The organism is Salegentibacter salinarum, assembly GCF_900168115.1.
GTDB classification, from domain to species: Bacteria; Bacteroidota; Bacteroidia; order Flavobacteriales; family Flavobacteriaceae; genus Salegentibacter; species Salegentibacter salinarum.
Genome location: NZ_FUZC01000004.1, coordinates 173,015 through 230,685, shown reverse-complemented (window position 1 = coordinate 230,685; position 57,671 = coordinate 173,015). Strand labels below are relative to the sequence as shown.

The 57,671-nt window shown below is 35.3% G+C and carries 43 protein-coding genes, 1 tRNA gene and 1 pseudogene (1 of these 45 cut by a window edge); 25 read left to right on the top strand and 20 right to left on the bottom strand.

Annotated features, from left to right (window positions below; genetic code table 11):
* Positions 1–373 precede the first annotated feature (373 nt).
* From B5X53_RS06935 to B5X53_RS06915, 5 genes are all read left to right on the top strand, one after another.
* Complete coding sequence (locus B5X53_RS06935) at positions 374–736, top strand: tyrosine-type recombinase/integrase (protein WP_101023124.1); 363 nt, start codon at positions 374–376, stop codon at positions 734–736.
* A 1,074-nt stretch (positions 737–1,810) separates the two neighbouring features.
* Positions 1,811–2,356 carry a Riean_0653 family protein gene (locus tag B5X53_RS06930; protein ID WP_079712506.1) on the top strand — a complete coding sequence of 182 codons (546 nt, stop codon included), beginning with the start codon at positions 1,811–1,813 and terminating at the stop codon, positions 2,354–2,356.
* A gap of 35 nt (positions 2,357–2,391) precedes the next feature.
* Positions 2,392–5,610 carry a lipase family alpha/beta hydrolase gene (locus B5X53_RS06925; RefSeq protein WP_079712505.1) on the top strand — a complete coding sequence of 1,073 codons (3,219 nt, stop codon included), beginning with the start codon at positions 2,392–2,394 and terminating at the stop codon, positions 5,608–5,610.
* Positions 5,611–6,526: 916 nt separating this feature from the next.
* Complete coding sequence (locus B5X53_RS06920; RefSeq protein ID WP_079712504.1) at positions 6,527–7,312, top strand: hypothetical protein; 786 nt, start codon at positions 6,527–6,529, stop codon at positions 7,310–7,312.
* A gap of 163 nt (positions 7,313–7,475) precedes the next feature.
* Positions 7,476–7,928: a hypothetical protein gene (locus B5X53_RS06915; RefSeq protein WP_079712503.1), complete on the top strand. Its 453-nt coding sequence runs from the start codon at positions 7,476–7,478 to the stop codon at positions 7,926–7,928.
* A 42-nt stretch (positions 7,929–7,970) separates the two neighbouring features.
* Here B5X53_RS06915 and B5X53_RS19615 read toward each other — a convergent pair whose 3' ends face one another.
* Positions 7,971–8,117, bottom strand: coding sequence for a hypothetical protein (locus B5X53_RS19615; protein ID WP_394341617.1), 147 nt, complete (start codon positions 8,115–8,117; stop codon positions 7,971–7,973).
* A 381-nt stretch (positions 8,118–8,498) separates the two neighbouring features.
* Between B5X53_RS19615 and B5X53_RS06910 the strand changes: the two genes are divergently transcribed.
* Positions 8,499–13,076, top strand: a complete 4,578-nt coding sequence (locus tag B5X53_RS06910; protein WP_079712502.1) for an NACHT domain-containing protein — start codon at positions 8,499–8,501, stop codon at positions 13,074–13,076.
* A 435-nt stretch (positions 13,077–13,511) separates the two neighbouring features.
* Here B5X53_RS06910 and B5X53_RS06905 read toward each other — a convergent pair whose 3' ends face one another.
* Entirely contained in the window at positions 13,512–14,390 is an 879-nt protein-coding gene (locus B5X53_RS06905) for a hypothetical protein (protein ID WP_079712501.1), read from the bottom strand.
* 257 nt (positions 14,391–14,647) lie between these two features.
* Between B5X53_RS06905 and B5X53_RS06900 the strand changes: the two genes are divergently transcribed.
* From B5X53_RS06900 to B5X53_RS06880, 6 genes are all read left to right on the top strand, one after another.
* Positions 14,648–15,055 (top strand): helix-turn-helix domain-containing protein, encoded by a 408-nt coding sequence (locus B5X53_RS06900; protein ID WP_079712500.1) that lies wholly within the window; start codon positions 14,648–14,650, stop codon positions 15,053–15,055.
* A 40-nt stretch (positions 15,056–15,095) separates the two neighbouring features.
* Positions 15,096–16,400 (top strand): DUF262 domain-containing protein, encoded by a 1,305-nt coding sequence (locus tag B5X53_RS06895; protein ID WP_079712499.1) that lies wholly within the window; start codon positions 15,096–15,098, stop codon positions 16,398–16,400.
* A gap of 2 nt (positions 16,401–16,402) precedes the next feature.
* The gene (locus B5X53_RS06890) at positions 16,403–17,497 is read left to right on the top strand and encodes a DUF3696 domain-containing protein (protein WP_079712498.1); all 1,095 of its coding nucleotides are present in this window, start codon (positions 16,403–16,405) and stop codon (positions 17,495–17,497) included.
* The gene (locus B5X53_RS06885) at positions 17,487–18,377 is read left to right on the top strand and encodes a hypothetical protein (RefSeq protein ID WP_079712497.1); all 891 of its coding nucleotides are present in this window, start codon (positions 17,487–17,489) and stop codon (positions 18,375–18,377) included. The genes B5X53_RS06890 and B5X53_RS06885 overlap by 11 nt, the downstream gene beginning before the upstream one ends.
* A 43-nt stretch (positions 18,378–18,420) precedes the next feature.
* Positions 18,421–18,663, top strand: coding sequence for a hypothetical protein (locus B5X53_RS18880; protein WP_143533244.1), 243 nt, complete (start codon positions 18,421–18,423; stop codon positions 18,661–18,663).
* Between the two features lie 219 nt (positions 18,664–18,882).
* Positions 18,883–21,087, top strand: coding sequence for an FG-GAP repeat domain-containing protein (locus tag B5X53_RS06880; RefSeq protein ID WP_079712496.1), 2,205 nt, complete (start codon positions 18,883–18,885; stop codon positions 21,085–21,087).
* Between the two features lie 58 nt (positions 21,088–21,145).
* Here B5X53_RS06880 and B5X53_RS06875 read toward each other — a convergent pair whose 3' ends face one another.
* Positions 21,146–22,231, bottom strand: a complete 1,086-nt coding sequence (locus B5X53_RS06875; protein WP_079712495.1) for a PAS domain-containing sensor histidine kinase — start codon at positions 22,229–22,231, stop codon at positions 21,146–21,148.
* Positions 22,232–22,465: 234 nt separating this feature from the next.
* On the opposite strand from B5X53_RS06875, the gene B5X53_RS06870 reads away from it, so the two are divergent.
* Positions 22,466–22,687 (top strand): hypothetical protein, encoded by a 222-nt coding sequence (locus tag B5X53_RS06870; protein ID WP_079712494.1) that lies wholly within the window; start codon positions 22,466–22,468, stop codon positions 22,685–22,687.
* A gap of 10 nt (positions 22,688–22,697) precedes the next feature.
* Here B5X53_RS06870 and B5X53_RS06865 read toward each other — a convergent pair whose 3' ends face one another.
* From B5X53_RS06865 to B5X53_RS06845, 5 genes are all read right to left on the bottom strand, one after another.
* Entirely contained in the window at positions 22,698–23,855 is a 1,158-nt protein-coding gene (locus B5X53_RS06865; RefSeq protein ID WP_079712493.1) for a DUF4249 domain-containing protein, read from the bottom strand.
* An 84-nt stretch (positions 23,856–23,939) separates the two neighbouring features.
* Positions 23,940–25,649 carry a hypothetical protein gene (locus B5X53_RS06860; protein WP_079712492.1) on the bottom strand — a complete coding sequence of 570 codons (1,710 nt, stop codon included), beginning with the start codon at positions 25,647–25,649 and terminating at the stop codon, positions 23,940–23,942.
* A 14-nt stretch (positions 25,650–25,663) separates the two neighbouring features.
* A complete protein-coding gene (locus B5X53_RS06855) occupies positions 25,664–26,827 on the bottom strand; it encodes a DUF4249 domain-containing protein (RefSeq protein ID WP_079712491.1) in 1,164 nt (387 codons plus the stop codon).
* Between the two features lie 16 nt (positions 26,828–26,843).
* Positions 26,844–29,594, bottom strand: a complete 2,751-nt coding sequence (locus B5X53_RS06850; RefSeq protein ID WP_079712490.1) for a carboxypeptidase-like regulatory domain-containing protein — start codon at positions 29,592–29,594, stop codon at positions 26,844–26,846.
* A 2-nt stretch (positions 29,595–29,596) separates the two neighbouring features.
* Positions 29,597–30,325, bottom strand: coding sequence for a hypothetical protein (locus tag B5X53_RS06845; protein ID WP_079712489.1), 729 nt, complete (start codon positions 30,323–30,325; stop codon positions 29,597–29,599).
* A 204-nt stretch (positions 30,326–30,529) separates the two neighbouring features.
* Between B5X53_RS06845 and deoC the strand changes: the two genes are divergently transcribed.
* The 6 genes from deoC to mgrA are packed head-to-tail and all read left to right on the top strand — an operon-like array spanning position 30,530 to position 35,972.
* Positions 30,530–31,180 (top strand): deoxyribose-phosphate aldolase, encoded by a 651-nt coding sequence (deoC, locus tag B5X53_RS06840; RefSeq protein ID WP_079712488.1) that lies wholly within the window; start codon positions 30,530–30,532, stop codon positions 31,178–31,180.
* Between the two features lies 1 nt (position 31,181).
* The gene (gene deoD, locus B5X53_RS06835; protein WP_079712487.1) at positions 31,182–31,880 is read left to right on the top strand and encodes a purine-nucleoside phosphorylase; all 699 of its coding nucleotides are present in this window, start codon (positions 31,182–31,184) and stop codon (positions 31,878–31,880) included.
* Between the two features lie 48 nt (positions 31,881–31,928).
* On the top strand, positions 31,929–32,810 hold the full coding sequence (locus B5X53_RS06830) for a serine hydrolase (protein WP_079712486.1): 882 nt from the start codon (positions 31,929–31,931) through the stop codon (positions 32,808–32,810).
* 21 nt (positions 32,811–32,831) lie between these two features.
* Entirely contained in the window at positions 32,832–33,596 is a 765-nt protein-coding gene (locus B5X53_RS06825; RefSeq protein WP_079712485.1) for a 3-keto-disaccharide hydrolase, read from the top strand.
* A 19-nt stretch (positions 33,597–33,615) separates the two neighbouring features.
* The gene (locus B5X53_RS06820; RefSeq protein ID WP_079712484.1) at positions 33,616–34,956 is read left to right on the top strand and encodes a Gfo/Idh/MocA family protein; all 1,341 of its coding nucleotides are present in this window, start codon (positions 33,616–33,618) and stop codon (positions 34,954–34,956) included.
* A gap of 17 nt (positions 34,957–34,973) precedes the next feature.
* Positions 34,974–35,972, top strand: a complete 999-nt coding sequence (gene mgrA / locus B5X53_RS06815) for an L-glyceraldehyde 3-phosphate reductase (RefSeq protein ID WP_079712593.1) — start codon at positions 34,974–34,976, stop codon at positions 35,970–35,972.
* 153 nt (positions 35,973–36,125) lie between these two features.
* On the opposite strand, the gene B5X53_RS06810 is transcribed toward mgrA, so the two are convergent.
* The 4 genes from B5X53_RS06810 to B5X53_RS06795 form a co-directional block, all read right to left on the bottom strand.
* Positions 36,126–37,097, bottom strand: coding sequence for a type I phosphomannose isomerase catalytic subunit (locus B5X53_RS06810; RefSeq protein ID WP_079712483.1), 972 nt, complete (start codon positions 37,095–37,097; stop codon positions 36,126–36,128).
* 143 nt (positions 37,098–37,240) lie between these two features.
* A complete protein-coding gene (locus tag B5X53_RS06805) occupies positions 37,241–38,869 on the bottom strand; it encodes an ArnT family glycosyltransferase (RefSeq protein WP_079712482.1) in 1,629 nt (542 codons plus the stop codon).
* A complete protein-coding gene (locus tag B5X53_RS06800) occupies positions 38,853–39,482 on the bottom strand; it encodes a lipid-A-disaccharide synthase N-terminal domain-containing protein (RefSeq protein ID WP_079712481.1) in 630 nt (209 codons plus the stop codon). The genes B5X53_RS06805 and B5X53_RS06800 overlap by 17 nt, the downstream gene beginning before the upstream one ends.
* Complete coding sequence (locus B5X53_RS06795; RefSeq protein ID WP_079712480.1) at positions 39,475–40,191, bottom strand: glycosyltransferase family 2 protein; 717 nt, start codon at positions 40,189–40,191, stop codon at positions 39,475–39,477. The genes B5X53_RS06800 and B5X53_RS06795 overlap by 8 nt, the downstream gene beginning before the upstream one ends.
* 290 nt (positions 40,192–40,481) lie before the next feature.
* Between B5X53_RS06795 and B5X53_RS06790 the strand changes: the two genes are divergently transcribed.
* A tRNA-Arg gene (locus B5X53_RS06790) sits at positions 40,482–40,555 on the top strand.
* Positions 40,556–40,655: 100 nt separating this feature from the next.
* Positions 40,656–41,243, top strand: coding sequence for a thioredoxin family protein (locus B5X53_RS06785; RefSeq protein WP_079712479.1), 588 nt, complete (start codon positions 40,656–40,658; stop codon positions 41,241–41,243).
* Between the two features lie 57 nt (positions 41,244–41,300).
* Here B5X53_RS06785 and B5X53_RS06780 read toward each other — a convergent pair whose 3' ends face one another.
* Complete coding sequence (locus tag B5X53_RS06780; RefSeq protein WP_079712478.1) at positions 41,301–41,762, bottom strand: universal stress protein; 462 nt, start codon at positions 41,760–41,762, stop codon at positions 41,301–41,303.
* A 91-nt stretch (positions 41,763–41,853) separates the two neighbouring features.
* Positions 41,854–42,471, bottom strand: coding sequence for a hypothetical protein (locus tag B5X53_RS06775; protein ID WP_079712477.1), 618 nt, complete (start codon positions 42,469–42,471; stop codon positions 41,854–41,856).
* A gap of 308 nt (positions 42,472–42,779) precedes the next feature.
* On the opposite strand from B5X53_RS06775, the gene upp reads away from it, so the two are divergent.
* Both upp and B5X53_RS06765 read left to right on the top strand, forming a co-directional pair.
* Positions 42,780–43,439, top strand: coding sequence for a uracil phosphoribosyltransferase (upp, locus tag B5X53_RS06770; protein WP_079712476.1), 660 nt, complete (start codon positions 42,780–42,782; stop codon positions 43,437–43,439).
* A 96-nt stretch (positions 43,440–43,535) separates the two neighbouring features.
* Entirely contained in the window at positions 43,536–44,549 is a 1,014-nt protein-coding gene (locus tag B5X53_RS06765) for a zinc-binding alcohol dehydrogenase family protein (RefSeq protein WP_079712475.1), read from the top strand.
* 181 nt (positions 44,550–44,730) lie between these two features.
* Here the strand turns inward: B5X53_RS06765 and B5X53_RS06760 are convergent, their stop codons facing one another.
* The 5 genes from B5X53_RS06760 to B5X53_RS06740 all read right to left on the bottom strand — a co-directional run bounded on the left by B5X53_RS06760 (position 44,731) and on the right by B5X53_RS06740 (position 54,905).
* On the bottom strand, positions 44,731–45,843 hold the full coding sequence (locus B5X53_RS06760) for an alkene reductase (RefSeq protein WP_079712474.1): 1,113 nt from the start codon (positions 45,841–45,843) through the stop codon (positions 44,731–44,733).
* A gap of 197 nt (positions 45,844–46,040) precedes the next feature.
* Positions 46,041–46,613 carry a Crp/Fnr family transcriptional regulator gene (locus B5X53_RS06755; protein WP_079712473.1) on the bottom strand — a complete coding sequence of 191 codons (573 nt, stop codon included), beginning with the start codon at positions 46,611–46,613 and terminating at the stop codon, positions 46,041–46,043.
* An 11-nt stretch (positions 46,614–46,624) separates the two neighbouring features.
* Positions 46,625–48,895, bottom strand: a complete 2,271-nt coding sequence (tamL, locus tag B5X53_RS06750) for a translocation and assembly module lipoprotein TamL (RefSeq protein WP_079712472.1) — start codon at positions 48,893–48,895, stop codon at positions 46,625–46,627.
* 76 nt (positions 48,896–48,971) lie between these two features.
* Positions 48,972–53,969: a translocation/assembly module TamB domain-containing protein gene (locus tag B5X53_RS06745; protein ID WP_079712471.1), complete on the bottom strand. Its 4,998-nt coding sequence runs from the start codon at positions 53,967–53,969 to the stop codon at positions 48,972–48,974.
* Between the two features lie 84 nt (positions 53,970–54,053).
* Positions 54,054–54,905: a hypothetical protein gene (locus tag B5X53_RS06740; RefSeq protein ID WP_079712470.1), complete on the bottom strand. Its 852-nt coding sequence runs from the start codon at positions 54,903–54,905 to the stop codon at positions 54,054–54,056.
* 386 nt (positions 54,906–55,291) lie between these two features.
* Here B5X53_RS06740 and B5X53_RS06735 point away from each other — a divergent pair, with 386 nt between their 5' ends.
* Positions 55,292–56,119: an OmpA/MotB family protein gene (locus B5X53_RS06735; RefSeq protein WP_079712469.1), complete on the top strand. Its 828-nt coding sequence runs from the start codon at positions 55,292–55,294 to the stop codon at positions 56,117–56,119.
* Between the two features lie 123 nt (positions 56,120–56,242).
* Positions 56,243–56,542 carry a hypothetical protein gene (locus B5X53_RS06730; protein ID WP_079712468.1) on the top strand — a complete coding sequence of 100 codons (300 nt, stop codon included), beginning with the start codon at positions 56,243–56,245 and terminating at the stop codon, positions 56,540–56,542.
* Between the two features lie 104 nt (positions 56,543–56,646).
* On the opposite strand, the pseudogene B5X53_RS19315 reads toward B5X53_RS06730, so the two are convergent.
* Positions 56,647–57,671, bottom strand: a pseudogene (locus tag B5X53_RS19315) (amidohydrolase family protein); it runs 220 nt beyond the window's last position.

The following is a 57,671-nucleotide window of genomic DNA, read 5'->3' as shown; positions in this document are numbered from 1 at the left end:
AGTGACACTAAATTAACATCACCTTTATTTACAAATAACTTTTAGTCCCTATTAATGTTTTAGTATTGTAACCCGTTTTTAAACTTCTAAAAAAGGCACGAAGTTTTGCCTTTTGAGGGAAAAAATGAGTAGCAAGAGGATACCGGGCGGAGCCTCGTTACATTTTTTATATTATTCATTTTCAGTAGTTTATGTTTTCAATAAAAGGGGGTTTTAGATAAATTTGCGACAAATGGCTTGAGAAACCGCACAAACAGGGTTAGAATTGCGACAATGGAAATAGAAAGTTAAAAGAACTCACTAACGATCATATGATTAACGGAATGAACGGTGAAAAGAGGATATATACCATACGTACTAAAGAAATAAACCTGTGAAAGCATCCCTACTTAGTAAAGCCGAGATAATTTTAAAAGAATATCAGGAACAGGTCAATTACCTTATCAATAGATACTTGTTTCCAGTGATATCTAACCAAAAGATGAATACCTATGTAAAAGAAATCATGAAAGCCGCCAAAGGTGAGAAAGCATATTACTTTTCATTCCGAGAGACACACTTTTGCCACGCCGTTACAAATTGGGTGCCTATTGAGACTGTATCTAAGCTGTTAGAGCATACAGAATTATCCACAACACAGATTTATGCAAGAGTGATGGAGAATAAAATCAGCGGTGATAAAAGCATGTTGGAAAAGACGATGGCGAAGAAGAATAAAAAAATACTGAATCTCTAAAAAGTTAATCAGGTCTATCGAAATTCCCATTAAAAGTCTTTTTAATTTAATGGAATTCTTCTTTATTTTCATTCTTATTAAGAAAATCCAGTAATTTATTTATATGATTAAGAATATACTCTTCTAGAACTTATAAAGCTCTTTCCCAAAAGACACGTAAACTTTCCTACTCGAGGTAAGCACAGTAATGAAGGCATTATCGAACTTTAAACCTGGTAAAGGTATGTATCACCTTCTCCATAATAATAATACATGATACTTTAGAAACCATAATATTAAGTTCCGGTAAATAGCAAACTTCCTAAAAATACGCTTAAGCCTATTGTAGTAATATAGAAAATAAAATACACGATGAAATTGATCCAACTTCTACAAACAGTTTTTGACAAAGCATTCACCAGATAATGTATATCCTGAGGTTAATAAACAAAGTAGTAGCCTAAGCCAACGTAATGTCAATTGAAAAGGTTACCAATTAAGCCATTAAAAATTTTAAAACTCCAGTTTAGGCAAGATTGATTGATTCTAAAAATAGCATTGGATTTCGAACGATTGCGAGCAGGACTATAAGCACTATTTTAAATTTTATGATAATTAGGCGCAACCTTTTAAAAGAATCTTCATCTTATATAAGAAACCCTCATATTACCACATAAAAGGGGCTTCTTATTCTTACTAGGGATGGATTTAGAAAATATATGTGCAGCTATATGATCGTGTGGAGCAAGAAGGAAGTGATACAGAATATAGAATTGAGTTTGGTGTGGATTAATCACAAGGTTCGGGCTATTTTTTGAGACTATGGCTGAGGAATCCTATGTCCAAAGACAATTTACTTTAAATACCTATATAAATTAAATTTAAAAAAATCACTGGTTCAACCAGAAAATTAGTTTTTAAAATTAAAGTTTTAGAAACCTTATGATAGCTTTATAATTATATCATAACATAATTAATTTCGCCATGAAGTTCACCGCCATAAACCAACAAAAATCCGATGAACTACTGTAGTTAACTTTAAATTAACATAGTGTTACTTCTTTTTTAATAATTTAACTTAAAATTTCATTATTTATGAAACTATATATAAAACTCCTCATTGTCCTTTTTCTCTTTACGGGAAACGCTTGCGATAAAGAAAATGATCTATCCCCAGAAGAACAACTGCCCGAAGCCACCAAAACCGGTGCAAACACCGCCGGTTGCTTGGTTGATGGAGAGGTTCTTTTGCCAAAGGGAGGAAGTTTGAACAGCGGTTCTATGTTAAAAGCACAGTATATTCTCAATGAAGGAAAATATATCTTTAGCCTATCATTAACAGATAGAACAACCGGTGAATTTCAAAGAACTGTACAAATTGAATCAAAAAATGAGTCTCTTAAAGAAGGGGAAACTTATACCCTTAGCGAATTAAATGAAATAAGTACCTCTGCTTTTTATTTATTAGATGCTGGTTTTGTTGATGCATTTGTTACTACAAATACTATAAAGGGAGAGTTTATATTTTCTCGATTAGATGAAGAAAGTGCAATTATCAGTGGTGAATTTTGGTTTGATGCTGTGAACGAAGAGGGGGAGATAGTTGAAATACGGGAAGGGAGATTTGATGTACGTTATTAAAGATAATACAGTTTAACAAACAATACCAAATACCTATGAAAATAAAACTACTTAACCTACTTATCTTATTTTGCGCTTTTAACCTTGCTGCTCAGCAGGAGGTCAATACCTCTTTTGGCACGCAAATGCAAACGACCTTTGAAAACCTGGAAATGAATCGGGTGCCCCATGGCCTTCTCCGTGATTTTGCCATGGAATTTACCGCCCTGGATGCTTTTGATGGCACAGTTAGCGACAGCTCTTATGTACACCCCGGCACCTTAAAACAAATCTACAAAACATTACTATTTTCCCGGGTAAACACCAGCAACCAGGGTTTCGTGCAATATGAAGATTTCACCGATAACTGGGAACAAGAGCGAGAAAAAGGTATTATTATCCTGAGCGGGCTTTTTTATCGGTATTCTAAGTTTCTGGATGATGCATACCCAAATAAAATAAATATAAACAACAATAAAATAAGCGACAGGTATAATAATGGCAATTGGCAGGATCCTTATGAAGAAAAAGTTGCCTTCGCGCTTGCTCCTTCCATAATTACCTATAGAAATTTAGATTTCAGGGTGCAATTGCCTCAAAACCTATGGTATTCTAACAACCCCAATGAGATACAATCTGTACAGGTAGATTTTAATGATGGGCAAGGCTATAGAAACATGACTTCTGGCCAGGCGGTGAACGTTCAATACAGTAGTGCCGGGGAAAAAGTTTGGGATTATAAGCTAGTACTCAATACCGGGGAAACTTTGTACAGCCATTCAAAAATTGCGGTAGAAGAAGGTATCCAGGCCGTACCCTATGGAGTCAAAAGTTTCTCAAAACAACAAATTGGCGATGGCCTAGGTGTGGACACCTTAAATATCCAGGCCATAGAACAATACCTTGGAAAATATGGGAGCGCCACCGTTTTAGTAAACTATGGAAATACCATTGGTGAAATTAGAAAACCCCTTATTGTGGTTGAGGGCTTTGACCCCGGGAATGTTACTTCGCCGGAAGAGCCATATGGAGCTACGGATTTACGAGATTTTTCAAGGGAAGTTCTATCGTCTACAAGTGGTAATCTAATTGATATTGTTACTGGTAGTCCAAATTTGAACGACAACGACCAGGAATATGATATTATTTATGTCAACTGGAGCAATGGCACCGATTATTTACAACGCAACGCTTTGGTTTTAAAAGAAGTAATTGAATGGGTAAATGAAGAAAAAACCGGTGAGGAAGAAAATGTGGTCATTGGCCAAAGTATGGGTGGCCTTATTGCTCGTTATGCTTTAAAAAATATGGAAGACGAGGGCGTTTCACACGAGACTCGTACGTACATAAGCCAGGACGCTCCCCACCTTGGTGCAAACGTACCATTGGGCTACCAGGCTGCGGCCAGGCACGCAAATAAACAGTATGTTCAATCCCCTTTCCAACTTTTGGCGGGGGAATTAGTAGTACCCTTGTTTAATGATGGGGTGGCGGTTTCAGATTATCTGGAACTCATAGATCAACCTGCAGCAAGACAGTTGTTGGTTAACCGTTTAGATGAAAACTTCCAAATCGAAAATAATTTGTTCGATCAATGGCAAGCTGAACTTCAAGGTATGGGTTATCCTGGACAAACTAGGAATGTTGCAATATCAAATGGTAATCAATGTGCAGAAACACAGGGCTTTACACCAGGGGGTAATTTACTTTCTATGGATGGGCAAATTAAAAGTGGCTGGTTAACCGATGTACTTTCAACTTTCACATTATTGGGGAATGCAACCAATGCAACATTTTTTTTGACACTTAATAGTTTTACAGGTGAATTAGGGTTTTTAACCGGATTACTGACAGGAAGTAGTAGATTAAATGCTGATATTAATATAAATTCCCTACCTAACTTTGGTGGTTCTGAGCAAGTTTATAGTGGCAATATAACGTTTACCAAAAAGTTATTGTTTTTGATCAATATAAATACAACTATTACCAATGAAAGTTATACTTCCCCTTCAAATATATTATCGTATGATTATTTTCCAGGTGGTGTATTTTCAACGGGGATTCAAAGTTCTACACAAAATGAATCAAATGTTTTATACAATTTAAATGTAATCGTGAATAGCGATCCTGATTTTTCATTTGTACCCACGGTAAGTGCTTTGGATATAGGTAAGGGAGATGCTAACTTAAATAGTGCCGACTTTTTAAAATCCTATGGAGTTGATTCTCCCCCAGTATCTCCTAAAGATTCTCCTTTTACAAACTTTATTTCTTCCTATAGGGATACACCGTTTGTTATTAATAGCTTTGAACAAACTAATGGTTCTATTGTTACTATAAATAATTTCAATCAAAAACATCTAGAACTTTTTTCAACTAATGGCGGTTGGTTGGCAAAAGAAATAAAGGGTGAAAACCTTTCTGACAATGTTACAGATTGTTCGAATTTCTGTATTGATTTAGAGATTTCTGGACCTGAAGGAATATGTGAAGGTTCAGCAATATATTCCTTTCCCGCCGAAAATGTAAACTGGTCAATTTCTAATACGTCAATTGCATCGATTGAACCAGATGGGAATGAAGTAACCGTAAATAGTGAAGGCCAAGGTAGGATAAAACTTACCGCAGAAATTGAAAATAGTGATTGTGGAACTAAAACTTCTAGTATCACAATCAACTTAGGGAAACCAGATATTTATACAATAGATTCGAATGGAAATAAAAATTACATGGGTGGCAGTTTTAATTTTTCTACTTCTTATACTGCAAAAGGTAGTTTTTCAGTGTTTTCAGATACTCCAAACACTACTTTAACTTGGAGTGGAGCAGCCTCATTAAATTGGTGGAATCTTAATAATAACACTGTTGAGTTCGATCGGAATATTGAGGGGAATTATTTCTTTACTGTCACCGCTGATAATGGGAACTGTTCCCATAACTATTTTGTTTCTCTCCAAATAGGTGGTAGTGGTCCTGACCCTTTCTTTACGGTGGCCCCCAATCCTGTTGAGAATAAAACTGTTGTTGTAAATGATATTTCCTCAAAATCTAATATGCAATCGGGACAGGCCTTATCCCAAAATATGTCAAATGAAATAACTTTGTTACTATATAATTTTCAGGGTAAATTAGTAAAAACTAAAATTTTTCGACGAAGGAATTTAATGGGTGAATATAGATTAAATGTATCAGGATTTAAAAATCGAAATTATTTTCTTAGAATTGTAAGTGGTCCAATTAAGGAAACTCATCAGCTAATATTAAATAGTAAATGAGAACACTTTTCTTAAGTCTCATTAGGAATTCAAGAAAATCAAAATTTTTAATCAAAAACGGAAAATTTTAGAGGTCACATTTTTAAAAATGAGAATATTAAGCGTTATATCAGCCAATATAAATAAATCACAAAATCTACTTCTTTACTAACGATTTCGTATAAATTGGTCTTATGGTTAAAACTATGACAAACTTATTAATAATCTTTCTAATTAATTTAGATATTTAAATACTAACTATTTAGTGCCTGAGAAAGAAAAATATTTATAAATGAAAATGACAGCAAGAGGGTAACACGCTACACTGTGTTGGGTAGTCATTTTCGTAAATTTTAGGGCTTTTTGATTCTAAATGAGATTAAATTATTTTAGTTCTGAAAATTTGAAAATAATTTTTCACGAAAAAAATTTCCAAAGCCAGTAATAGCGGTAATTTTTTCACGGAAAAATGGATTAACCCATCCATTCACCACTTTTACTTCCACTTCGCAAAAGCTTCATTTCAGCAAAAGAGGTTCATTACAAATGTCTTGGACACGAGCCAAAAAGCTTTGAGGCAAAATCTTAATAAGAGAGATACATTTAAGCTTTTTTGCTCAAGTCCGCCTTGCAAGCAACTAAAATTCACCGATCAGGATTTCAGAATTGCTTTAAAATACTTCTTACTTCACCTTACCTTTTTCTGCTAAAAAACAACCTTTGAAATTAATCGGAGCGCATAAACCGCTTTGCTATTTATAGCTCCTCTATAATTTCAAAGCTTAAGGATTAAGGAGCATCAAAAGGTAATGCGATGGCGATGAAAAAAGTAAATAAAGTTTAAGTCTATATTGGTTCTAAATTTTATTAATTTCTCAACTGATTCCATTTTTTAGAATTTAACGCAACCATTTGCTCCTTTTTGCATCTATTAAATATGAAACCATTACGCATATTATTATTCATTTTTATTTTAGTATCCTGTGAACCTGAGGAAACTACAATTATTGATGATGAAATTCTTGCCACTGATATAGAACTCTATCCAGAAGAGGTCTATTCCGGTAATGATCAAAGCTTACCGATCTTAAAATTAACTCTTCGAACCTCTGAAATTTATCCTTGTTTCAATTATAAGATTGATTTTTCTAAAAGTTTTGAGAAAGATGAAATGACGGTTATAATAAATAATATTCATAAGCCAGGTATATGTTTGACTGCTTTTGGTCCAGCCATTGGCACTTTGGAATTACCAGAAACCACGCGAGAGCTTAAAATTGTTCGTGGCGATCAAACTGATACTTACGAAGTAAATATCAATACAGAACTAATTGAAATTCTTCCCCGAACTACCGAGTTTACTGATTTGATAAACCCCATTACCTTCAGATATCCTGAAAATTCCTTCGCTGTAGTTTGCGGTACTAATTTAGAACAAACAGAGTTGTGTGCCAATTTCTTAGAGAAACTGGATGATGTGCCATCATTATCATCATATACCTTTCCTGAAAATGGAAGAACTCCATATCCTGATAGTTCATCAGGAAACTGGAATAACACTTCTTCCCGTTATTTTATTTATGAAAATGAGACCGCTTTAATAGAAGCTGTAGAACAGTTTGAAATGTTTACTCAGGAAAATCTAAATCGAGATGATGGAAATTCTTTGAGTATTATCACCTGGGATAATCAAAGCTATTATAGCTACCAACTTTTAGAGTAAGTTTTATTTAATTTTAGAGAAAATATCTAAATAACCTGAACTTCCCCTTAAACCTCTCTTTTTTTATTGCGACCATCGGGAGCAATCAAGATTGTGCCCACAGGCACACATCTTGAATTACCCACTCAGATTCATTTCGTGTTTTTTTTTGTAAATATGCATTATGAAACCGGATAGAGAACAACTTGAGGCATTAGAACCAAAACGAGTTCAGGAGATGCGCAACCTTTTAATATTACACTATCACCAAGAATCGGGATTCTTTGAACGACGAATTTATATTATGTTCTTCATCATTTCAGGAATTGGGCTTTATACAAGTCAGGGTACTTACCAATTATATCAATCCTTTATGAGCCGCATCCTGCTTAGTGTGGCTGCCAGTCTTTTTTTATTGGGATTAGTGGTGGCAATAGTTTCCCATGAATTTGCCAGAAAAACTCGATTACAAAAGGCTGATTATTTTAATCAAGTAGAATTGGAAAAGATAGAACTGTACCGAAAAAGTGCCGGGAAATATGAAAAAATTGAGGATATACTGAAGATTGTCGTAGGGGTTCTCTTTTTAATTTCCTGTATACTAATAGGAATCGTCTATGTAAATAACGGATTTTAAACTCTAGTGGATCGGAAGCAGATATAAAAACATGAATATTTATTATTCAGTATCTTCATTAATTGCCATTTCAGAACAGATTTTTTGCTCTATTTTCTGAGATTTCAGAATTCTTATGTTCTTTAGTTCATTCAGATATTCGGCAGCTGTTTGCCGCTTTGCAATTACATTCTCCACGTGACATTTGATCTTGTGATAAGGTTATTCAAATATTAACTCGATCGACTCCTTGAACTTCTCCGTGACATTCCCGGGATCGGCATAATAATCATTTCTGTTATCTATAACTTATTTACTCAGATAAAGAATAGGTGAATTCAGTAACTATGTTATCAACTTCAGAAATATCCTTCGCCTCTTGTAAGATTATTGCGTTTACCAACATCGACTGATTCGAAATTTTATTCACTCGACCCCGAAACTTTGGTTTCACCTCTTTATCTGGAGGTAATAATGGCAGATCATTTTAAGGTTTCTCAAGATTGTAGATTTATATTTACATTAATTAAATTACCAATAATTTTCTATATCCTTTATTTGAAATTTATCTTTATTATCTAAAGCATTCACATGTCGGAAATAAAATTTGAACAACCAACGATATCAGGACAGGCAGGAGCTCCTATATCTATTGCAAACAAAAGTTTTCCATACAACGAACTAGCGGATCATCGCCGTTATGAAGAATTGGTATACAGTATTTTCAGTGAACAAATTCGATGTAAATTAATAGCTTCATATGATAGTATCAGCCTGATGAGTGGAGTCAGGGATAAAGGACGTGATTGTAGCCTTAATACCTCTTCAAAGTTTACCGCACTGATTCAATGCAAAAAGTATAAGAACCCGCTATCTAAAGATCAGTTTGGAAAGGAAATAGTCAAATTCCTCTTATACAGTCTGATCTACGATGAATTACATTTTGAGACAACTAATTTCACTTATTTCATTGCTGCCTCCAGTGGGTATTCTAATGAGTGTAGTGATTTTATTGACTCTATTGGGAATACCATTGATAAGAAAAAAGAAATTGATTACTGGATCAAGTATTGTTTTCGGGAGAAAAAATTTCACAATATTCCTCTCAAAAAAGCACGCTCCTTCATATTTGTCGCCTTAAAAAATATTAACATACAAAAAATAAGTCCTCAGGATCTTGATAAATTGTTAGTTAAAGATCCCTGTAAAAAATTGATCCCATTGTTCTTTCAGGTTCGCAGTATTGTCGATACAGAAGAGGTGAGAAAAATTCATGTCCGACTCGACAAGATCATGAAAGAGTCGCACCAGGAAATCCCATTTAAACAACAACTTTCCTGGGGTTCCCACAGTCTAATTCTGGAAAAAAATGAATTTGATGAAATACCTGATTCGCATATACCCAGGAAAGAAACTGAGGAACTAATTCAATGGATCCAAAAACCTGTAGCTACCAATAAAGAGGATAAAGCTTTGAATATCTGTATCCTCGCCGGTGACGCCGGAATGGGGAAAACCGTCATCCTAAGAGATTTATATGAGCGTCTAGAGAATGATTCTATTCCAGTTCTTGGTTTAAAGGCAGACAAATTGTATGTGGATTCTGACGATGATCTCCAGAAACGATTGGGACTGAGTCTTTCGGTGATCAAATTCCTCGATAGATGTATGCTAGAATTTGATCAAGTAGTTCTAATCATTGATCAACTGGATGCGCTCTCCCAGTCAATGTCCAGTGAACGTAAATATCTTATGCTTTTTAAGTCGCTTATTGACTATTTTACCCATAAACCTAATATTAAAATTGTATTATCGATAAGGCTCAGAGACCTTCATTATGATCCCACTTTAAAGAGCTATCGTCATATTAAAAGCATTCCTGTTGCCATGCTAACGCAACAACAGGTTCTAACCCAATTGGATAAAATCCACATTTCCAAAAATGAACTACCGGATAAGCTGATTGAACTGCTTAAGGTACCACAACATCTGAACATTTTTTCAAGAATTGCCGTTACAAAAAGGAACTTTTCGGGATTGCATTCTCTTCACGATTTATATAGCGAACTCTGGCAGCAGCAAATTGTCGAGAAGCCGGAAAGACTGGGATTAAAACCACAAAGAATTCGAAAACTTTTATACAAAATTGCCACTTTCTTCTTTAAGCACCAACGTACTGAAGTACATAAAAATCATTTTGAAAATTTTTCCCGTGAATTATCCTATCTGGAAAGCGAGCACCTCATCCGTACTGAAAATATACAGTTGCAACTTTTTCATCAGACTTTTTACGATTTTATCTTCTCGAAGAAATTTGTCGAGAACCAAAATGATTTGTTGGTATATGTAATTTCTCAGAAGCAATCCCTCCTAATCCGTTCTGCAATTAAAATGATTGTCAATTACCTCAGAGAATTTGATCCAGTAGCTTATCACCATTCTTTAGAAAAGCTACTGAGTGATAACCAGATATATTTTCATGTTAAACATTTATTGATCTCTCATCTCGCCTTCCAACAAGAACCAACAATAGATGAAATCGACCTTGTTTTAAAATATACGAAATACTCCATCCCGCTACAGATCTTATTTTTGGAACTTGCACAATCCCCCAAATGGTTACAGGTTTTATTATCGGAGGATAGACTGCAGATGCTAAATACACCTTTAGAAGAAAATAAGGAAAGGGAAAATAATGTAGCGATCATTAATCAGCGATTCCTAAGAAAAACGGCGCTTGGATATCTCAGTAATTTTGTAAATCTGAGAAATTCGGATGCCTGGAAGTTTGTATTGGAAGAAACCACACCGGAAACTAAAAAAGAAATTTTATTCCGCTTGAATGATTGGACCAATCCAAAATCTTATGTACTGTTTGATCTCTGTCAACCTATGCATCTAGATAATTATGGGTACCTCAGTACGCTGGCAAAGATCGCGAAAGAAAAACCAGAGACGGCCTGGGAAAATATAAAAATAACATTCCTGTCAGACACCTACTTGAACCAGGCCAATCCTCATGATCATATCCTAATCGATACACTGAAATCCCTGACAGAACGAATTCCGGAAAAATTGATTCCGGAATTAACGAATAAAATGATAGAGGATCTTAACAGCCCTCCCAAAGATGATGACGATGATTTTTTATTTGCTGTAAATCCTTATGAATTTGTCGATCTGGAATTGCAGGAAGACCTCAATGGAAAGAGTTTCATCTTCCAACTTCTGGCAGAATGTCTTAGAGTGGCTTACAATAAGGATCTTCCTATTTTTGAAAGATTCTTGAATGACCATAGTAGTTCTAAACATTTTCCAATGTTGCAGCTGGTCATGTCCAGTATCCAAGATAAAGAACCACAATATGCAGATACGGTATTTTACCTGTTACAGTTATTTAATGAAAGAGAGCAGCTTGATTATCATGGAGATCCCGGAACCACCTTTCGGAATCTTTTGGAAAAGGCTTTTCCTTTCTTTTCCAAACGGCAACAACAGCAAACACTTAAAATAATAAAGAAAATTAGAGTATCCTATGAAGCATTTGTAATAAAAAGACAAGAAAAATCTCACCTCAATTTGTCTTGGGGAAAGAGTAAACTGGCATTATTAAAACGTATTCCTGAAAAAGCTATACGTCCACGAACAGCCCTTTATAAAGAATATCAGCAACTGCAGCGAAAATTCCCCAATCTGGAAGAAGCTTATAGTAACAGAGGGTTAGCAGGTATCGTCAAACGTCCTCTTACCGCAGAAGCTTACGAGCATATGTCCGAAAAGCAATGGCTTCGTTCCTTTAAGAAATATGCTACAGAACGGGATCCGTTTCAAAAAGATTTTCTCAAAGGTGGACTTCATGAACACTCATGGGCATTTCGGGAAATTGTTAAAAACAATCCCAGCGAACAAAAAATCCATATTATTCAAAAAAGTATTGGCCAACCTAGAATCGATTCCTCCTATCCCATCCTAGGTTTAAGCGGGTTTTGCGACGCCAAAGGAGATCCGGAAATCGTATTGGGTTTGTTTAAAAGGATACTGGCTACAAAAGATTACGATTCACAACTACTTCCCTGTATAGGTATTGCTGCATATGTGATCCAAGAAGAAAGAGCCGATCAGGAAATTTATGACTTTTTATTTTCTACCTGCAAGAATACATCTATCAAACCATATGAAAAATTCCGGCAGGACCATGAAAAAACATCAATTAGGGGATTAATCACAACAGGCATTAATTCTATTCACGGATCCATTGCACAGGCAGTGGCGTATTCTCGCAATGAAGAAATGGCATCCCAAGTATATGATTTTATGGATCAGATATTCTCAAATCACAACGAATCCACAAAAGCAGCTTTATTATTTCAGTATGCCCAATTGATGCATCTCAATAAAGAGAAAACTTTCAACCTTTTTGTAAAGCACATAGCTGATGAAGAAGATGTATTTCTTCTAGCCTCCTCGTTGAACGCACTTCGATATCTCTGTAACTATAATTTTGATGCCTGTCTGCCCATTTTTAAAAAGCTGGTGAAATCTCCAAAAATAGGCTCGGAGGATACTAATTTACTTTTTGGTATACTATTCCGCCAAGCACTGCAAAAACACCATGAAGCGAAAAAATTACTTTTTGAATTCGTGAAAAATGGTCCAGAAGCTCGGAAAGCAGCTTTTTATCAGGTTATCAAAAACTACAATTATAAAGAAAATCATAAAAATTTCTGTAATAAAATTCTGTGTCATGCCTTAAAGAATATTCAACAGGATGAGTATGTACATCGAAGAAAACATTTTTATAATATGGATCATATCTCTTTGCACGATATTTTTCCATTTTTACAGGAGTATGTGAAATCCTCGGAATTTATACCATCAGATAAATTTATTTCCTATTTGTTACAGGAAAGTCATGCAGAACCAGGATTGGCTATCGCCTTATTTCAATTAAGCATAAAGCAAAGTAATGAAGTGCAACACCAAGAATATTTTATGTATCAACGCAATTCGTTAGTGACTAAATTTATCGTAGGAGCTTTTCATGCGCTGGACCAATCAAACCCGCGAATTAATAAACTCCGTCTGCAATTACTTGAAATTTTAGATGATATTTTACAAGATATGAGGTACTGGCAAGAGAATTCAGCTGTTCTGAAAGACTTGAGCTAATCGCCTTTTTATTAAACAAGTTTATTACTTCATCTACTCTCGGCGAATGGAGTAAATTAATTGCGATTACAATAACATTTGCAATTTTGTAATCTGTATCAGTGATATATATTTTTAAACAACAAGGCATCAAGTGCTTTTTTTTTTGAGTTTGTGAGGAGATCTACAGTGAAATTGATCAGTTTTGAATAATTTGGGGCCAATCCGCAAGTCAAATTTTTTCCTGTAATGGATTAATCAATTCTATACAATTGTTTCTAATCTCATGGAGTTTTCAACTTAATTCAGAATCTTTCGTCGTTTTTTATTTTATTGAGTTTGTTATTCTATAATAGCGAGGTGAATTTCATCCAGTAAATCTACCACTTCAACTGGAAAATAGCTATATGACCAATTCAAGGAATGCGTGGTTTTTTCATAGTTTCTGGCTTAAAATTATGTTTCCATTTCATTGTAATTATTAGTGTATTTCCGATTATGCAGAAGTTCAAGTTCCTTTAGTTTTTTATTTCCTTCTTTATGTACTTTTCTTAGAAAACGTTCGGCTAAATTACTTGCATAATCACTATCTTTCATGGTTACGTCATCTACCGTTTTAAAGTTGATATTATACTGTGCATGGCAGAGCTGGCTATACACCTTTTTTGAGGTGAAAGATTTTTTTGGTAAAACTATACGCGGGCTTTTGCTAAAGTGTTTACAGAGGTTTAAAAGCAGGTCGAGCTCAAAATAGTGGGGTTTCCATTCCCAATAAACCCCAAGAAGTGCCGCACAGGTTTGCAATATGGTTTGGCCAACCAATACCATCCTTGCACTTTCATCATTCACCATATCTACGGTATCTGTTTTATCTTCAAAATAGGATCCCCGGTTCAATCTAAACTCCCATGCCTTTTTAATTTCTTCAAATTTCTTGGGGTGGTAACAATAGCCTGTTAGGGATAAAGGACTTTCCTCGAACAAACAATTCTCAGGCAAAAGCAACCGACTTAAAAAATTATCGCCTGCTTCTAATCGCCGTTTGATGTCATTATAGGAATAATCAATACTATACAATTTCACCCGTTCCTTCATTTTATTAAACACCTCGCTCATAAAAGTTTTGGGATCGCAAATTTCTTTGTAGCTGATAATAAGTAGCGTGAATTCATATTCCTGTTTAGAATGGTCATATACTTTAGAATTAAAAATATAACTTGAAAAACTGTCTCTTTTAGCTGCGCCAATCCAGTAAATGGAATGCACCTTAACCAAAGACCTAATCACCTCTATGAGTTGTTCCAATACGTGCTGCGGTATGTTTTTGATTTTCATAACTATTATGGTTTAAAAGTTTTTATTTTTTCTTATTACGTTTTCCCATAATTGGTTTTAATGCATTTTCTATATATTTGGAGTTAAGGGGAGAAAATTTCATTAGTAAGCCGGTAATTTTATTGATTCTGACCTCAAATTCTGAAAATTAGTCCCCGTACCGAACCAGGCGTACTTGTAAAATACAGACGGTTGCCTGTAAATTACCGCTTGCGAAAAGTCTTAAAACTTTAAAATGAATCCTTATCTTTGAGATTATGACAACAACTACCAAACCCAACCATATAGGCCGTAAGATTGCCCGCATTCGTGAATTACGAGGCATGAAACAGGAAACCCTGGCCGAAGAACTAGGAATAAGCCAGCAGAGTGTTTCTCATATTGAACAAAGTGAAACTTTGGAAGATGAAAAATTGGAGAAAGTCGCTAAAGTTCTTGGCGTTACCAAAGAAGCTATAGAAAATTTCTCTGAAGATGCGGTTTTCAATATTATAGGTAATACTTTTCACGACCAATCCGCATCATTAAACTATAATTGCACCTTTAATCCTTTGGACAAAATAATGGAACTGATTGATGAGAATAAAAAACTCTACGAACGGCTAATAAAAGTTGAGCAGGAAAAATATCTCGAGTTAAGAAATTATACAGATAACAAAAAGTAATTATTTTACTAAATTTTATATTTTTCACAAAATTGTTCAAATGCTGACAAATAAAATTGAGTTAACTGAATATTCTTTAGATATTTTAAAAGATGAGTTACCCTTAAATATCATAAATAAGTTAGAATCACTAAAAGGAAAATCTTTTCAGCGCTATGATGAATTTAAACTAATACTTCACGGTCTATTAGAAGATCAATTTTCCGATTACGCTTCTGAAATTTTAGATCATGTAGAACAAATCGAAAGTGATGAAGACACTTTAGATGAAAATGACGGTCAAAGTGGTTCAATTTATCCATATGATCCAACACAAGCTGATATTGATATAAGGGAAGATCCTCAAACAGTTTACGAATTAGTTGAAAGAAAATGGGAAAGAGGCTTAATTAAAATGCCAAATTTTCAGAGAAACTATATTTGGAAAATTGAACAACAAAGTCTCTTTATAGAATCTATTTTATTGAATTTTCCTTTACCCCCGCTCTATATAAACAAGGATACAAAAGGAAAGTATGTAATTGTAGATGGAAGACAAAGGATTACCACATTACGTAGATTCATGAAAGATGAATTTTCACTAAGTGGATTAAAAGCATTTCCTAATTTAAATGGAAAAAACTTTAGTGCATTAAAGTCCTTAGATATTAGTTATCAAAGTAGAATTGAAGACAAGAAATTGCTAGTTTATCTTATCCAACCAACTGTTCCCTTAGAAATGGTTTATGATATTTTCAATAGAATAAATACTGGAGGAACGCAATTAGAAAGACAAGAAATTAGAAATTGTATTTTCTTAGGAACGGCTACAGAATTTCTTCAGAAGTTGTCTCAAAAGGAAGGTTTCAAATTAAGTATTGATTATGGTATTTCCTCAAATCGAGCTAAAGATCAAGAAGCTATATTGAGATTTTTATCATTTAGAATATTTGACTATAGGCTTAATTACAAAAATAGCATGAATGATTTTGTCGAAAGGGCGATGAAATATCTAAATAGATTTAATATTAATGACTCAGAAATAATCGCACTGGAAGAGGAATTCGATAAGTCAATGCGTCTCACATATGACTTTTTCGGTCGTAATAATTTTAGAATTCCGACAAATGAAACGAGAGGACGAATTAATATCGCAGTTTTTGAAACAGTTGCTGGATATTTTGCCTCGCAAAATGAAGAGTTTTTAAAATTAAATAAAAGAACAATCAAGAAAAATTTTAAAATTTTGATTGACAATTGGGATTATTTAGATGCAGTTAGAATTTCGACTGGTGATAAAAAAAGAGTTTCCACTAGATTTGATTTAGTATTTGATACTTTAAATGCAGGGTGTAAAAATTTATAAGGATGATTTTTTCAACAGAATTAAAAAATTTTAAAGGTTTCAAGGATGAAATTAAATTTCCTTTAAAAAATATCAATTTATTAACAGGAATTAATGGAAGAGGGAAATCTTCATTTTTACAAAGTTTACTATTAATCCGTCAATCTTTAGAGAATCAAGAAAAGTTCTCTAAATTATTTTTTAATGGATCTTGTGTGAATTTGGGGACATTTTATGACGTGAAAAATAGGAATACAACCAATGACACTTCAATTAAAATTAAGCATTCTTTTGAGACCCACAACTTAAATTTAGAGCTTAAATCGGATTTAGATGATGATATGGTGGGTGTTGTTATAAATGACTTTTCTCATGAGGTTCTAAAAAAATTTCAGAATATTCATTACGTTGCTGCGGATAGGGTTGGGCCACAAGAATTTTATCTGAAATCAAGCTTACCTGAATTTATCAACGTAGGAACCAAGGGAGAATTTGTGGGTAATGTGTTACTGCAAAAAAGAGGGGAATTGGTGAACGAGATCTTTACCCATCCCGAAGAAAATTTATCTCAAGAATTGGAAATTCAATCTGGGAAATGGTTATCTGAAATTTTAGATACTAAAAAAATCAAGACATACGTCTCGAGTGAGGAAAGTTCACGCTTAATAACGCTTACATTTGGTATAGGAAATAATAAATTTCGAGCTACAAATGTAGGATTTGGATATTCCTATGTTTTGCCGATTATTGTTTCTGGTTTAATCGCAAAACCTGGTGAGATTTTAATTGTTGAAAATCCAGAGGCTCATTTACATCCTAAAGCCCAGTCCAATCTTGTTAAGTTTCTTGCAAAGGTGGCCTCTATAGGAGTTCAAGTTTTTATTGAATCTCATAGTGAACATATACTAAATAGTTTAATCTTGGCCTCCTTAGAAGAAGAAATAAAATTATCTCACAATGAAATTTCAATTCTATATTTTATGGATGGTCAGAATGCATTTTTAGAACTTAAAATTGAAAAGGACGGTAGTATTAGCAATTGGCCGGATGGATTTTTTGATCAACAGGAAATAGACCTTTCTCAAATTTTTAAACTTGGAAGGGAAAATGCAGAGTAATTTTTATTTGGTAAATAAATCATTCGAATATAAAACCAAGACTACTGTATCTCAAATTGAAAATAGAATTAGATCTTTCTCGGATGATTATGATTTTATAAGGCAACATGAGAGTGAGGTAGTGCTTGTTAATAGTGGAATTTATGAAGCTTTAATTTATCCTAACATCACCGTCGCAGAGTTTTTAGGTTTTTCGCCCAATACCAAACAATTATTTAATAAACAAATAATTACTTATTTAAATATAGTTTTAAGAAAATCGAAAAAAACAAGTATTACAACTGATGAAGTTATCGAGATCTTACTCAATGAACAATCCGAAAATGAACTGCATGGCTTAATGTGCTTATTTGAAGTAGAAGGAATTGACCCAAAATTCCTAGTTTATAATAAAAATAATTGGTTAAGTTTCCATCGATATTTTTTACAACAATTTTTACTTACCCCTGAAGTATTTTTTTCTGAATGCAAAAAGTATTTTCCCAATCTAATTTTTCATCCAAATATTTTAACTTCATTAAAAAAAATTCTGAGGGATAGCTATGAAACTATTATTAAACATTTAATTTATTTAAATGATATTTTGCCAATTTGTATAGAAGAAAATAAGACACGCCAAGATGTTTTAAAACAATTTAATTCATCATGTGATTTAGATAGTAATGCATCCCCTGAAGGTAATATAGAGAGAAAATCAGATTTGACCTTTGACTTTCAAAATAATGAGGGTATTAATGAAAATATCTACTGTGAGTTACATTTGAAATTGGTTTTTAACGATAACAGAAAAGTAGAACAGAATAGAATATATTTTCATGAAGGAAAATATGAAATTGGGGGAGGTAAAATTTTAATTGGACATATTGGCAGACATTTATAATAGTAAATTCTTATCTTAATGCCTTCAAAAGCGATGAAATAAAATGAGTCGTATAGTTCTTTCTAATTTAGTGAATGATTCGGTGAATATATCCAGAATTAAAGATACATTGTCGCGGTATGACTTGGCTGATGAAGCCTTAAAAGCTTCCTGCCACCCCGACTTTCTAAAACCCACTATTGGAAAATGGTGGATTTTTTGTAACAGCTATTATGTTTGTTGTGGTTCCAGGTTCAGCCTACGCTTCGCAACTACCACCCCGATTTTTTTGAGTATCAAAACCTAAGAAAATGTGACCTATTCGGTTATCTTAATATAATCTGGGCATCAGTTCCTTCTCATATAATTTTCTTCTTCTATTTTTAAAAAACTTCAAGTCACTTCATAAAAATATTATATTTCCTTAGGTTTGGTAAATTAAATATTTCAATTTCACCTATCTATATCATTTGGGAAGCCTTTAATTCATTTAAGAGAAATAAAAAGTATACCACCTTATAAAATCATGAAGTACATTCTTTTTATTGCCTTATTTTCAGTTTTAGTCTTTGTTTCTTGTGACGATAAGGAAACAATGCCTGATCTTTTAGAAGAAACGGCCAAAAATCAATTTTTTGTTCCCGAGAATATTTATGCTTCCTCTGTAAGAGCTGCATATTTTGATAGCTTATCACAGGTAGCACCCAAAAATCAAAAAGAAAGGTATAATCTTAAAAAAGCGCGTGCTCTCTTATACGCGGGTAAAACCAAAGAAGCTATTACTATACTTGAAAATTTAAGAGAAGCTAGCAGCGGCGGACTGTTATTATACAAACTGGAAGCTCAGGAAGAAGAAAGTATTGGCCCATTACTGGCTCTGGCCTATATGCGTTTAGGAGAACAACAAAACTGTATTCATCATCATGATGCTTCGGCATCCTGCATTATTCCTATTAACCCAAAAGGCTTTCACCAGGTTCCAAAAGGCTCCAGAAATGCTATTAAACTTTACGAAGAATTTTTAAGGCAGAATTCGCACGATTATAATAGTCGGTGGCTCTTGAATATTGCTTATATGACTTTAGGTGAATACCCTGAAGGTGTTCCCGAAAAATGGTTAATACCCGAAAGTGCTTTTGAATCAGACTATACCCTCAAAAAATTTAAAGATATTGCTCCCAAATTAAGTTTAAATGTTAATGAATTATCAGGAGGCGGAATCGTAGATGATTTCAATAACGATCATCTCCTAGATGTGTTAGTTTCCAGTTGGTCACCTGCAGATAATCTTAGATACTTTGAAAACAACGGAGATGGGACATTTACAGAAAAAACGGAAACTGCCGGTCTGGAATTAGTTACCGGAGGGCTGAATATGGTGCAGGGCGATTATAATAATGACGGATTCCTGGATGTTTTTGTGATGCGGGGAGCCTGGATGGGAACTTTAGGTAAACATCCAAATTCCCTTCTTAAAAATAATGGTGATGGTACTTTTACCGATGTAACTATTGAAGCCGGTTTACTTTCCTTCCACCCTACCCAAACTGCCACCTGGGCAGATTTTGATAACGATGGTTGGGTTGATCTATTTATAGGAAATGAATCTGAAAAAAATAATATTCATACTTCCGAGTTTTACAAAAATAATGGGGATGGTACTTTTTCTAACCTAACTTCCAGAGCAGGGCTTACCGTGAGTACAGAAAATGAACCTTATTATGTAAAAGGAGTAACCAGCGGGGATTACAACAACGACGGCTGGATGGATATCTATATTTCTACGCTTCAGGCCACAAGTAAGAATTTATTATTTCTAAATAACGGACCTGATGACAAGGGTAATATAAGTTTTAAAGAAGCCGGAGCTGAAGTAGGATTAGGAGAGCAAATCTCCAGTTTCCCAACCTGGTCTTTTGATTATAATAATGATGGATGGATGGATATTTTTGTAGCCGGATATCGAAAAAGTAATTCTTATACTATTGTCCCGGATATTATTAAAGAGTATTTAGGCGAACGAAATAATGCCGAAACGATGCGCCTTTATGAAAATAATAAAGGAACTTTCACCGATGTTTCAGCTGAAGTTGGATTAGATAAAATAGGCTACGCTATGGGCGCCAATTACGGCGATTTAGATAATGATGGTTATCCTGATTTTTATTTAAGTACCGGTGAAGTAAGTTACGAGTCCATTATTCCAAACCGGGTTTTCAGGAATAATTCAGGTAAAGATTTCCAGGATGTGACCACGGCGGGTGGTTTTGGCCATATTCAAAAAGGCCACGCCGTCTCTTTTTCTGATATTGATAATGATGGTGACCAGGATATACACGTTGTTATGGGTGGCGCTTTTGAAGGCGATAAATTTTTCAATTCTTTATATCAGAACCCGTATGAAGCTGAAAACAATTGGATAAGCGTAAAACTTGAAGGAACGGAAGCAAACAGGGCTGCTATTGGGAGCAAAATTGAAGTGACGGTTATTGAAGATGGAAGAAAACGGTCTATATTTCATACCGTTAGCTCTGGTGGTAGTTTTGGCGGTTCTACCTTAAGGGCACAAATGGGGCTAGGGAAAGCTTCAGAAATACAGGAAATTATAATTAAATGGGCAGGTAGTGATAACTCCCAGGTTTTTAAAAAACTTAAATTGAATACCTTTTATAAAATTATCGAAAATAAGGCTGAAGCTGAAGAACTGAATTTAAAAACAATATCGCTGTAAATTGAACTGAGTTTTAATGGTTTGAATACCTCAATTTTTGACAGGGTACTTGCAGAATCTAATTTCTAAAGCTAACTTTAAAATCAGCCCCCTCGCCTACCGCACTTTCAACGCTTATTTCACCTCCCATGGCCTCTACCTGGTATTTAGTTATAAATAAACCTATTCCCTGGGCATCTGCATTTCCATGAAAAGTTTTATACATGCCAAAAAGGTCTTTTCCGTATTTTTTAAGGTCAATACCAAGTCCGTTATCTTTGATATTTAAAACAATTCGTTTTTTGCTGGAGAAACAATTTAATTCAATCTCTAATGGTTTTTCAGGATTACGATATTTAAGGGAATTGCTGAGAATATTCAGCAAAATACTTTCTAGATAAGCTGGGTTGGCTTTAATTATTGTTTCTTCATCCACGTTACTTTTAATTATCGCCTTACTTTTTTTAATCTCTACCCTTAAAATATTCTTTGTTTTCTGAATAAACTGAGTCAAGCTTAAATCAGTTAAACTTATATCTTTCTGATTCTTCAGTTTTACAATTTCATTTAAATCGGATACGGTAGAAGAAAATTCGGATGATAAACTTTGGAGATAGTTCCAGATTTCAGCTTTTTCTTCATCAGAATCTGCAGTTTCGTATAAATTTAGCAATGACTCAAGGTTCCCCGAATAAGATTTGAGATTATGAGAAACTATATTGGCAAAATTTAATAAACGATTATTTTGCTTTTTAACCTTCGCATTAGATTTTTTAAGCTTTTTTTCCAGCTTTTTAATAGGAGAAACATCTGCCACGTGAACATAGAAACCTTTTACTTCCCCATTTTCAATTTCGGGATAATAATTGGCCAGGGCATATCTTTTCCCTTTTCCGTCAGGCAACGTAATTTCCTTTTCAAAGACCTGTGCGCGTCCATTTAATGCACCGGTAATATAAGGCAGGTTTTGTTCGTATAAGGGTCCTAAAAGTTCTTGAATGTTCATTTTATTAATCATATCCTCCTGACGCATCCCAAACCATTCCAGATAAGCGGCGTTAGCAAATCGGCAAATGAGATCCTTATCCCAAAAGGCGAGCATAGCTGAGACATTGTCTGCGATTTTTAATTCCAGCGTCTTAGTTGGTGGGTGGGGTAATTCCATAAAGCATGATAGGTATAATTGAGTTAGCTCAATAAAAAAGCTTAATTTAATAAACGTACGGGCAAATTATGTACTGAGATTGAGGGTCTTACAGGAACCGACGTATTTAAACTCCATCCGGTAAATTACAACAAATTAGAGAACGAAGTTGTCTTAAAACATTTTAAAAACAATAACTAATTTTTAATGACTCTTTAAGATAGATTAAAGGTAATCTTCTGTAAATTAAAGATTATGAAAAACAATGGAATTACATATTTAATAATCACCACCATTCTTTTAGTTGTAGTCACAAGCCTGGTATATTTTAATATCAGTTTTCCGGTGGTTTTCTATTTAACCTGTATAGGCCAAATTCTTCTAATATACACCGTTTATAAGGTTCTTACCGATAATTATAAAACCAAAAAGACCTTTGATGACTGGTATGAAGATTATCCGGATAATAAAGGATAGTAAATTTTAACTAATCCTCCCAAAAATCAGGCTTCTCATTTGTACCAAAAAGAGTACAATCTACACATATTCGAGGTACAACAAGAAAACCTCCTCCCGGAGTTACTCCGGACCATCTTACAGCATTTCTTTCCAATTCAGATATTAAAGTGGCATAATCTGGAAAAGTTTCTTCGCAAAGATCAAAAGAAACGAATCGAGGTCTAATGCCTTGTGGATCGTAAAAATCTCCATAGTTAAAATAAATTCTTTTGGTGGCTACTGAAGAAACATTGAAGAATCCAATAACATTTTCATCCGGGTTGTTTGTACTTTGAATATTTCCATCGAAAAATCCTGGTTGACTTTGAGAAAAAATATTATCAGATCCTGAAAGCTCTTCTAAAATTTTATAATAATTATAGGATTTCCTACTTATTACATATTGTTTTATTAACAGGCTATATCTATTAGAAAGACTAGGGTTTTTTGAATCTATAAATTTAATTAATAAATTATTTACACTATCCTCTGATAGTGAATTTGTATTTGCAACTATTATTTCCTGGGAATCATTAGTTTGGTAACAGGTATACTCCTCTTTTTGTTTAGGAACTTCAACTGGTTCTCCATCTACAAGAATTAAATCTTTAAATTTTTGATAATTTGAATTGAATTTAAAAGTTTCTACATATTCGTACTTATAATAATTAGCGCCGTCAGGGGAAGATTCATTAGTTAGTGTAATGGCAACTCCATCTTCCCCCCGGTAATTAATTCTATTAGCTTCTAATTCACCTATATCACTGTTTCCCGAAAGTTTTGTTGGTTCTGATCTAAATTCCCTATCATCCACACGAATATTAAGCTGGTATTCTATTCCGGGGTGGGCGGCAAAGCTATCTATAGATAAATAGCGACCAGGTTCTACTTCCTGAAAAACATAATCCCGGTCGCCTGTAACTCGAATGTCTGCGCCTGCCAGGGGATTGGGACCTGTAGAATCTATTTCAAAAGCCTGCGATAGTTTTACTTCGTGTTTCTTCAACTCATTTGTAACCAGAGCCTCAATTACAATTGCATCTTCAAAATTTTCGGAATCTAATGGAATTTCTTCTACACAAGATGATATAAATACCACGAAAGCTAGGAGTAAAAAAAGCGCGCTATATTTCGATCTTGAAGTCATCCAAATTAAGAATAATAAGGTTTAAATATGTAAAGTAGAACTTTAAATGTTTAATATACTAAAAGTATGATGTAATATTTATACCTATTCTACTCTAAAATACTTTTTTAAGGATACCGGTTCACCATCATCCGTAAATCCTTGAAGATTAATTTCAAATTCTCCAGTAAGGTCTGAAGTATAAAATTTAAGGTGTTTTTTCCCAGGTTCAAAATTTATTGTTGGATTCCACCAGAGTTGCGTCCTATAATCGGGAATTCGTTCTAAATTTTCAGATTGATAATCGGGGCTATAATATTTTTTAGGATTTTGGGTAGTACTAATAGGCTGCGATTTTATGGTATCATCTCTAAACACTTCCGGGAAATTTCCTTCTATGGTCTCCACAACAACTACTCCCTGGTAGATTTCGGGCCCAAAAAAGAATTTATTTCTTAAAAGGCCTATACTTTCAATTCCTTCTGCGTCAAAAGAAACCAATTTATCGTGATCCTGTATTACTACCCCATCTAGTACGAGCAATGCCGGCAAGGTAAATTCTCCGTTTGTATTTTTATTTCGTACTAATATGCTATGGCTTCCGTCAGCATTTCTTTTAACTCTACCATTTTCAATAATTTCTACAAAGGTTTGAGTAACTTCCGGAAAACGTGTATAATCGTCTAAGTTGAACTTCTCCAGGTTTTCTTCGAAAAAATATCCTGAATTGTCATGAAATATTGTACGATCTGCTTTAGTAGCCGAATACGCATTTTCAATCTGATTATTGATACTTTTTTCTAAAATATATTCTTTAAAACCCTGATAAACCTCAGGAGTTTCAAAATTAAGGGAACCGAGATCGGGTTGAGGATTTTGTTTTAATTCTATGCTATAATCATTATTTTGATTGTTAGCTATTTGGATTAAAACTTCCTCTTCATTAATGGCTTGGTCTATGGTGAAATTAAATTCACCATTTTCTTTCGTAGAAATAATGTTTAATTGATTTTCTTCCCCGGGAAATGAAACTATTAAATTGTTACTTACCTGTTGATCATCGTTCCTAATAACCTTCCCGGTAATAAGAGATCCTCTTACTTCCGGAAATATTAAAGTATCTGAAAAATCCCAATTAATATTCTCATACGATTCATTAAAATTAGTACTATTCAATAATTCAGGCTTTTTTAAATTATTTTTCCGTCTAACTGAAATTGAAAAATTTCCATTTAATTTAGAAGGACCATCGGACGTTAAGGTTACTAGTTCCCGGGATGAGAATGAACTTTTATTCAGTTTTAAATTAAAATTAGATGTGTTTTTTTCTACAGTAATATTCTGTGAAAATGTTGCGATAGAATCTTTTAAAATAAGCCCCTTATTTTCTGATTGATATGGATTTAAAATATATACATCCTGTTCAAAATAGTTATCTTCGGCATTTAACATCCAGGCTGTATATGCTAAAATTTTATAAGCTCCTGAAGGCAGATTTGAAGGAATAAAAAAATCGGAATAAGCCTGGCCCGCTCGAAGCTGTAACTTATGTTTAAACACCTGTTCCTTATCTGAATTAACTAATACCACCCAACCTGTTTTACTTAATTCGCTAAGTTTGCGGGTTTCGCTGTCAAGACAATAAAATTTATAGAGCAATTTTTCTCCACTAAATAAGAGGCTACTATTGAGGTGAAGATAAACCTGTTCTTTTAGTACTTCATTTTGAAGAAAATTTTCCTGGTCTTCAATTTGGGCATTACCCACATTTACAAAGAGTACAGAAAAGAGGAATATATAAATCTTTTTAACCATTTTCTAAGTTTGAATTAATCTTCCCAAAAATCGGGTTCTTCGTTAGTTCCAAAAAGTGTACAGTCAACACACTGGGTGGGCACCACCAAATAAGGTGGAACTGGCGGTGGATTTCCCGGAAGGGTCTCTGACCATTTAACAGCATTCTGCTCTAATTGAGCTATTAAGGTTGGTATATCTGGCAAGGTCACCTCACAGGCAGATAATGATACAAACGTCGGTCTTATGCTTTCTGGGTCATAAAAATCTTCATAATTGAAATAGATTCTTTTGGTTGAAACTGAGGCAACATCAAAATAACCAATTATTTTTTCATTAGGATTATTGACATTTGAAATATTCCCTGCAAAAAATCCAGGTTGACTTTGGGAAAACAAATTATCTGAACCTGAAAGTTCTTGTAAGATCTCATAATAATTATAAGCTTCTCTGCTAATAACATATTGTTTTACTAAAAGACTATATCTATTGGAAAGACTAGGATTATCTGAATCTATAAATTTAATTAGCAGGTCATTTACGCTATCTTCCGAAAGTGAATTGGTATTAGCCAGAATTAAATCTTGAGATTCGTTTGTTTGGTAACAAGTATATTCTTCTTTTTGTTTAGGAATTTCAACGGGTTCTCCATCTACAAGAATTAAATCATTTACCTTAAAATAATTTGCATTGAATTTAAAGGTTTCCGTATACTCATATCTGTAGTAGTTTGCTGTGCCTGCTGAAGTTTGATTGTTTAAAGTGATTGCTACACCGTCTTCTCCTCTATAATCTATTCTATCAGCCTGTAATTCACCTATACTACTTGTACCCGTTAACTGCATAGGTTGAGATTCGTACTGATTTTCGTTTACAGAAATATTTAATTGATAATCTACCCCCGGCTGTGCAGCAAAACTATCTCTTGAAACATAGATTCCTGGTTGGTTTTCTTCAAAAACAAATTCATTAACACTTAAATTGGCCCCAGATAAAGGATTTGGTCCTGAGGTATCTATTGCAAAAGCCTGAGATAATTTAATTTGATGTTGTTTCATCTCGTTAGTTACGCTTCCTTCAATAACAAGCGCTTTTTCAAAACTTTCATTTTCTATTGGTATTTCTTCAACACAAGATGCGAGAATTGTAATTAAGGCAATTAAAGTAAAGAAACTCTTATATTTTAAAATTAATTTCATCAATCTTAGTAATTATCTAGAATCTAAAGTTATAGGTGATAGTTGGAATTGGAATCGAAAAAATAGAGCTTTGGTAAGCTTTTACTTCTCCACTATCGGTTACAAAAAATACTGAATAGGGGTTATTTCTGCCCAAAACATTATAGACTGAAATATTCCAAAAGCTATGTGCGAATTTTTCAATTTTATGATTTCCTTCCACATTAAAACTTAAATCCAGACGATAATAATCGGGAATTCTAAATTGGTTCCTGTCGCTATACATTACGTATTCAGAATTATTAAAATTATATTTCCCAATAGGATAAGTAACCGGTCTACCGGTTTGATAAACAAAGTTGGCAGAAAAACTAAAGCGCTGGGTAAGTTTATAATTTAGAACCGCACTAAAATCGTGTGGTTTATCAAAATTGGTAGGAAAAAACTCCCCGTTATTCACCGTTTCTTCTTGAAAATCCCCCTCTAATTTTATGAAAGATCTGGAGTAAGTATAACCTAAATAACCATTAAGCCTCCCCTTATTTTTCTTCAAAAGGAGTTCTGCACCGTAAGCCTCCCCTTCGCCCTGTAAAACTTCAGTTTCAATATTTTCATTTAAAAATAAATCGGCGCCTACTTTATAATCCAAAAGGTTATCTGAAGTTTTGTAATAGCCTTCTAAGCTAAGTTCATAAATATTCTCATCAAAATTCTTAAACAATCCCAATGCAAACTGATTAGCTCTTTGCGGTTTTATATAATTATCTGAAAGTTTGTAAGTATCAGTAGGAGCTGCAGTTGTGTTATTAGATAAAGTGTGGATGTATTGATAAGTATTATTATAGCTCAACTTAGTTGAAAAGGTAGGAGTTAAGAAATACCTACCCGAGACTCTAACCTCAGGCCCGCCATAAGTTTCAATTACTTCACCACTATCATAGGTTTCTACGCCTGTTACTGTATTTTCATTCCTAGGTAAACCTGATTCATAAGTGTTTATTCCAGCCGGTCCAAAGGCTGTATAGAACGAATATCTTAACCCGCCACTTATTAAAAGCCTTTCGGTTACCTCAAAACTATCTTCAATAAATATGGCTGTTTCTATAGCTCTTTCCTTTGGAATGCTAAGTTCTTCTATGAGCGATTCTGCACTGCCAGGATTTATTTCCCCCGGGGAAACATTATAATACTTTCCGCTTATACCATAATTAAAAGTATGTGCATTACTATGAAAATATTTCATTTTCAGTTTTACTTCCGATTCATTAATGGTGTACCCTGATTCAAAATCATTCCCAAAATCACTCTCAAAATCTAAATTGAAGTCATAATTGCTATTAGTCACCACCAATTCTCCCTGGTGCTTCTCATTAAAAAATTTATTATAAGAAAGGGAAAACATTCTGTTAGTATAACTAAAAAGTGAATCTGAAGTAATGCTAAAAACATCATCGCTGTAGTAACCACTTACATTTAACTCGTCATTATTATCAAACTTATGATTGTATTTTGCCACTACATCATAAAATGAAGCCTGGCTGTCCTTTAAAGATTCCTCTTCAAGAAGGTTCAATATCCAATCCGAATAAGTACCGCGTCCCCCAATTATTAAACTCGATTTACCTTTCACTATAGGAATTTCAAGGCTTAAATTTCCTGTAACCGGCCCAATAGAAACTTCGCCGGCAAATTCTTCTTTATTTCCGGTTTTGGTATTTAAATCGAAAACTGAAGATAATCTCCCGCCGTATTCAGCAGGAATACTTCCTTTATAAATACTTACATCTCCGGTAGTAAAAGGGTTTAATCCAGAAAAAATACCGAAGAAATGGGTAGGATTATATATAACCCCTTCGTCAAGTAAAATTAAATTTTGGTCCGTTTTCCCTCCTCTCACATTATATCCGCTTGCTGCTTCTCCTGCTGTTGTAATACCTGGTAAAGTAGTTGCTACTTTTAAAATATCCCGCTCTCCTAACACGAGTGGAATGTTTTTAATCTCGGCAACGTTTATTTTTTCTACACCTGTGAGTGCGGTTCTTACATTATCTCTGGCATTTGCTTCTACCAAAACTTCACTCAACTCTTCAAAACTCTCTTTTAACTGTAAATTTAAAACTCCGTCATTATAAACCACAAGGCGCTTTTTAACCTTGCTTACGCCTAATGCTTGTGTTTCTAAAATATTTATTCCTTTAGGAAGTCTTATTTCATAATTTCCATTAATATCTGTAACGGTTCCTTTATCTTGATTCGGAATCAAAATATTTAAGCCTGAAATTGGATCTCCTTTTTCTGAAACCACTCTCCCCGAAAGTCGATAAGTACTTCTGGTAGATTGTCTATTTTCTTTTCCTATTAAAACAGTTTCAACTACTTCTGCCTGTTCTTCATTATCATTATAAAAAACGGGATCAGCACTTTGATTTTCTTCTACTACTTCTCTTTCTTCCTGAATTTCTAAAAAGCCTTGTGGAAGTCTGTCATAAATTAAACTACCACGGGTAAGAATAATACGTTCTCCTTTTATAAAATAATTAATGTTGGTTTCTTCCAGTATATCTTCCAATACTGTGGTAAGTTTTACTTCTGAGTATTCACCGGAGTATTTATTGAGGCCAAACCAATCTTCCTCATAGAAAAATTTAAAATCTGTTTTTGCTTCGATTTCCTTTATTATTTCAGGAAGTTCTTTATTGTCAAAACTTAAAGAAATTACCGGATCAGCTGTTTGAGCGTAAGTAAGTGAAATATAGAAAAGCAATATAAAGAGTAGAATTTTTCTCATTCTTAAATGTCAGTTGGAACAGTTGAAATTTGGTTATTCATTTCAGCGGCAAGTTTACTCATAAACACATCAGGATTATCGCGGGATTGCTTTCTATTAGCATTATAAAAACTCCTTATTTCACTCTTTAAATTGGGAAATAAAGAAAATAGATCCCTTCGATTATCTAAATCAAAATACTCATTTTTAAACTGAAAAATATAATCTGGGTCTGCAGTACTAAATTCACTGTAAGCAACACTCCTATCCCTAATTTCCATTCTGTTCTTAAGATGTTTTTTAAAAATCTTAAACTGCCCTTCTTCATTTATCACTTCGTAGAACCCTATAATATCTGAATCATTATCAGCCTTTAAATACCTGAATTTCTTCCCATTTATTTCAAATAGATCAACCTTATCACTAAAAAGCTGAAAAATAGAATTTCTTTCACCATATTGAAGGTTTATGAGTAGTAAATCATCGTAAACATTATATTTTAAAGGCAGATCGTAATAAGGCTGCCCATCATAAACTACAGATCCAATCTGAAAGTTCTGAATTTGAAAAAACTTATGTTTTTCATTTATCATTCTATCGGTCTCAACATACTCAATACCCCGAAACAACCCAGAATTTTCAATTCCAACTTGCTTATCATACCAGGAGTATATCTTTTCTTCGGAGTAATTCTGAGAAAATGTCGCGGAAGAAATTAAGATAAAAAAAAGAAAAAAGTAATTTCTAAACATTCAGTAAATGATTGATGAATAATACCTAATAATTCCGGAAAACTACAAAATAAATTAGTTTTTTATCAATCTTTTCTTAATAATATTAAAAAATGAACCATTAATTTTTAAAATTAAAAGAGCTGTCTAAAATCAAAAACCTGAGAATTATCATAAATTAGATCTGCCAGAAAGTTTTAGCTTTGTAATTCTTAAAAATATGTAATGCAGCTCAACCAATATATAGACCATACATTATTAAAATCAACGGCCACACCGGCCAATATAGAAAAATTGTGTAAAGAGGCACTGGAGCACCGGTTTTACGCAGTTTGCCTCTCCTCTTCTTATATCAAACTAGCGAAATCGGTTTTAGAAAATTCCAACGTAAAAATAGCGGCGGTAATAGGTTTTCCTTTAGGAGCAATGACCACTGCAGCTAAAGTTTTTGAAGCTAAAGATGCTATTGCGCTTGGTGCCGATGAAATTGATATGGTGATAAATATTGGTATGCTGAAAGCCGAAAAAATTGATCATATCGAAAATGAAATCGCAGAAATTAAAAAGGCGATTGGTTCTAAAGTACTCAAAGTAATTATTGAAACCTGCTTTTTAACTAATGCCGAAAAGAAAACTGTCTGTCGTGCCGCTTTAAATGCTAAAGCCGATTTCGTGAAAACGTCTACCGGATTTGGAACCGGCGGAGCTACTTTTGATGACGTAAAATTGATGAAAGAAATAGCAGGTGATAAAATGCAAATAAAAGCTTCAGGCGGTATTAAAGACCGGGAAACCGCGATTAAATATATAGAACTAGGTGCTTCGCGGCTAGGAACTTCCTCGGGAATAAAGTTGGTAACTTCAGAAGAAAACTAGAATGAGCGTACATATACAATCCAAAAAAGATCAAATAGCAGAAAACGTTTTATTACCGGGAGATCCCTTAAGAGCAAAATGGATTGCCGAAAACTTCCTGGAAAATGCCTTTTGTTATAATGAAGTCCGTGGAATGTTGGGTTATACCGGCACCTTTCAAGGTAAAAAAGTTTCGGTACAGGCTACGGGAATGGGAATTCCTTCTGCATTGATTTATTGCACCGAATTAATTACTGAATACGGCGCTAAAAAGCTTATCCGTGTAGGTTCTGCAGGTTCTTATCAGGAAGACTTAAATGTAAATGAAGTTGTTTTGGCAATGGCCGCTTCTTCAAATTCAGGTTTTAATAAGGCAAAATTTCAGCACGCTGACTACGCTCCTACTGTCGATTTTGATTTATTTATGAAAGCCGTAAAATTTGCTGAATCCAATAACATAAAATTCAGAGCCGGGAACGTACTTTCTTCTGATGTCTTTTATGAAGAAAACGATCAGAATTATAAAAAATGGGCAGATTATGGAGTGCTTTGCGTAGAAATGGAAACCGCCGGCCTTTACAGCGTAGCAGCCAAACATAAGGTGCAGGCTCTTTCGGTATTAACGATTTCAGATTCTTTGGTTACCGGCGAACATTTACCTTCAAAAGACCGGGAGCAAAGTTTTAACCGAATGGTGGAAATCGCTTTGGGCAGTATTTAAGTCGGTTTAGGGAAATTTCATTAAATTCGGAAAGTAATTTCGAAACCAATGAAGTTTTTCACGGCCATTTTTTTCATTTTAGCCTGTATTATCTGCAACGCACAAACGTCCACTGAAAAACTTCAGCACCAAATTGATTCTATTTTTAAAAGAACTCAAGGCGATTTTGCTATTGCTTTTAAAGATCTTTCCACAGAAAATCACAGCATTTTTATAAATCATCACGAAGATTTTCACGCGGCCAGCACTATGAAAACCCCGGTCATGATCGAAGTTTTTAAACAAGCTTCCGAAGAAAAATTTTCTCTTCAAGATTCCCTTTTAATTAAAAATGAATTCAAAAGTATTGTAGACGGAAGTTCTTATTCTATGGAGCTTGGTCGGGACAGCGGGGAACATCTTTATGTACAAATTGGCCAGAAAAGAAGTATTGAGGACCTCGTAACTGATATGATTATTTACAGCAGCAACTTGGCTACAAATATCGTAATTGAACTGGTTGACGCGAAAAATGTAAATAAAACAATGCGTAATCTCGGTGCGCTGAATATCAACGTACTTCGCGGTGTAGAAGATATGAAAGCCTATGAAGCCGGGTTGAGTAACTCCACTACTGCTTACGATTTGATGTTGATTTTTGAAGCTCTTGCAAACGGAAATGTAGTAAATCCTGAAGCCGATAAAAAAATGCTCGAAATTTTGCGCCAACAAAAACACAACGATCTTATTCCGCATTTGCTTCCAGAAGATTTAAATATTGCTAATAAAACTGGTTGGATTACCGGCGTACATCACGATTCAGCGCTGATTGAATTACCTGACGGAACAAAATATATACTGGTTCTTCTTTCTAAAAACATGAAAGATATGGATGCCGGTACAAAAATGCTTACCGAAGTTTCAAAAATGATCTATGATCACGTTAAATAATTTTCAACTAAAAATTTAAAAATGAAAATATCTTTAAAATCAAGTTTAATTGCCGGTTCTTTTATAATTGCTTCAATTCCTTCTTTTGCCCAGGAACAAAATATCGATTTACCACCTGAAGCCACCGAGTTTTACGAACCGGTTCCGCCAAAAATTGAAGCCGGGGAATCTATTACTACCCCTCCTTCTGATGCAAAAATATTGTTTGATGGTTCAGATCTATCAGCTTTTGTAAATGAAAAAGATGGCACCGAACCCACCTGGAATATAGAAGGAGATGTGCTAACCGTAAACCCGGGAACCGGTGGGATAAAAACCAAAGAGAATTTTGGAGATATGCAATTGCATTTAGAATGGCGTTCGCCTTCAGAAGTTAAAGGCGAAGGACAAGGCCGTGGAAACAGTGGTGTGATTATCATGGAAAAATATGAAGTTCAAATCCTGGATTCCTATGAAAATGAAACCTATACTAATGGGCAAGCCGCCAGTATTTATAAGCAATCTCCACCTTTAGTAAATGCCACAAAAGCTCCCGGCGAATGGAATACCTACGATATAATTTTTGCCGCTCCAAGATTTAATGAAGATGACATTTTATTGAGTCCGGCGAAACTTACTGTGCTTCATAACGGCGTGTTGGTTCAAAATAATTATGAACTTAGAGGCCCAACCGAATATATTGGCATACCTAATTACACCGCACACGACGAAAAACTTCCCATTCATATTCAGGATCACGGGAATCCTGTGAGTTTTAGAAATATCTGGGTAAGAGAATTAAATTAATGCATTCTAAATTTAAAAAATGAAGAATTCAAGAAGAAAATTTTTGCAGCAAACTACCCTCGCCACTGCCGGTTTAAGTTTGTCGGGATCTCTGTTGGCTAATCCGCTATCAGGATTCTCAGGTTTTGGTGCCAATGATCAAATTAATTTTGGAGTAATTGGCTGTAAAGGAATGGGTTGGTCTAATATGCAAGCACATCTTAAATTACCCAATGTGACGTGTATTGCCCTTGCAGATATAGATCAACGGGTTTTAGATGAGCGAACAAAAAATGTAAAAGATATAACCGGTAAAGCTCCAAAACAGTACAAAGATTACCGCAAAATGTTAGAGAACAAAGATATTGATGCGGTAATTATTGGCACACCAGACCATTGGCATTGTTTGAATTTGGTGCACGCTCTGGAAGCGGGGAAACACGTGTATGTTGAAAAACCGCTTGCCAATAGTATTGAAGAATGCAATACCATGCTCAAGGCGGCAAAAAAGTATAATAAAATTGTACAGGTTGGCCAATGGCAACGCAGCGGGACGCATTATGACGATGCTATAAAGTATGTGAAATCCGGAAAACTAGGGAATATTCGGTTGGTAAAATGTTGGGCTTATATAGGCTGGAAAGACAGGCTTCCGCATAAACCTAACAGTACACCTCCACCGGGTGTAAATTATAAAATGTGGCTTGGCCCTGCTCCTGAAAGACCTTTTAACGAGAACAGGTTTCATTTTACTTTTCGATGGTTTTGGGATTATGCCGGCGGACTTATGACCGATTGGGGTGTACACGAAATTGATATCGCGCTCTATGCAATGAACGCAAAAGCACCGAAATCGGTGTTGGCTTCTGGTGGAAAACTTGCTTATCCTAAGGATGCTGCTGAAACTCCCGATACCCTTCAAACAGTATATGAGTTTGATGATTTTAATTTGCTATGGGAACACGCGGTTGGAATTGACGGCGGAAATTATGGAAGAAACGAAGGAATTGCTTTTATAGGAAATAACGGCACGCTCGTGGTTAATCGGGGTGGTTGGGAGATAATTCCTGAAGGAGATAATATTGAAGGAGAATTTATTCCGAAAGTTGAAGAAATAACCTTGCAAAAACCTGAAGGGAATGCTCTGGAAAAGCATGCTGCTAATTTTGTTGAAGCCATTAATACCAATGATTCTTCAAAATTAAATTGTGGAATAGAAACAGGAAGCATTGCGGCAATTAATGCGCATATGGGAAATATCGCATACAAAACAGGAAAAAAATTGTATTGGGATTCAGAGAAAGAAAAATTTGATGATGATGAGGCTAATAAACTGCTAAAAGCTAATTACCATAATGGTTGGGAACTTCCGAAAATTTAGAATTAAAATTAATTTCAATGAATAAATATATAGCTAACGAGAATAGATACGAAAAGATGCAATACCGCCGCTGCGGCAAAAGCGGAATCAAGCTTCCTTTGCTTTCGCTGGGTTTATGGCATAATTTCGGAGATAAGGATGATTTTGAAAATGCCAGGGACATTTTAAGAACAGCCTTTGATAACGGTATCACTCATTTTGATCTCGCCAACAATTACGGTCCGCCTTATGGTTCTGCTGAAAAGAATTTCGGGGAAATTTTCGCACAGGATTTTAAGCCATATCGTGATGAATTGCTTATTTCAACCAAAGCCGGTTGGGATATGTGGCCGGGACCTTATGGTAATTTTGGATCCAGGAAATACCTTATTGCCAGTTTAGATCAGTCTTTACAAAGAATGGGACTGGATTATGTGGATATTTTCTATCACCACCGCCCAGATCCTGAAACGCCTTTAGAGGAAACTATGGCCGCTTTAGACCAGATTGTAAGACAGGGAAAAGCGCTTTACGTGGGTATCTCGCAATATTCCGCCAAAGATACTACTAGAGCATCCGAAATTCTTAGAGCGCAGAAAACGCCTTTCTTAATTCACCAACCTAGATATAATATGATGGATCGCTGGGTTGAAGATGGTTTATTAAATACGCTGGAGCACGAAGGTATTGGTAGCATTGTTTTCTCTCCCCTGGAACAGGGAATTTTAACCGATAAATATTTAAACGGAATTCCAAAAGACAGCCGTGCGGCTACCCAGGGAAGTTATTTAGATGAATCGCAAATCACGGCCGATGTGGTAGAAAAAGTGCAACAACTTAACGAAATCGCACAATCCAGGAATCAGAGCTTGGCGCAAATGGCCGTGGCCTGGTTGCTAAAAGATGAACGAGTAACATCAGTTCTGGTTGGTGTGAGTAAGGTTTCTCAATTAGAAGATAATATTAAAACCCTTGAAAACCTTGACTTCAGTAAAAATGAATTAGAGAAAATAGAAGGGATTTTAAAAAATAAGTAGTAAGATTTTTTCTTTAAAAGAGGCTGTCTCAGAAGGTTTTAAATCGTTATCCTGAACTTGTTTCCAGGATATAATTTGTTAGATTTTCAATCGCGTTAGAAGCTGAAACAACTTCAGCTTGACGAAAATTCACGCTTCAGACAGCCTCTTTTGTTAAGTAATATAAACCTCTAAAAGTTCACAGTTTTCAGCTGAAAGTTTAACTTCTTTATTCTGAGCCGGGATAAGTAAAGTTTCACCCTGGGCGATTTTTTCAGAATTTCCATTTACTGAAACTTCGCCATTTCCGCTGACGCACATATAGATCACAAACGAATCTAAATTGCTGTAATCTTTTTTAATTTCTCCCTCTACCGGTAAATAATTAGTAGTGAAATACTGGCAACTGGCAACTTCAGAAGAAGTGTTTTTTGTCTTTTCGTAATTCAGCTTAAAATCGTCTTTCTTCTCAAAATCTATCGCATCAATGGCTAATGCGGTATGCAGTTCCCGGGAGTTTCCTTCATCGTCGGTTCGATCCCAGTCGTAAATTCTATAAGTAACATCTGAGGTTTGCTGAATTTCAGCCAAAAGCACCCCTGCTCCTATCGCGTGTACTTTTCCGGTATTTATAAAGAAACTATCACCTTTTTTTACTTCTTCAAAATTGAGTAATTCTACAATTTTTCCTTCTTCTAAACGAGAAATATAATCTTCTTTAGATACACTTTCCTTAAACCCAATATTGATTTTTGCACCTTCATCAGCCTGCATGATATACCACATTTCGGTTTTTCCGAAGGAATTATGGCGCTGCTGTGCAAGCTCGTCATTAGGATGTAATTGAACAGAAAGTTCTGTATTTGCGTCTATAAATTTTATAAGCAAAGGAAAATCAGCATCAAATTCTTTATAAATTTTCTTACCTAAAATTTCTTCTTTGTATTCTTCTAAAAGGTCTTTTAGGGAGAAACCCTTAAGCTCACCGTTGGAAACTACAGAAATAGCTCCTTCTACACCAGAGATTTCCCAGCTTTCGCCCAGGTCGTCCCGGTTGGTCTCTTTATTTAGAATTGTTTTCAGTTTTTCTCCACCCCATATTTTTTCTTTCAAAATGGGGAAAAATTTTATTGGATAGTCGAGCATTATTTGGTTAGTTTTAAAAGCGCTTCAATATAATCAAATATTAGCATGTTAAAAAATTGGTAGCATCTCATTTCAACAAGATTTGAAAAGTTTTAGACTTATCTAAAAATACATCCATTTTTATATTTTAAACCTTCTGAAAATTACCGGTTTCCTGTTCTTTCCAAGAGGAATAAATCCCTGTATAATCTTTGTTTGTGTTTACTGCTAACAGGATTCATATCTACACTATCAATTTTTTTTGTGCTGTAATTTTTAAAAATGTTCTGTAAGCTATCGCGATTATAGTCTCCATCAGATAAAATCAAAAATTTATCTTCTGAAGGAATTTCAATCTTACCCCTTTTATTTAAAACCGGAATTGGTTTCCCGTATTCCCAAATCATCTCTGGAGCAAAATCTTTAATTTCATAAACTGGAGCATCATATTCATTTAGATGCCTGTCAATATTGGCGATGCTGTTATAATCCTGGTTTACATTAATTTTATTGGCCATTGGTAAACCAAACCAAACTATACTTACCAGGAAAAAAATACTTAAATAGAAAAGCGGTTTTGCTTTTTTCAGTATTAAAAATCGGAACATTAAAATCCCGATGATAAATAAGAAAATTGAACTCAAAATATACCAAACAAGAATATCCTGCAGGAAAGATTCAAAATAGAAATATGCGGCTACTGGAAATATACAACCTACAACGGCGAAAATTCCAAAATGAAAATAAATAACCGCAGATTCCTTGGTTTTTAAGCTTTTGAAATGATTAAAAAGGAATTCCATATAAAAAGCCGTATTCATTGCCATAGGAATAAGAACCGGCAATAGGTAGCGGGATTTTTTCTCCGGAATTACAGATAATAAGAAAACCGAAGCCAGCGTCCAGAAAAGTGTGAATTTATAGGCTTTTTTATTGCTAACCTTATCTTTTAAATATGGATAAAGCAGCGCCACAAAAGATGGAATAGTCCATAAACCGCTTTGAATAAAGAAACTCCAGTAATAATAAAATGGCCTTACGTTATAATTTAACCATCTCCCCGTCTCCTGACTGGTAATTTCGGCAACCGCAGGCGTATCAAATAAATAAACATAGAGATTCCACCATGCCCCGGAAATTAAAGCAACTAGCGTTAAAAGAACTAAAGCCTTCCAGCGTTCTTTGGTGCCATCAAACTTGTAAATTACTCCGTAGGCAATTAAAAACGGAAGAAATAAGGCATAAAGCGAAACCGGCCCTTTGCTTAAAATAGAACAACCAATGAACAATCCGCTAATTACAGCATATGAATACCAGTTTTTAGCTGAATTATAGAGTTTGTACAGCCAAAAGATGGCCAGCATCATAAAACTATGCGTGTAAATATCCCATTGCCCGTCCCTACTGGAAAAAACGATATAAAATGAAGTAGTAGCTATTAATCCTGCCACAAAAGATAATTCTATATTCTTAGTGATTTTAAGCAGAAATTTGTAGATAAAAACTACTAAAATTAAACCCATAATCGCTGAAGGAAGTCGCAAACCAAAAAGTCCTTCCATCCCAAATATTGACATTGAAATTGCGGTTAACCAGGTTGGTAGTGGCGGCTTTTCATAACGAGGTTCGGCATTCATCGTAGTGAAAATCCAATTGTTATCATTCAGCATTTCCCTGGCGGTAATAAAATTACGCGCCTCCATAATGTTGATGTAAATCGCATCAAGATTTATAAAAAATACGGCAATTCCTGCAAGAACGAGTAGCAGAAGATATTTATTCTCTAATTTCATTATGATGAATTATAATATTTCTAATGTACATTATTGCGCCAAATAAATGCCCAATAAGTAATACCGGGTCTTTTCTGAAAATTGCATAAATCAAGATTAAAGAAGAACCTACAAGACTTAACCACCAAAATCCCAGCGGTAATGAAGATTTCTTCTGTTTTTCTGAATATATCCACTGGTATAAAAATCTTAAGGTAAAAACTACCTGGGCAAAAATTCCTAATAAAAGTAACCAAAGCGGGATTGCTTCATTCAGAAATAATTTTTGAAGATTATATTCATTATTAAAAAAGCTGTAAATGACCACTACCGCAGGAAAAATCAATATTAAAAACCGCACTAGAAAAGGAAGTCTTTTCCATTGGCCCTGCCAGTGTAAATTACGAATGTAAATAAAATAGGTAAGACTTTGCCCCAGCATAATGGCAAAATCGTCCCTGGCATACCCGTAAATAAACAGTAAAAAAGAAGCCAATAAACTCAGCTCCCAAAAAAGAATTGGCGTAAGGACTTTCTTCTGTTTTTCAGATAGAATCCATTGCATAATCATCCTGGAAGAAAACAGGATTTGGGCGGTAAATCCTATCACATAAATGAGCAGCGAATTATTCATGTTTCGCTTTTATGCTGTAATCTATATACGATTTTTTAATCCAAACGTAAGCAAAACAGTCTATCAAAGGCCCGAGAAACCTATTTTTGAAATTGTATTTTGATTTGCCTTCAATTCTTGGATAATGATTTATTACCACTTCTTTGATCTCCTTTTGCTGCAATAATATCATTGCCGGTAAAAAACGCTGTAAACCTTTAAACATTGGTATTTTCTTTGCGTATTCGGTATGCATTATCTTTAGCGGGCAACCGGTATCGTGAATATTATCGTGCGTAAAAAATATTCTTACCGCATTCCCGGTTTTGGAAGAAATACGTTTTACCAGTGTATCTTTTCTATTCTTACGCCAACCGGTAACCAAACCAAAATCATTAATAAATGGCAGAAGCAATTCAAAGTCTTCGGGATGGGTTTGTAAATCGGCATCAAGATAACCGAGTAAAGGCGTTTTGGTGTAATCGAAAGCAGCCTTTAATGCTGCGCCTTTTCCATAATTTTTGTCAAATAACAAACAATTGAAATCCTCGTGATCTATACAAAATTTTTCTATAGCCGAAGCGCTACCGTCACCAGAGCCATCGTCTACCAGTAAAACACAGGATTTAAGAGAGGCCGATTTAAGGTAAGCCTGTAAATATTCAAAAAGCCTGGGTAAACTTTCTATTTCGTTATAAACCGGAACAATAATGGTGAACTGAAACTCCATACACAATTAACAAGCTTTATTACAGAGTGATGCTAATAGACTAAACTTAAAACCCTGGCTTACAGGTGTTGAATTTTGGAGTAAAACGTATTTCAATTTTATCAAGGGAATCTTTTAAAAAAATTTACGAGGCAAAATTAAGGATATAATTGGGAAAAACTTTCAATTTAAAAATTAAGTTAAAAAGAGATTAAATTTTGACAATTTCGCAGCCGAATAAAAAAATAAATTTTTAAATAAAAAAAGCTTGTTTTATTTGGAAAGAGACTTATATTTGCAACCGCAAAAACGGTCGCGTAGCTCAGCTGGATAGAGCACCTGCCTTCTAAGCAGGCGGTCCCAGGTTCGAATCCTGGCGCGATCACTTTGTAAAACCGTAAAACTTAATTTATAAGTCTTTACGGTTTTTTTATTTCCTATACTGTAGATTTGAATTAATAAAAATCGCGATAAAATTAATTTCAATGAATTTTCAAGAATATAGCATCTACTTTAAAAATATCATCGTCAAACCTGTGACGGCACATCAACCGCCTTATGATAATACAGATTACCTGAATTATACAAAGTTAAACTGGTCACGTATGAACCGTTGGTTCAAAACAGGAAAATTATTTGATGATATTGTGGAAGTTGTTAAAAAAATAGATCAACCGCAGCACTGGATCATTATCACAGAACCCTGGTGTGGCGATGCAGCTCACAACATTCCCTTTATAGAAATGATCACACGTGAGAATCCCCTGATAACGGTATCTTATGAGTTAAGGGATGCAGCACCCTACAGGATTGAGCAGTATCTTACCAATGGCACTCAATCAATTCCTAAATTAATTATTCAGAATCATAAAGGCAAGGATTTAGCGACCTGGGGACCACGTCCTGAAAATTGTCAGAAGATGTATGCTGAACTACTCATAGAGAAGGCTTCTTTTGAGATAATTAAAACTGAGATCCAAAATTGGTATAATTTAGATAAAGGTAAGGAGCTTCAAAAAGAATTAGAAGACGTATTATCCAGTACACGTAATTATAATTTTAATTTTGATTAATGAAAAAAGTCTTCCACTATAGAAAACTTTTTGTTTTATAGGAATTTTAATTTCAAATCAATCCTTCTTAATCGGCACCATAAAAACCGGGACTTCAGTTTTTTCTAAAACATTTGTTGCAACAGTTCCCATTAAAAGTTTTTCAAAAACCGAATGGCTATGAGTCCCCATTACCACCATATCCGCATTCCAGGTTTTTGAATATTCAAGGATAGCGGTCGCTGCATCGCCTTCGGCTAAATGCGTTTCTACATTTTTATCGTTTAGGTGATTTGCTGCAGTTTCGAGAAAATCTTCTACAACTTCCCGCATTTCCTGGGCAATATCAAGGTTTACAGCCATTTCATCATAGCCTGAATATCCCATAAATGTAGGGTAATCAATTCCGTAGTAACTCACATTGGCCATTACGTGAAGTAGACAAACCCTGGCATCTAACTGTTTGGCGAGTTTGTAACCGGCTTCAGCGACTTTTTCTGAAACCGGGTGATAATCTATTGCAATTAATATACGCTTCATAAGATTGGATTTCTTATAAAGTTATTAAATGAATTTTAAAAAGTAGAATATTTGGTAATGAATCGTTTGAAAAGAATTTATTCAGAATAAATTATTCTTTAACCACAATTAAACTCGCTTTGGCGCCGGTTAAAAGATTCCATTCTTTAGAAGCAACAAGATTTCCGTTTTCTTCCAAGACTTTTAACTGCGCGGTATTGGGACCAGATGACCCCTGGTTTATTGCTTCAAATTCAATATTATTAAAGCCGCTTTCCAGCGTAACTAACACAGGATGAAAACCACTACTCAGTACTACACGTTTTACAAAATTTCCGTTTACATAAATATTTACCTGGTCACCATCTACAAATTGATGATCGCGGCAGTAAAGTTCAACAAATTTCCCGGAGGTTTTAAAGTCGCCTAAATACTGATCTTCCTTATATTTATCTAATGCTTCTTTATCTTCAGTCCATTTTTCTTTAACCGCATCACCGGCGGTTTTTAAATTATTCGGTTTTTCCCTGAAGTCTATTTCCTTTGGTTTTTCTCTCAAATATTTGCTTTCTTCGTTAGATTCTTCAGCACGGAGAATTGGAAAACCTGAAGATTTTGTTTCAGGCTCTGCTTTTAGAATTCCTCCGGTATTATTAGTAGCGGGAAGATCTATTTGCCCATAGCTTATAAGGCTGAAGCAAAAAAACAAGAATGTATAGATAAACTTCATAAGATGAATTCTTTAAGCTAATTATATCAAAAATACAGCCAAATTATCTTACAGAAAAATCTTTTGGCTTAAACCTGAAATGGAACTCCATCGAAGAACACTTAAATAAGATTTAATTTACTATTAGGTATATTTGAATTTAGAAAAATGTTACCAACTACTAAGGTTCCGGCATTCGCTCCGTTCTATTTTACTTATCTTTACTCCATAATCGAGACTTAAATGCTCCGAGGAAGTTTACTCCCCGATCATCGAGATTTCACTGCCCCGAAGCAGTTTATAATTAAGTTCAAAATTTAAAAACTACCATGCAGATACATCATCTCTTAGAAGAAAATTCTATAGCCGGAAAATTTGTAGCACAACTCAGAGATACTGAAATTCAGAAAGATAGAATGCGTTTTCGTAGAAATATTGAGCGTTTAGGCGAAATTTTAGGCTATGAACTTAGTAAAACACTAAAATTTACTTCCAAAAATATAAATACCCCGCTTGGTAATGCTGAAGTTCAATTACCTGAAACCCAGGTTGCGCTTTGTTCTATCTTACGCGCCGGACTTCCTTTACACAACGGATTATTAAATTATTTTGACGATGCCGAGAATTCTTTTATTTCAGCATATCGCCATCATCCAACCAGCGATGAAAATTTTGAAATTGTAGTAGAATACCTTGCCTCTCCTTCCCTGGAAGGAAAAACCCTTATTCTTGCCGACCCGATGCTGGCTACCGGCCGTTCTTTTGTGAATGTTATGAAGGCCCTGGAGCATATGGGTAAACCTAAAGAAATACATTTAGTTGCCGTGATTGGTGCCGAAGAAGGTATTGCACATGTAGCTGAAGAATTTCCCGAAAGTACTAAACTCTGGATTGCGACCATTGATAAAGAATTAAATGATCGCGGATATATTGTACCGGGCCTTGGTGACGCCGGAGACCTTTGTTATGGCGGGAAACTTCAGCATTAATAATACCAATTCTTATAGTTTTCTTAAGTGTTGGGCGCTGGTTTTTATATTTCTTAAATTCAAATATTATTACGCTAATTCTTAAAAAATAAAATTATGAAAGCCGTTGGAATAAAAAAATCGCTTCCTATAGATCATTCAGATAGTTTCACTGAGTTTAATACTGAAGATCCCACGCCGGCAGATTCAGATTTATTGGTGCGCATTAAAGCCGTTTCGGTAAACCCTGTAGATTTTAAAGTACGGCAAAACGCCGCAAAAGACAAAGAATTGGAACAACCCAAAATCCTCGGCTGGGATGCTGCAGGAACTGTAGAACGCGTTGGAAATAAAGTGACAAAATTCAAGCAAGGAGATGAAGTTTTTTATGCCGGGGAAATTGACCGGCCCGGTTGTAATGCCGAATTTCAATTGGTAAACGAAAATATCGTAGGTCATAAACCCAAAAACCTTTCTTTTGAAGAAGCAGCCGCTCTCCCCCTAACCGCTCTCACCGCCTGGGAATGTATATTTGAGCGTTTAAAAATCGAAGAAAATTCAGGGGAAAATCAGGATATTCTTGTTATTGGAGGTGCCGGCGGAGTTGGTTCTATTGGAATTCAGCTTTTAAAGAAACTCACGAAATTTAACGTGATTGCCACAGCTTCCAGAAACGAAACTGAAGAATGGTGTAGAAATATGGGCGCCGATGTGATTGTAAATCATAAGAATTTAGAAGAAGAGATGAAATCTAAAGGTTATGAAAACGTAGATTATATTCTAAACTTTTCTGATACCGAATTGCACTGGGATGCCATGGCCGAACTCATAAAACCCCAGGGAGATATTTGTTCTATTGTTGAAACAAAAGATCCTGTAGATTTAAATAAACTAAAAAATAAAAGTGTGGCTTTTCATTGGGAATTGATGTTTACCCGGGCAAAATTCCAAACTCCCGATATGCACAAACAGCATGAAATACTGGAAAGAATTTCCAAACTTTTAGAGGAAGAAACTATTGAAAGTACTTTAAACAAAACCTTTTCTGGACTAAAGCCGGAAACCTTTAAAGAAGTTCATAGTTTGCAGGAATCAGGGAAATCTATCGGTAAGAATGTGATTTCGTTTTAAGGTATAAAAAAGAGGTCGTTTGGATTAAGTTAATTCGTCATTCTGTCCCAAAGCTTCGGGATTATTTCAGAATCTAATATGCCTAAAATTGTAAACATATTAGATGCTGAAAACGAGTTCAGCATGACGCGGCCATATAATTCCAAACAACCTCTCTATCATTGCAATTAAACAGGATCTTTTAGGCTTCCTGCTTTCTGGCTTTAGCTTCGTAATCTATATAACCTTTTTCGCCGGGTGTATAAAAAGTATCGGTATCCCAGCCTGAAAGAGGGATGTTCTCAGCAAAACGTTCTACTAAATCGGGGTTGGAAATATAAGGTTTACCAAAAGCTACCAAATCGGCATTGCCTTCTTCAATAACTATATTTCCAGATTCCTGGTCAAATCCTGCGTTGATCATTAGAGTTCCGTTATACATCGGGCGGTATCTTTTAGCGATTTCAGTTACAGCATGTGGAACATCTGAAACATCGTTAAAAGGCTCTGATAAATGCAAATAAGCAAGATCGTAGTCGTTTAACTTCTTAATAATATAATCGAAAGTTGGAATGGTTTCCTCATCCATCGTCATTCCAAAAATACCATTTAGTGATGGGTTCAATCTTAAACCAATTTTCTGCTCCGGCATTACTTCTTTAATCGCATCAATAGTTTCGAACAAGATCTTTGCACGATTTTCTATGCTTCCACCGTATTCGTCCTTTCTTTTATTAGAAGTTCCATTAAAGAATTGATGGAATAAATATCCATTGGAAGAATGAATTTCTATTCCATCAAAACCGGCTTCCATTGCGTTTTTAGCTGCATTTTTAAAATCCTGAATCGTTCTTTTAATATCTTCTCCAGTCATTTCCTTTGGCGTCACGGTATCTTTAAAACCTTCAGGAGTAAAAGACTGCGCTTCAGGATTTATCGCTGAAGCGGACATAGGTAATTCCCCATTATGAAAATCGGGGTGAGACATTCTTCCCACGTGCCATAGCTGAATGAATATTCGGCCATTAGCTTCGTGAACTTTATTATTTACCATTTTCCAGCCTTCCACTTGTTCCTTACTGTAAATCCCGGGTGTATTCACGTAACCAACGGCTTCTTTAGAAACCTGGGAACCTTCGGTAATAATAAGTCCGGCAGAAGCTCTTTGCGTGTAATAAATATCGTGTAAACCTTCTGTAGGTTTATTTTCAGGGTTATTGGCCCTACTTCGGGTCATTGGAGCCATTACCACTCGGTTTGGAAGTTCTAATCCGTTTAAATTATATGACTTTAATAAATGTTGTTCTTTACTCATAACTTTTGGTTGATTTAATTAATCTTTTTCTTAGCAATTTTTTTACAAACCGGAATAAATCCAGTTTTAAAAACGTTGAGAATCAAATATTTTGAAAAACTATACAAAACCTCATCCTCAGTTGAGTAGCGAAATTAGCAGAAAAAGGAAAGAAAATACTTGATGTATGTTAGCATTGCTTGTTAAAAAATGTTAAGCTAAAACAGCTCTTTTCGTAGTCTGCTGAGGCTTTCAGGCTTAATTCCAAGGTAATTTGCGATATGATAATTGGGAACCCGTTTTTCAATTTGAGGATAGGTTTCACAGAATTCAAGATAGCGCTCTTTATTATTTTTTTGAAGTGAGGAAAGAATTCTACTTCGTAGCGCTACGAAGGCATTAGTAGTCTTTATTCTGAAAAAACGTTCAAATTTGGGAATCCGCTTATATAAAGTTTCGAGCGTATCGCGATGAATTCCCAGGAGAACAGAATCTTCTATAGCTTCAACATATAATTGAGCCGGATTATTTCCGAAGAAAGCTTCAAAATCGCTTATCCACCAATCTTCTACCGCAAACTGAATGATATGTTTATTGCCATTTTCATCTAAATAAAAGGCTTTTAAACAACCCTGAACCACATAATATTCATAATCTACAGCCTGCCCGGGTTCAATTACAAAATCTTTCTTTGAAATTCGTTTTTCTGTTAAAACACCTGTAAATTCTCGTTGATCTTCCTCAGAAAGTTCGATTTTTGAAGTTATATGCTTTAAAATTTCTTTATGCATTTTCAACACAATTAGAAGGGATAACCTATGGCGAAATTCAAGACCGGATTTGCATAATCAAATTCCCAGCGCTGCCCTTCGAGTAAAGAAGGATCGTGTAATGGTGCGGCCAGGTCCACCCGAATCACAAAACTTTGAATATCTACCCTTAAACCAAAACCTGTACCAATTCCCAGTTCGTTCATAAAATCTTTACTGAATTCACCTCCTACCAGCGTGCTGTTTTCTCCAGTATTCCAAACATTCCCGGCATCGGCAAAAACGGCACCGTATAAATATGGGAAAAGTGGAAAGCGATATTCCAGGTTCGCTTCGAGTCTAATATTCCCTGCCTGGTCAAAAAATGCACCTTCTTCGTTAGGCGGAGTGTATGTTCCGGGACCTAAAGAACGGGTATTAAATGCTCTTACGCTATACGGGCCACCGGCAAAATATTGTTTTGTAAAAGGTAAAACATCAGAATTTCCATAAGGGATACCATAACCGGCAAACAGCCTGGTGGCTATTTTGGAATCTGATCCTGTTTTTAAATGATACCGCAAATCAACATCGGCCTTGGCATACTGGGCGTACTCCAGGTTTAAAAAGGTTTGTGGATCTTCTTCACCGCGTCCGCTTATAGCATCAATTAAATTTCCCGCTACATCTAAGGTAGTATTTATAAAAAACTGGTGCCTGCTATTCCCATCTATAAGTCCGTTATAAAGAAAAGAATAGGTTAAGCCGGCAATAAATTCCTGGTTAAAACTTCTTTCTAAAAATGGGTTATCGTCTAATATATCTTGAAATTCCTGGGTAGTATTTCCCAAATTGACATAATTTAAAGAGATAGGATAAAACTCGTGGGTTACAAAACGATTGGCATTCCAGAGATACCCAAACCGGGCAGAAACAGATCCCAGGCTAAAAAGTTTACTTCGGGTAAGGTAATCAAAACCTAAACTTGTCTTGGTTTTTGGAATGGAATATGAAAACCAGTTTTTATCAAAATTTATGGGAAATAATAACCTCGGAAAAATTAGGTCTCCCTGTAAACCTAATTGAATACTGTTCAACCCTGCCTGGGTACCCCCTCCGGTTTGCACCTCGTACCCAAAATCACCGGTTACATTTAGAATTTCCCCGCCCTTAAAGAGATTTCTGTTGGTATAGCCTAAAGCTAAACTGGGGCCGGTAAATCCGTTAGATTTTGTTACCGCCTGAATTTCTGCTCGCAGCGAACGTTTATTTAATGGAGAAAGATAAATATTGGTTTCCAGCACGCCTAAACTATCGGTGGACAGGCTATCAATTTCCGTATAATTTATATTCACGAATTTATAAGCGCCAATGTCTCCTAATCTCCTGGCGGTATTCCGGGAATTTTCAGGATTGTAATACTGGCCTTCTTCCAGCAGAATGTAGGGATCTAAATGTTTCGGTTTAAAAAATATTTCTTTCTGAAAAAAGTTCTTTTCAGCATAACGGGTTTTTGCGGTAGAACTATCGGTTCCTACATCATAATTAGGATAAATATTAACGCTCTCTAATTTATATGGAATAATACTCTCAGTAGGAACATCTTTTTTTAATCTTAAAAAGAGATCAAAATTCTTGTGTTCATATTGATTGGTATCTGCTTCAAAAATTAAAAATCCGGGGTTGAAATTATAATACCCTTTCGACTTTAAATTGGCATCAATTCTCTCCCTTTCCATTTTTAAAGTTGCAAGATCAAACCGCATTCCTTTTTCTATGGGAGAATCTTTTAAATTGTTACTAATTTCTTTAAAGATCTTAAGTGAATCTGTATCTAACTTATAATTCTCCAGTAGATATGGGCTGGGCACATCTATATCATAGGCAACATCCATTTCTTTTTTATCTTCGTTACGGTTTTCGTTAGAAACTACGGTACTGTAGAAAAAACCCCTATTTTCCAACCGGTTTTTTAGCAAATCTTCTGTTCTAAGAGGATCTACGTCACTGGCGTAAACCGGCTCTTCCCCTATTTGTTTATTTAAAAATTTGTTGATGAAACCCGGTTTTTCACGCTGCGCTTTATAATGAAAATAAAGTCCCGGTTGCATTCCTAGAAAAGAGCTATTGGGTTCCGGCCGTAAAACCAATTCTAATTCTGCTTTTAGACGTGATTTTCTTTTAATACTTGTATCGCTCTCCATCGTAATTTTGGCGCCTTTGTACAGTAATTCGTCTTCAGGTACAAATTTCTTTATATTACAAGCCTGCAAAAGAAAAAGACCTGCACAGAGATAAGCGATATATTTAAAGTATAATTTCATCTATTATATTTTCAATACTAAAGTTGTAATCTTCTTTATTTTTTGCTAATTAATAATTCTGAAAAAAACCTGTTCCCTATTCATTTTCTTCCTCGTTATTTTCGGTCTGCTCTTCTTCGTCTTCTTTGAGGAAGAAATTATCCCATAATTCCTGAAATTCATTGAATTCCCGTGTAAAAATAAAGGCTATCCCACTAACAATAAGCTGGCCGTCTATAACATTTTCAAACTCATTTCTTCTAAAGCCTTTTAATCTAAACCTTCCGGTTTCGGTAAGTAAATACTCAATACTTACATTTCCAATTACAGGGCTCGCTTCTTCACCGGGTCTATTGCTTCCCTGTACATCTACTTCACTTCCCACACTTACAATTAAACGATCGTCCAGTAAACGCTTTTGGGCTTCAATATCTACCTGGGTACGTTCAGTCGCAGTATTTCCCTGGTAATCGGTATAACTATCTACACCAAAATTAAGTTCTACCCCTGTATCTCCCAGCAATTTATCTGAGAACATATTTAATTGATCTGAAAGTGCCTGATTTAAATTATCACGGGCAATAGATAGGTTTCCACCACCATCGCCGGAACTTCCTGAAGTTGGATAAAAACGGTTAAGCACCAATAAGGAAAATACCTGTTTATTCAATTCGGCTTCCTGGTTATTCAACTGTTGTAAGCGTCCATACACCCGGCCTCCACCAGAACCGCGATCTTCTTCAGGCATTTGCAGACCAAAAGATAACTTAGGTTGCATTAATTCGCCGTCTACATTAAGATAAACCAAAAATGGCAATTCTCTTCTAAACTCATTATTATCGGTCCCTTGAGTTGTAGCCATAAGCGAAGAAGGTGATGCTTCTACCCTGTAAATAGCACTCACATCTAAAGAAGCGTCAAAAGGATCACCGGCCCAGGTAATTCGGCTACCTTCAGCAATATCAAACCTACGTTTCACCAAATTATATAAGCTCATTTCATAATGACCGTCGTTCATCGTATAGCGCCCGGCAAGCGTCATTCTTCCGTTAGGAGAAATATTAAAATCTAATTCTCCTTCTCCCTTTACCCTAAAATTATCACCGGTTTGCTCATCTATAATTATACTGAATGCGGCATCTTCATTTATATTAATCCGGGCATTAATATCATATCCGGTTAGCGTAGCCGATTCTTCCTCTTCATCACCGGTAAGAATATCATCTGGATTTTCCCGGTTTGTAAAAATTACAATTCCGTCGCGCTCCTGCATCGCCAATTCCTCTTCAACCATCACATAAGTGAAATCGGTATTAGGCCCTACGGTAACATCCATATCTAAATTTGGAATATTAAGATCTCCGGTTAAAGTGGCATCGGCATCAAAAGTGGCTGTGCCGTAGAACATTTCGTTATCTTCTTTTGTAGAATTAAGCACCTGGAAATTCCTGGCCCTAAATTCCAAATCGAACTCAGGATTTAGTAAGTTTTCAGTTAAAACCTCTCCATTAATTACAAAGGAGTTTGCATCTTTATCCTCAACTTTAAATTCATTAAAATAGATTCCCTCTTTATCGAATTCTAAAGTTTCTGATGGAAAATTAAATGGTGCATTAAGCAAGGCTACCCGAAATTGAGCTTCATCAAATTGTAGCTGGCCGTTATATTCCGGTTGGGTGGTAGTTCCTCCAAGGCTCAAATTACCAGAGAAACTTCCTTCGCCATTATTGATGGCTCCCATAGAAAAACCTTCGACGGTTTTCATGCTAATCTTATTTATCTGCATTTCCATATCAACAACGGTGGTAGAATCCAGCGCCTGGAAATCGCCACTCATATCAAGATCTACATTGTCGCCTTTTATCGCCAGGCCAACATCATATAAGAAATCGGCTTTAGGGGTAGAATTTAAACTTAGTTTACCAAGTTCAACCTGCATTACATTTAGCTGGTTAATTTCCATTCCTGCCAGAATTCCAATTTTTTGCAGCGGATCTTCAAAAATTAAATGACCGTTTAACTGGCCAGTAGCTAATTCTTCTTCAGGATTTAAATAATTAATTAGCGCGCCTAAATTGAAGTTATTGAACTCTAAGCCAATATGATTTTTATCGGAATAAGAAAGTTCACTGCTTAACAGCATCTCCTGGTTATTTCGGGTTAACCTGAAATTATTCGCAGTAATTTCCTGTTCGTAAACAATCATTTCATTATCAGCAGCGATATTCCACTTTTTTTTATTTAATATTAAATCTTCAGGATTTATATGAAATTTAAGGCTGTCTCCCGGTTTCGTGATTTCTGAAGCCATATGTATTAAACGTTCTTCGTCTTGCATGGAAGTGAAATCAAGGAAAAGTTTATCAGCCGTTAGACTTCCGTGAAAATCAGTTTTTTGAATCGCGATTGGGCCTGAATTAATCGCATTAAATCCAAGGTTAAAATCAAAATTATCGGGATCTGAATTTAAGCTGAATTCCAAGCTGTCAATCTCACTGCTATAATAATTAATATACGGCAAACTTACCAGGGCGTCGAGTTTTCGCTCTTTTTCATTAAAATCGGCTTCGATATGAATGGTATCTAAATCTTCTAAATTAGATAAAAAAACTTCGCTTAAAACGGGGTCATCCATTATGGTGCCCCTCAATTTTAAATTCACCGGTTTTTGGACGGTATCTAAAGGATCTACCTCGGTAAAATAAGATTCGTAATGACGGTTTAATGCATTAGAAAAATCTACAGGATCGGCATTCGACTTCAAATCGAGTTCCAAAATCTTGTTACTAATTTGCAGCGAAGTAGAATCGGTACGCACAAAAGCGTGAGCACTTAAATCGCCGGGGAGATAGGTATTATTATCATAAACTACCACTGCATCTTTAATATCGGCATAGGTTTCATATTCTTCTGCATTTCCCTCATACTGAGCGGCGAGTTTAAAGGCTAGCCGAATATCGCGGGAAGCTAGTCCCAGCTCCTGTAACCTGGCTCCTTTTAGGTCTAAATTAAGGTTTGCCCTGGGTTTAACCGAATCCAACTCTACCTGTGAGTTTAACGCCAGTTCTAAATTATCGTCTTTATAACTTGAGGTAATGTTTCCGCTTCCGTTTTCAATATCTCCCGTAATATTAAGATCTTTTATCTCATAATTATTATAAGCAAATGAAGTGATTGTCGCATCAAGGGTAGCATCAAGTGTGTTTATGGTACTTCCTTTCCCGGAAGTTTCAATTTCAATATCCAGAGCGCCCAGGCTTTCATTTTGTAAAATATTTCCAAGTTGAAGTTTTTCAGAAGTCATTATTCCTTCAAAAACGATTTCTTCCTGGTTCGAGAAGTTCCCGTCTATGAGAATATCACCTTCTGAAGTTTGTAAAAGTGCTTTTGTTGAAAGGTCTTCCAGGCCTCCTTCAAAATTTCCGCTAAGCTGAATATTTTCAGGAATACTAATCCCCAGGTCTTTTTCGCTAACAAAACCGGTGAGATCTGATTTTCGGGATTTTGCATTAAAACGCGGAATATTAAACCGAATATTATCGGGATCGGTAGCGTTGTAAATATTTCCGTTGGCTGAAAATGAAGTGTTTTTCCATCTAAAATTGGCACGTGAAATATCTATAGCCGAAAGTTTTCCTGAAGCCAGAAGATTTCCTGACACTTTATTTGTGCTTAATTCCTTCATATAAGGATTAGATCTCAAATCTGGTTGAAATCTGAAGGCATCTTTTACATCTACTGAAATAGTGGGTAAATCTAAGGCAAGCTCTGCGGTTTCAGAATTATCAATCAATTCCTGAATGGAATTGTATTGCAAAGTAGCCTCACCTCCTAATTGATTTTCATTTAAAGCTAATGTTAAGTCTGAAAGGCTTAATTGCGTTTCTCCAAGGTTTAAGTTGAAATTCAGCTGTTTCAAATTTATCCCTGAAGCTTCCTTAAAATTTAAGGCAGCAACCTCTGCCCCTGCATTTTGATTTTTTAAAAACAAATTATTGGCATTAAAATTAAGAGAATCAAGTACCAGAGCTTCAGGATTAAAATTCCCCTGTTTAGGCTCGGCATCATCTACTAAATAGCTTAAATGATTTTCAGAAAAATTGATTTCGTTTACGGTAACTTTCCAGTTTGGCCAGCTAAACGCAGAATCCTCGGTTGTGGTAGAATCCTGAGTTTTTTCTAAAGTTTTCATTTCAACTTTAATATCAGAATTATTCAGCGCAACACTATTTACCTCAATCTCCTGACCTTTAAGATCCATCAATGGAACTTCGGCTAAAAATTCATTGATATCAAGATTTGAATTAATTCCATCAGGAATGGAATTATAATTTGCTTGCACATTTTGCAGGTTAAAATTATCTACCACTAAATAAGGCATAGGTGCCGGTTCCTCATTTTCGGGTTCTGGAAAGGGTTTGTTTTGAGTATAATCTATTTGTGCGTTAGTTATACTGGCATTACTTGCACGAAAATCCATCTTTTTAAGATCGGTTTTTTCCAATTCCAGGATGAGCTCCTCAAAGTTAACCTGGGTGTCAATTCCCATAACGTCATCTTTAAAAGTGATGTCGAAATCTTTAAAATTTAAATCGCCAATATTTATTTCCTGCGTAGCAGTAGTATCTTGGGCTGTAGCGGTTTGGCTTTGTTGAGTAGAATTTGCCGCGAAGGCTTCCATTAAAAATTCGTAATTAAAACCTTCAATAGAATCTTTACGGGTAATATTGGCTTTTAAGCCTTCCCAGTCTAAATTATCTATACTTATTGCATTTCCCTGAATAATGGGCCAAATAGGAATATCGGCCTCCAGGGATTTTGAATATACCAGGGTGTCTCCTTCTTTATCTTCGAGATAAAGACCATCGAGTTGGATGTTTCCACCAAAGGTTATAAAGAGTTTATCGAGGCTAATTTCGGTATTAGTTTTACTCGAAATATTCTTAACAACTTGTTCTTTTATAATGTCCTGGCCCCAGGGACTTCTAATAAATAGCAGTAAAAGTATTATAAAAATAAAGAGCCCCGCAAAGAATTTTGCGAGGATCCTTAATATACGGTATCTTTTTTTCTTCTTCTTTTTTTCTTTTTCCAAATCCCGTGATCGCTAGAACTTCAAATTTATTGTATTCTTATAATAAAATGAAGTTTTTAGGCTTAAGGTTTAGTTAATAAAGCATTATTCAGCGGGACTTAATTCAATATCTGGAATCGTGTCTGGCGGAGTGGTATCTTCAGGTTCTGAAGAAGATTCGGGCATCGGGGCGTTGCTAAATAAGTTCAATTCAAGCGCTTCAACTGCTGTATAATCTAAAATCCTAATATTTACAGAAGGAAGAGCTGAAGATGAACCATCTGTCCTTTCGGTAACGTTTAATACTTCAAAAGCCACTACCCCAAGGTTTTCTCCCTGTAAATTTCCTTCTAAAGGATCGTAATTAATACTGATATCACTATCATAAACTACGGCAATAATGGTTTGACCAGTTAACATTGACAAGCCGGTGGCCCTAAGTGGCGTTATATCGGAAATTTCATCTAGAAGATCTTCAGTTTGGTCCTGGCCCAAGCCGGGACCGGCTTCAAGGAAATTTCTCGCGCCATTTTCATTTGGCCCGGCTTCATTCCAGGAACCCGGAATTTCCTTTAAAACAAACCAGGCTTCGTCCCCGGTTTGGCCGGTATAAAGTGTGATTTCTTCCCCGGGATTTTCATTAAAATATGCGAGCACTTCTCTCTGGCCAATTTCAGAAATATCATCATTCACATCTGTTTCAGAGAAATCATTTGGTTCATTTCCGTTATCTATACTTTCTTCATCTATAAAAACAAAAACAGCCGCTGCATCAGGATCTGGCTCACCATCGCCATCTCCATTCCCATCGTCGTCGTCAGATCCATTTATATCATCTGTAAGATCATCAGTTACGTCATCTCCTTCATCTACATCGTCGTCATTACTACAAGCCGATAAACTAAAAGCTAGCAGTAACGCGAAAAACAACCGGTAAAAAATTTTTGAATTTTTCATAATTCCCCATTTTTAAATTAGTATGAATATTTAAGCACAAGCAATCTCAAGTTATTGTAGTCAAGTCATTTAAGCCTGAAAGGAATGGGACAGGTCCGACCTTTTCACCTTCAAAAAGGTGTGTAATTTTACCACAGATTTTAATAGAATTCCACAGGTTTCATCGATAGAAATTATATTCAAAAACCGTTCTAAAAAGTTAATTTCACCTTAACAAGGCTTTCTAAGTCTCATAAAATGAGAAGTTAAAAAGATCACCGGGGCATCACCATATTTATGCTATCAACTACTTTACCAATTTGGTATGATTCTCGCCCCATACCAACAAGCCTTACGAAAAAACCAAATCTCTAAATTATAAAGGCTTAAACTTAAAAATCCGAAATATGAAAAGAACAATCGCCGTAACCGTTTTAGCCGCAACAATGCTAAGCTCGTGCGTTTCAAAGAAAAAGTATGTTACTTTAGAAGAGGAACTAAACGATACCCGTAGCACCTTGCAAAAAACTCAGGTAGAAAAAGAGGAAATTGAAGAAAAATTTGCCCGTATAGAAGAACGCGTTGCAGATTACAACTCAAAAATAAATTCTTTACGCGAAGAAAACGATAGTAAGATGGAGATGAACGATCTTACCGTGATGTCTAATAATAATAAGGCCCAAATGCGGGCCACAATCGCAAAAATGGATCCGGAAAAAGTAGCGGGTGCCGAAACTTTAGAAGATTCTATTAACCTTGCGGTTTCTCATAATTTAAAAGCTAATATTTCTGAAGGATCTGACGATGCAGATATTGATATTACTGTAGATGAAACTGTAGTAATGATCAATGTTTCAGATAAATTATTGTTTGGAAGCGGAAGCTACCGTGTATCTAACAACGCACAACCTTTGCTTAAAAAGCTTGCTGAAGTTATAAACTCTGAGCCTGCAATGGAAGTAATGATTGAAGGGCATACCGACGATCGTACTATGGTAGAAGGATCTTACATCCAGGATAACTGGGATCTTAGTGTAAGAAGAGCAACTTCAATTGTTCGTTTACTTCAGGATAAGTATGATGTTGCACCAGAGAAGCTTATCGCTGCCGGTAGAAGTAGCTACCAGCCATTAGTTGATAATGTGGATAACGATAGTAGAGCAAAAAACAGAAGAACCAGGATTGTAATTATACCTAACCTGGATAAATTCTTTGCAATGTTGGAATCTGAATAATCAACCGTATTTCCAATTATTACTGGCCTAAAAAGATTAAATTCTTTTTAGGCCTTTTTATTTTAACCAGTTTTTAACCTGAAGGCTCCCTCCTTTTTCTTAATTTAAAAGAAAAATAGAGATATGAGTAAGCAAGAAGAAAAGAAAAAGTATAATTCCGATGTTACTGCTGAAGATAAACAAGCCTTAAATGAAAAAGGCCGAAGCATGAATAAAGGTCAGGATAAAGAATTAGACAGGGAAAAACCGGTAGATTTTACCGCCGATAATTTAGATATTCCTGGTAGTAGTAACCAAACTGCCAAAAACGATAAGGATAAATTGGTAGATGAAGAAAATTACCAGTTTAATAAAAAAGGAACCGAAAGGAAAAATCGAGACCTGGATGATATACCCGATCCTGATACTACAAAGGATAATTAGTTTGTTTTAAACTAATTCGGAACAAAACTTAATAAATCTCGGATTATCTTGTAAAAAAGAATCAAAAAACCTTCCTGTTATTTTATATCATTTTAGGAAGGTTTTTAATTAATTTCTTTTTCCATTTCTGCAAAACGATTTTTAGCCTGGTTTATTAAGTTGCTGGCATTTATACCCGTAAGTTTCCCGTCGTACTTCAATATCTTTCCTTTTGCCATGACCATATTAATGTTATCAGGCAGTGCGGCCTCAATTACCAGATGATAAGGTTTATTCCCGGTAGAAAAATTAATATCAGATTTTTTGAGTAAAACTAAATCGGCACTTTTTCCCGGGGTAATAGAACCTGTTTCTTTTTCTATACCCAAATTTTTAGCTCCATTCATCGTCGCCATTTTTAAAAGCTCCTTTGGATGCATGTGAAATTCATCCTTAGCATTTGCATTTGCGAGGTTCTGGAGCAATTTTAAAGTATCAAGTAAATGAGCGTTACCGGTTAAAGCGGTAGTATCCATACCTACACAGCAATTAATACTAGCTTCATACAGCTCATTAATTTAAGGAAGTCCGTACCCAATGCGCATTTCAGAATACGGCGTCATGGTGATACTTGCACCGGTTTCTTCAAGTATTTTAATTTCTTCCGGGGTTATCGCATTTCCATGAATAATATTGACATCTTCAGCTAAAAGACCTTTTTTAAAAAGTGAGGCTATCTGACCTTTCTGACTCTCGTTTGAACTTGCGTGGATGGTAATTCTTAAGTCCAAATCCCTGGCACGATTCCAGTCTTCTTTAATATCTTTATAATTCGCAGAGCGCGAACCCAATCCCAGGCTAATGTCTTTATATTTTGAATCTGACTCTATAAGCTGTTTTAACCCATTAATTTCTTTAAAATCTGTGGGCTGGCTTCCAGGCATATCGCGATAGGTTCCATAACTAACGTGGCCACGAATTCCCATTGCGGCCATTGCGTCAAAACTGGCTTGTACAAATTCTGTGCTCCTGGCATTGTGATTATAATCGCTTATACAGGTGATCCCCGAATGAATTGCTTCAGCAATAGCATAATTTGCGGCTAATTCCATATCTTCCGGCGTGTACAACCTGGAATATCTCGCCGTCA

Bases quoted from the DNA above. Each gene is read 5' to 3' on its own strand.
- B5X53_RS06930 (WP_079712506.1), top strand. From the start codon at position 1,811: ATGAAACTATATATAAAACTCCTCATTGTCCTTTTTCTCTTTACGGGA.
- B5X53_RS06925 (WP_079712505.1), top strand. From the start codon at position 2,392: ATGAAAATAAAACTACTTAACCTACTTATCTTATTTTGCGCTTTTAAC.
- B5X53_RS06920 (WP_079712504.1), top strand. From the start codon at position 6,527: ATGAAACCATTACGCATATTATTATTCATTTTTATTTTAGTATCCTGT.
- B5X53_RS06915 (WP_079712503.1), top strand. From the start codon at position 7,476: ATGAAACCGGATAGAGAACAACTTGAGGCATTAGAACCAAAACGAGTT.
- B5X53_RS06910 (WP_079712502.1), top strand. From the start codon at position 8,499: ATGTCGGAAATAAAATTTGAACAACCAACGATATCAGGACAGGCAGGA.
- B5X53_RS06905 (WP_079712501.1), bottom strand. From the start codon at position 14,390: ATGAAAATCAAAAACATACCGCAGCACGTATTGGAACAACTCATAGAG.
- B5X53_RS06900 (WP_079712500.1), top strand. From the start codon at position 14,648: ATGACAACAACTACCAAACCCAACCATATAGGCCGTAAGATTGCCCGC.
- B5X53_RS06895 (WP_079712499.1), top strand. From the start codon at position 15,096: ATGCTGACAAATAAAATTGAGTTAACTGAATATTCTTTAGATATTTTA.
- B5X53_RS06890 (WP_079712498.1), top strand. From the start codon at position 16,403: ATGATTTTTTCAACAGAATTAAAAAATTTTAAAGGTTTCAAGGATGAA.
- B5X53_RS06885 (WP_079712497.1), top strand. From the start codon at position 17,487: ATGCAGAGTAATTTTTATTTGGTAAATAAATCATTCGAATATAAAACC.
- B5X53_RS18880 (WP_143533244.1), top strand. From the start codon at position 18,421: ATGAGTCGTATAGTTCTTTCTAATTTAGTGAATGATTCGGTGAATATA.
- B5X53_RS06880 (WP_079712496.1), top strand. From the start codon at position 18,883: ATGAAGTACATTCTTTTTATTGCCTTATTTTCAGTTTTAGTCTTTGTT.
- B5X53_RS06875 (WP_079712495.1), bottom strand. From the start codon at position 22,231: ATGGAATTACCCCACCCACCAACTAAGACGCTGGAATTAAAAATCGCA.
- B5X53_RS06870 (WP_079712494.1), top strand. From the start codon at position 22,466: ATGAAAAACAATGGAATTACATATTTAATAATCACCACCATTCTTTTA.
- B5X53_RS06865 (WP_079712493.1), bottom strand. From the start codon at position 23,855: ATGACTTCAAGATCGAAATATAGCGCGCTTTTTTTACTCCTAGCTTTC.
- B5X53_RS06860 (WP_079712492.1), bottom strand. From the start codon at position 25,649: ATGGTTAAAAAGATTTATATATTCCTCTTTTCTGTACTCTTTGTAAAT.
- B5X53_RS06855 (WP_079712491.1), bottom strand. From the start codon at position 26,827: ATGAAATTAATTTTAAAATATAAGAGTTTCTTTACTTTAATTGCCTTA.
- B5X53_RS06850 (WP_079712490.1), bottom strand. From the start codon at position 29,594: ATGAGAAAAATTCTACTCTTTATATTGCTTTTCTATATTTCACTTACT.
- B5X53_RS06845 (WP_079712489.1), bottom strand. From the start codon at position 30,325: ATGTTTAGAAATTACTTTTTTCTTTTTTTTATCTTAATTTCTTCCGCG.
- deoC (WP_079712488.1), top strand. From the start codon at position 30,530: ATGCAGCTCAACCAATATATAGACCATACATTATTAAAATCAACGGCC.
- deoD (WP_079712487.1), top strand. From the start codon at position 31,182: ATGAGCGTACATATACAATCCAAAAAAGATCAAATAGCAGAAAACGTT.
- B5X53_RS06830 (WP_079712486.1), top strand. From the start codon at position 31,929: ATGAAGTTTTTCACGGCCATTTTTTTCATTTTAGCCTGTATTATCTGC.
- B5X53_RS06825 (WP_079712485.1), top strand. From the start codon at position 32,832: ATGAAAATATCTTTAAAATCAAGTTTAATTGCCGGTTCTTTTATAATT.
- B5X53_RS06820 (WP_079712484.1), top strand. From the start codon at position 33,616: ATGAAGAATTCAAGAAGAAAATTTTTGCAGCAAACTACCCTCGCCACT.
- mgrA (WP_079712593.1), top strand. From the start codon at position 34,974: ATGAATAAATATATAGCTAACGAGAATAGATACGAAAAGATGCAATAC.
- B5X53_RS06810 (WP_079712483.1), bottom strand. From the start codon at position 37,097: ATGCTCGACTATCCAATAAAATTTTTCCCCATTTTGAAAGAAAAAATA.
- B5X53_RS06805 (WP_079712482.1), bottom strand. From the start codon at position 38,869: ATGAAATTAGAGAATAAATATCTTCTGCTACTCGTTCTTGCAGGAATT.
- B5X53_RS06800 (WP_079712481.1), bottom strand. From the start codon at position 39,482: ATGAATAATTCGCTGCTCATTTATGTGATAGGATTTACCGCCCAAATC.
- B5X53_RS06795 (WP_079712480.1), bottom strand. From the start codon at position 40,191: ATGGAGTTTCAGTTCACCATTATTGTTCCGGTTTATAACGAAATAGAA.
- B5X53_RS06785 (WP_079712479.1), top strand. From the start codon at position 40,656: ATGAATTTTCAAGAATATAGCATCTACTTTAAAAATATCATCGTCAAA.
- B5X53_RS06780 (WP_079712478.1), bottom strand. From the start codon at position 41,762: ATGAAGCGTATATTAATTGCAATAGATTATCACCCGGTTTCAGAAAAA.
- B5X53_RS06775 (WP_079712477.1), bottom strand. From the start codon at position 42,471: ATGAAGTTTATCTATACATTCTTGTTTTTTTGCTTCAGCCTTATAAGC.
- upp (WP_079712476.1), top strand. From the start codon at position 42,780: ATGCAGATACATCATCTCTTAGAAGAAAATTCTATAGCCGGAAAATTT.
- B5X53_RS06765 (WP_079712475.1), top strand. From the start codon at position 43,536: ATGAAAGCCGTTGGAATAAAAAAATCGCTTCCTATAGATCATTCAGAT.
- B5X53_RS06760 (WP_079712474.1), bottom strand. From the start codon at position 45,843: ATGAGTAAAGAACAACATTTATTAAAGTCATATAATTTAAACGGATTA.
- B5X53_RS06755 (WP_079712473.1), bottom strand. From the start codon at position 46,613: ATGCATAAAGAAATTTTAAAGCATATAACTTCAAAAATCGAACTTTCT.
- tamL (WP_079712472.1), bottom strand. From the start codon at position 48,895: ATGAAATTATACTTTAAATATATCGCTTATCTCTGTGCAGGTCTTTTT.
- B5X53_RS06740 (WP_079712470.1), bottom strand. From the start codon at position 54,905: ATGAAAAATTCAAAAATTTTTTACCGGTTGTTTTTCGCGTTACTGCTA.
- B5X53_RS06735 (WP_079712469.1), top strand. From the start codon at position 55,292: ATGAAAAGAACAATCGCCGTAACCGTTTTAGCCGCAACAATGCTAAGC.
- B5X53_RS06730 (WP_079712468.1), top strand. From the start codon at position 56,243: ATGAGTAAGCAAGAAGAAAAGAAAAAGTATAATTCCGATGTTACTGCT.